This is a genomic window from uncultured Porticoccus sp., assembly GCF_963975625.1.
GTDB lineage: Bacteria > Pseudomonadota > Gammaproteobacteria > Pseudomonadales > Porticoccaceae > Porticoccus.
The window spans coordinates 1-56,300 of the sequence record NZ_CAXBHS010000008.1; the positions used below are offsets into that span (position 1 = coordinate 1).

Genomic DNA, 56,300 nt, shown 5'->3' on the forward strand with positions numbered 1-56,300 from the left:
AACACAGGTTGACTCAATCCCGGCCTTCAGACTCATTTAGGGATTGGAAAATACTCCCTGTAACTCCCTGAAATGTCGCTTGAAATAGCAGTGCCATACCCGTAGAATGCCCGCCCTTGGTCTGTATCGGGCCAATACTCCTTGCTGCACCGCACTGGGTGGGCAGCTATAACCCGTAGGGAGAGACAATGCGTCACTACGAAATCGTATTTATGGTTCACCCGGACCAGAGTGAACAGGTTCCCGGGATGATCGAGCGTTACAACAGCACCATTGCCACCGGCAACGGAACGGTACATCGACTCGAGGACTGGGGCCGCCGCCAACTGGCCTATCCAATCAACAAGATTCACAAAGCTCATTATGTCCTGATGAACATTGAATGTGGTCAGGATGTTCTGGATGAGCTGAGTTCTGCATTTCGTTACAACGATGCGGTAATCCGCAGCGCAATCTTCAGCTGCGATGAAGCTGTGACGGGTGACTCACCGATCATGAAAGCGGAGAAGTCAGATCACCGCAGCGATCGTCGCGATACCCGAACTGAAGAAACGGCATCTGACAGTCAGCGTACTGATGAGGGACAACGCGCCCCATCCGCTGATAATTCAGACAACGATGATGACACGTCTTATGCCGATGATGCAGCTGATGCGCCGTCAGAAGAAGTAGCGGAAGAGGAGAAGTAAAGATGGCCCGTTTCAATCGTCGTCGTAAATTCTGCCGTTTCAGTGCCGAAGGTGCTCCGGAAATCGATTATAAAGATCTGGAAACACTGAAGCAGTATGTCTCTGAAACTGGAAAAATTGTGCCAAGCCGTATTACCGGTACCAAGGCCAAGTATCAGCGTCAGCTATCCACTGCTATCAAGCGCGCGCGCTTACTGGCATTACTGCCTTATACGGACAGCCACCAGTAATTCGTAGCACCAGCTGATGCGGGCACTGGCTCAGTACATCATGCGCGGACGGATACAGGCGTCAGTGGTGGCCTTTTTTGGCAGCCTGCTGCCGCTGCTCAGTCCGGCTACGGTCAGCCTGGTGACTCTGAGTAAAGGGTTCGCTGAGGGTTGTCTGATTTTGTTGTGGGGCTGCTTGCCTCTTCTGATTGCATTTTACGTCAGTGGTGTCAGTCCCATGATAACCCTGGCCACCTCGGCAGGCATGGTGGCGGTTTTGGTGTCATCGGTGGTGTTGAGGCAGACACAGTCCTGGTCGCGAACGCTGTTGGTGTTGGTGTTTATCAGTGCAATTGGTAGTGTGGTGCTCAATCTGCTTTTTAGCGATTCGGCCCGGGAGTTGGAAGCACTTGTTGCCGGCATGTTCAGTCAACTACAGCAGCAAAGTGAAACCGGGGCTGCGCCATTTCAACCGGGACGTACTTTTTTGCTCGGTGTCATTGCTTATGTGGTAGCACTGACATCAGCCGCTTGTTTGGTACTGGCACGTTGGTGGCAGGCTGCGTTGTATAACCAGGGAGGTTTCCAGCGGGAGTTTCATCAATTGCGCTTTTCTCCCGCGGTGGCGCTGTCATTGGTTATGGGTGTGACAGCCTGTTACCTGGCTCCTCAGGAGTACGGCAGTTGGGCGGGATTGCTGGGATTGCCTTTATTTTTAGGGGGCATCGGTCTGGTTCACTTTACTGTGATGCATTACCAGGTCGGCGTGCACTGGCTGGCAGTTTTTTATGTGGGGCTGGTGATTATCGGCCCACTGAGTTTGGTACTGGTCGGGTTGGGTTTGCTGGACAGTATTTTGAACATACGCACCAGGCTGGTGAAGGATAAAAACTAGTTTTCCAACCGGCGGTGTCAACAGATTAATAGTGAGAGGATATTCGAGATGGAAGTGATTCTTCTGGAAAAAGTCGGCAAGCTTGGCAGCATTGGTGACAAAGTGAACGTTAAGGCCGGTTATGGCCGGAACTATCTTATTCCACAAAATAAAGCCGTGTTTGCCACTAATGCCAATATGGCAGAGTTCGAGGCCAAGCGTGCCGAGCTTGAAGCTGCCGCACTGGAGCAGCGCACGGCCGCTGAAGCCCGTGGCCAACAACTGGCTGCATTGCCAGCCATTGTCATTGCCGCCAATTCAGGCGATGAAGGCAAATTGTTTGGCTCCATCGGTACACGTGACATTGCGGACGCAGTGACCGCCGCCGGTGTCGAGGTGAGCAAAAGCGAAGTGAAGTTGCCTGAAGGGGCCCTGCGTGAAATTGGTGAATATGAAGTTGATATTCAACTGCATGCTGAGGTAACCCAGCCGATTAAATTGTCTGTCATCGCTGAGTAAGTCGGCAGTTTCAGGCGATATCACAATTGGTAACAACACGGCACTCCATTTCTCATGGCAGTGCCGTTTCCGTGTTGGCGGGTGATGGGTCAGATGGTTGAAGATAGAGAAGCACTGGAACAGCAATTGCCGCATTCAATTGAAGCGGAACAGGCAGTTCTTGGTGGCCTGATGCTCAGCAATAGTGGCTTTGATGCTGTTGCTTCGCTGATATCGGATAAAGATTTTTTTGCCAACGACCATCAACTGATTTTCCAGACCATGCGACAGCTCAATGCCGAGCAGAAGCCGCTGGATATCATTACTCTCTCCGAAACCCTGCAGAATAACCGACAGCTAGATCAGATAGGTGGTTCTTCCTATCTGGTTGAGCTCTCGAACAATACCCCCAGTTCTGCAAATATCAACGCTTACGCACAAATCGTGCTGGAGCGCTCCATTATCCGGCAGCTGATTACCGCTGCCAGTGATATCGTCAAAAAAGGCTACAATCCGTTGGGTTGGGACAGTAACAAGCTGCTGGCGGAGGCAGAAAAAAGACTGGTTGCGATTATCGAAAGCCGGCCCAACCAGGGTGGATTTTTATCGGTTAATGAGCTGCTTAAAGAAGTGGTTGAGCGAATTGACCAGCTTTTCAACAGCGATGCTGACATTACCGGGTTGAGTACCGGATTTGCCGATCTCGATGAGAAAACATCCGGCTGGCAGCCATCGGATCTGGTGATTGTTGCAGGCCGACCCTCAATGGGTAAGACTTCGTTTGCCATGAACATGGCAGAGCACGCGGTGTTGCATCAGGAAAAGCCGGTGCTGGTCTTTAGCATGGAGATGCCAGCTAGCCAGCTGATTATGCGGATGATGTCCTCCCTCGGCAAGATTGATCAAACAAAATTGCGGGCCGGGAACCTGTCAGAAGATGATTGGCCGCGACTGTCCAGTGCAGCCTCTCGCCTCAAGGACCGACCGCTGTTTATCGACGACACGCCGGGTATCACTCCCATGGAGCTGCGCAATCGGATCAGGCAGGTGACCCGTGAACACGGTCAGCCCGGCATGGTCTTGGTGGACTACCTGCAGTTAATGAGTGGCAGCGTCGCCACCGAAAATCGAACCAATGAGATCTCACAGATATCCCGGGAGCTGAAAAATATTGCCCGGGAGTTCAACTGCCCGGTAATTGCCCTGTCCCAGCTCAGCCGTAATCTTGAAAACCGCCCGAACAAGCGCCCGATCAATTCGGACTTGCGTGAATCCGGTGCCATTGAGCAGGATGCCGATGTGGTCGTCTTTATCTACCGCGACGAAGTCTACAATGAAGAAAGTCCCGACAAGGGCGTGGCCGAAATCATCATTGGCAAGCAGAGAAATGGCCCCATCGGCACCTGCAAGCTGACATTTCTTGGCAAATACACCCGCTTTGAAAACCTTGCCAGAGATTATTTTGCTCAGGATTGAGCGATTTTGTTCCTACAGACTTTTCCGGATAGCTTATGCAGATTTTTCATACGGTAAATGGCCTTCGCCAGTCACTGGTAGCGGCGAGGAGCACAGGAAAGCGAATCGGCTTTGTACCGACCATGGGGAATTTGCACGATGCACATATTGCATTGATCAAACAGGCACAGCAGACCAATGATGTTGTGGTCTGTTCCATTTTCGTCAATGGGCTGCAGTTTGGTCTCAACGAGGATTGGGATAAGTACCCCCGTACGCTTGAAGCTGACTCTGGTCGTTTGCGCGACGCCGGTTGTGATTTTCTATTTCATCCCAATGATCAGGAAATGTATCCCAATGGCCTCGATACACAAACCCGGGTGATTTGCCCGACTATGACAGATGTTCTCTGTGGTGCCAGTCGTCCGGGACACTTTGAGGGCGTCACCACCGTAGTGACCAAGCTGTTCAACATCGTACAACCGGACGAGGCAGTTTTCGGGATGAAGGATTTCCAACAGCTGGCCGTGATCCGTCGTATGACAGAAGATCTCTGTGTCCCCGTCGTGGTTACCGGGGCGCCGATCCACCGTGAGCCGGATGGTCTGGCAATGAGTTCCCGGAACAGTTTTTTGACACCCGAAGAACGGCCCAAAGCCAATCAGCTGTATCTCAGCCTCAACTGGATTGTGAGCCAGATAAACGCGGGTAATCGTGATTACAAGACCCTTGAAAAACAGGCCAGTGAGCAGATTGAGGGCGTTGGCTTCAGGGCCGACTACATCAGTGTCTGCAATAGCAAGACACTGCAAATGGCGGCAGATGACGATCAGGACATTACTGTTCTCGGCGCCATGTACACGTCCGGGGCCCGCTTAATTGATAATATTTCCCTGAACTAGAGGAATCGCTTTATGCTGAACACCATGCTTAAAGGCAAACTTCATATGGCCAGTGTTACCCACGCGGAGCTCTGGTACGATGGTTCTTGTGCTATTGATGCCAACCTGCTGGAGATGGCGGGGCTGAGAGAGTTTGAGCAGATCGACATCTACAATGTAAACAATGGTGAACGGTTCACTACCTACATTATTTGTGCAGAACACGGCTCCGGTATTATTTCTGTGAATGGCGCTGCAGCCCGCAAGTGTCAGGTGGGCGATCGTCTTATTATTGCCACTTATGCCCAATACACCGAAGAAGAGTTGATTCGGCACAAGCCTAAACTGGTTTATCTGGACGAATGCAACAAAATTGTTCGGGCGTCAAATACTATTCCGGTCCAGGTTGCCTGATCTGAGACCTTCCTCACTACTATCGCCATTTCTCTTCCCAAAAGATCCACAGGGTGGGGCGCTAATAGTGATTAGAATCATGTCACGCCAGCCAAGATATCTGGCTAGGTCGGCTTAATGGCATTTTCGGAGGGAAGTACTGCTTCTTCGTCACCCTCAATTAAGGGAAGACGATTTATGAGGCTGCTGAGTTCGTCGAGGTGCTCTTCTGAAATATCTACAAAGCGGACAACTATGCCCGCTCTTTTTTTACCCCGCCGGATCCTGAGAAAAGCAGCTTTGATGTCTCTGATGACAATCACGTCGTCCAAATCAGAAAATAGTCTGATTTCCTTAAACACAGTGTTCTTGCCATCGGGAAACATTTTCTCCAGAACTTTTTCCGTTGCCCCTTCATTCAGATAGAGGCAACCACCCCTGATGTTTAACACCATATGGCCAGACTTGGTGGCCTCATGAAAAGCGAATGGGTCCAGATTCTTGAGGGTTATCTCACATCTGGCAATGACCCGGTTTCCGCTAAATTTTCTTTTGTCCAGATTTTCCCCTTTCACAATATTTCTTTGCCTTTTAACTTTATGGGCGCAGTGGATAAATGTTTGCTCCCTATGGAATGGCGATTTGCAGACAATAAATCATGTTTAGCCAGTTTGATTTTATTGAGTGCTAAAGAGGTAATTAAAACAATATGACATGGTAACACATGCTGACAATGTGAGTTCTACATTGCTTTTTCAGAGAGGACGAGAAAAACGCTTACTGAATTTGATCAGCTACTGGCTTCGTTAATTTATAATTAACGAAGTAGAAATCAACAAATGCAATTCCGACCATTCTTTTTTGCATCGTAGAGTGCCTGATCAGATCGTCTTATGAGCTCTTCGTGATGCTCTCCATGACGATATGAGGCCAAACCGATACTGACTCTCGGCGTAATGCTGTGGTTGTTTATTTCAACAGCCGAGTTGCCTAAGGATGACATGATCTGTTTTGCGGCACTGTGGGCGCCAACAAGATCTGTGTTAGGTAATATCAGCACAAATTCATCTCCTCCAAAACGAAAGGGGAGATCCGAAATACGCAGTACTTGCCTGATGGCTTTTGATGCGTGTTTTAGTATCTGATCACCGCCGATATGACCGACCTGATCGTTGATTATTTTGAAATTATCAATATCAATCATCATGACTGACAGATGATAACCATGCCGCTCAGCTCGTTTGGTTTCTTTGGGTAGTAGTTCGTCCAGTGATTTTCTGTTCATGACACCGGTTAACGCATCATAGAAGGCCATTTTTTCCATTGCCCGGAAGTCCAGGGCATTTTTCAGGTAGTGAGCAAGGTAACCAATACTTTGTTCATGAACAAACAGATCCTGTTCAGAGAAGCGTTTTTGGCTGCTGATGGTCAATTCCCCCAGGTAACGTTTTTGTAGTCTCAAAGTGTAGTGGGCCTGATGAACCCGCAGTGACCCCGATATCAGAGAGATATCCTCATCAGGATAAACATATTCAACGCTACTCAAGGGTTGTTGCTCGCTTAACCAAACGAAAAAGTGATTGATCAGGGAGCCGAGATCAAGTGAACCCTGAAGCCTTTGGTGAAGCCTCAACTGGTTTTTGTCGGAGATCACTTGATGAGATGGTTGGTTTTTTGGCGAACGATCCGCCGAGGATTTCACTGCGTTTTGCGAAGTGTTTATCGGTATTACTTTTTCCATAAAACAGATATGTCCATGGTAAGCCGAATGAAGAGTGGCTCAAATTCTGATGGATAGTGCGCATGAGACAACGACAAACCATTATGATGCATCACATATTCTTTGACAAATAAATGGCGAGTTTATTTGTTTGTATTTTTCGGCTGTCTGGTAGACGGAAAATTGACGGTTTTCAGGCCGGCAGGCCAGTGCGGATATGATGCCGTTGCAATTTCATCAACCATTGGTTGAGTTGTTTGCGAGTTAAACTGGATAGTGAGCTGAACTCCATACCAATTCTGCTGGCTGGTACCTGCGGGGCGGCTTTATTGTGCCTGACCTGAGCGTCGAGTGATAAGGGCTCGAAGTCAGTAAAGTTGATTTCGCAATGGACGAGCTGTGTGTCACTGATCGCTTGCGGTACATGTAATCTGATGCAGAGACCGTTATCTGAAATGTTTTCGAGCTGCGCACGAAGCCTTTGTCCGTCGTGGGTCAATATGTTAACCGAGGGTGCCTGCTCCCTTCGTATCGGCACCCTGAAGCTGGTGCGTTGCTCTGAAAAATCAAGCTGTTGGGGGAAGGCGATCTTGTGACAGGGAAAGCCGTCTTTCTCAATGGTCGGGGACAGATGTCTGGATTTGAATTGGTAAAGGGTGCCGCCATGGCTCACCCGTATCGTCAGGTCGTCGCCGGGTTTGAGTTGTTTGTTGCCTTCCTTGGGGATCAGCTGGTCTATATGCAACCAGTTGTCTGTCATGCTGACCAGATAGGAGGTGTGAGTAACATTCTTTTTGCCGAATCCCACCTGTAGTGGCAGCCGGGCCTGCTGAAAATTTTTCAGCAGAGCGGTAATTGAATCCGCTGAAAAAACGGTGTCAGTCATTGTCCGGGTGTCCATTAGCTCAGGCTTTTCCGAATGAGCGTGTGCTGGTGGCCGAAACCTTATCCCCCTGGTTGGAGTAGGTGGGTGTGGTATTTTCCTGACGCAGAATGTTGAGTGCGCTGGTGGCATAACGCTGTTGTTTTAGAATGAGCTTGCCGTTGTGGCGGTTTATCTCCTGGCAGCGTGTTGCCAGGTCGTTTAGATCGTTAATGGTGGCCATTAACGGTTTTGGGTTGATACTATCCGAGGCCAATTTTTCCATACCCTCCCGGCCCTTGCTTCCAGTCATTTTCTGCATGAATTGTTCCCGGGCATGGGTTGCATGGCGCTGGGAGTCCAACAACCGGTTTTTCTCCTCGGTAAGAGCCTCGATCTCACTAATATCGGTTGAGAGGAGCGCTTCGGTTTCTCTTGTCAGAACATCAAGCAATAAAGACAATTGGTTTAGCTCTGAAACCAGCAAGTTGGCGAAATTCTTTTCCGGCTCGTGATCCATAAGCTATAACCCGTGATCCATAAGTTATAAAAGGTCCCGCTCGGTTTGCAGCAGCTTTTTGACAATTTTGTCAGTATCAATCTGATACTGGCCATCGGCTATCGCCGTTTTAATCGCATTGACCCGCTGGCTGTCAATGTCAGGGATTTGGGACAGGCTTGCTTCCAGCTTGAGCATTTCCGTTGCTGCAGTGGTCAGTGTGACGCTATCGTTTTGCCCTGTGGACGATGCGCCGTCCCGAGAATCGGTGCGTGATTTTTCGGATGTGCTGCCAGCTCGCTGCGAACCCTGGTTCAGGTCAGCTCTGGTGGGTTTGATGTTCATGTCACTCTCTATAGGTTTCATAGCTGGTAGGCCATCTCTCCTGAATCATAGCGGCAAAAAATAGAAAAACTTTAGTGCACATACTGGGTGCTATTATGGCACGCTTACAGTCCCGTCGGAATTGGCAACACCTTCCACCTGCTGGTTACTGCTCAGGTTTGTTACACGTACACGTTCACCCGCTGTGGCGTCTCCCAAGGCTTTGCCCTGCATTCGCACCTGCAAATTACCGGCCCCGGCGACCAGTGTGACCTGTTGGCCCCGTTTGATCACTTTCGGGGGTCTGAGTTGATTGACTCCTATTGTGGAGCCAGCGTCGAGTGATCTCGTTAGCTCCATCCCGATAATCTGCTCCACTTCGTAGACAACGCCACTGATGGCCATATCGATGGGCTGGTCAATAACAGTGAGATCGGCCTCACTGATTATAGTGTTGCGTGCCAACGGTCTTGCCAGCACCGGTACTGCCCGTTGGGCAGAGATATGTGCGCGCACATAAATTGTCCAGGGTTGGCTGGACGCACAGCGCACACCAACATTAACGGCACCGAGGGAAGGGGCTCCCGGTGGCATAAAGGTATCCAGAGGTTGTTCGCAGTCGGGCAACCTTAGTCGTTCATCCAGAGGGCGAACCTGGACCTTCACATTGTCATAGCCGAGAGCCTGGGCTCTTCTTTTACCGGCAAGAACAACGGTATCCGTGATGCTTTGCAAAGATTGATTACCCTGATTTGAAAAAACTCCCTGGCAGATAGCTGACAGTAGCAGGCAGGGTAACAACTGGAAGCGCCAAATTTTTGTCATTTGCTCTGGAAAATAATGAGTTCCCCCTTGTTTAAGCATTAACCGTGCCAGTTGTCATGGGCGGCAAACTTTGCCGCCGGGGTGAAGGGTTGCCGATGGATCGGCTGTCAGTGTTGCCGTTAATTTTATTTAAGTCATTGAAATAAAAGAATTAAATATGTTGGCACGCAATCTGTATAGGAAAAGGGTAGAGGTTTGAATAAATGAATGTAATTGACAAAGTTTTTGGTATCTCTCCGTCGGTCCTGGCGCTGCGTTCGCAGCGTACAGAAATGATCTCCGCGAATCTGGCCAATGCGGATACTCCTGGGTACAAGGCAAAAGACATTGATTTTCAGGCTGCGCTTGGTCGGGCCACAGGGGACTACGAATTGTTGCAAACCAATAAAGCCCACATGACCGTGAACGGTATCGATAAGGAAGAGGGGATGTACCGGGTTCCTGTTCAGCCGTCACTGGACGGGAATACGGTTGAAACAGATCGTGAGCATGGGGCATTTATGGAGAACGCGATTCGCTATCAGGCCAGTCTTGATTTCCTTGGTGCCCGAATCAAATCCACATTGCAGACACTGCGTGGAGAGTGACTATGAGTCTGTTTAATGTCTTTGATATTTCCGGTACGGCCCTCTCCGCACAGAGTGTCAGGTTAAACGCCATTTCGAGCAATATGGCAAATGCCGACGTGGTGAGTGGCAGTGCAGAGACTGCATACCGGGCAAGATACCCGGTTTTTACTTCTGCTTACGATGCGGTAAGTGGCAGTAGTGACGCAGTTGGTGTACGGGTTTCCGGAATGGTGGAATCCAAGCTTGCGGCCCGTCAGGAATACATGCCGTCGCATCCGATGGCGGACGAAAATGGTTTTATCTACATGCCTAATGTGAACATCGTAGAAGAGATGGCAAATATGATTTCTGCCTCCCGCTCCTATCAAAGCAGTGTCGAGGCAATGAATACAACCAAACAGCTCATCCTCAGGACCTTGAGTCTGGGTCGTTAAGCGATAAGCATCAGGAAGGAATGATTATGAGTAGCGTAGCCAGTCTGTCAGAGCTTTTCCCCAGCACAGTGCAAGGGGAAACCATTAAGAATAATCCCAATGAACTGGGACAGGAAGATTTTATGACGCTGCTGGTTACGCAGCTTGAGAATCAGGACCCAACCAAGCCCATGGATAATCTGGAATTTATCAGTCAGCTTGCCCAGTTTGGCACTGTGTCGGGTATTCAGGACCTGCAGGGCGGGTTTAGCGGCCTGTCGTCAGTGTTGTATGCCAATCAGGCCCTGCAGGCAGCGGGCCTGGTAGGACAGGAAGTATCCACCAGCTCAAATATGGGTTACTTGGCGGAAGAGGGGGGTGAGCTCAACGCAACGGTTGCGCTGCCTGGGGACGCCACCAGTTTGAAGCTCTATGTCCAGGATCAGAGTGGCCAGCTCATTTATAGCAGATCTTTCGGTGCGACTGAGCAGGGTAACCTGAACGTCAGCTGGGATGGAACCGATGCTGAGGGGAATACCGTTGCGCCCGGCCGCTATCGTTTGAGCGCGGAGGCATGGATAGATGGTCAGAACGAAGCCGTGTCGGTTTATCCCCGCCAGCGGGTCGAGTCAGTCAGTGTGGCCGGCGACGGTAGTGGCGTATTGCTAAACCTGGCGGATGGTAGCCAGGTCTCGATATCATCCGTAAAAAGCTTTCATTAAATAAATCTGGAAATTCAGTGACGCAAGGTCAGGAGATAAAACATGGCATTTGGTACAGCAGTATCGGGCATCAAGGCGGCAAGCGCGGATTTGGGGGTGGTCGGTAACAATATTGCAAACAGTTCCACTACCGGGTTCAAGTTATCACGGGCGGAATTTTCTGATGTGTATGCCACCAGCCTGTTGGGTGCTGGTGGTAATGCCATTGGTAAAGGCGTCAGTCTGGCCGGAGTAACCCAGGAATTTACCCAGGGGAATATCAGCTTCACCAATAATGCGCTTGATCTGGCCATTAACGGTAGCGGGTTCTTTTTGCTGAGCGATGAGGGCGCATCGACTTATACCCGTGCGGGCAACTTTCAGGTGAACCGTGAAGGTCTTATCGTGACGAGCGAAGGCCAGAGGCTCCAGGCTTTTCAAGCCGATAACCTGGGAAATATCAACGGGCAGTTGGGTGATTTGCAGTTGGACACCTCCCTGATTGAGCCCAACCCCACTGGTTCAGTAGACATTACGCTAAATCTTGACTCGCGAGAGACTGCACCGCTGGTTCCTTTTGGCGGGCCCTTCGATGCTTTTGCTGTGCCCCCCACCAGTCCTGACAGTAATTCTTTCAATGCCACCAGCTCTACAACGATTTACGACGAACTGGGCAACCCTCACGTGTTAAGTACGTTTTTTGTGAAAACATCAACGGCTAACCAGTGGGAAGTTCATACGCTGGTTGATGGTGTGACAACGTCTGGACCAGATACGCTGACGTTCCAGTCAAACGGTCAATTTGATCCTGCCACCTTGCCGGTAGAGGTCAATATTGCTGGTTGGACACCCCTTAACTCCGCAGGCGCACCCACAGGTGCCAGTGCTCAGAGCTTTACTGTTTCCTTATCCAAGGGTACTCAGTTTGGGTCTGATTTTGCAGTCAGTACGATTGTTCAGGATGGCTTTACTACGGGCCAGCTGCGTGGGCTGGAAATTGATAATACCGGGGTTGCCTTTGCGCGTTACACCAATGGCCAGGCTCGCGCACTGGGACAGGTGGCTATTGCAGGGTTTGCCAACCCAAATGGTCTCCAACCTCTCGGCGGTACCAGTTGGGCGGAGACTTTCTCATCTGGTGCGGCAACCCTGGGTGAACCTGGCAGCTCCGGGTTGGGGGTGATTCAGTCCGGGGCGCTGGAAGATTCCAATGTGGAAATTACCGAGCAGTTAGTGAATATGATTATTGCCCAGCGCAATTTTCAGGCAAATGCCCAGGTGATTCAGACAGAAGATGCGATTACACAAACCGTTATTAATATCCGCTAGCAGGTAGTGATTGAGCCATGGATCATTTCGTCTATATAGCCGCTTCCGGTGCCAGGGAAACCATGCTGGCTCAGGCAGCGAATAGCCATAACCTGTCCAACGCGTCGACCACCGGTTTTCGTGCTGATCTGGTTGCGGCACGCAGCGCTTATCTTTCGGGTGCCGGTCATGAGAGTCGCGCTTATGCAGGAATCAGGAGCCAGGGAGTCGATTTTCGTGAAGGCGTGATTACCGCTACCGGCCGTGATCTGGATGTGGCGATCAATGGAGAAGGCTGGATGGCGGTGCAGGCCCCGGATGGTTCAGAAGCGCTGACTCGACGTGGCGACCTGCGTATCGATTCGTTCGGCCAGTTAACCAACGGTGCCGGGCAATCCGTTCTCGGTAAGGCGGGCCCTATTGCTTTGCCACCTTATTCGCAACTGGGCATTGGTACCGATGGCACTATCTCTATCGTTCCCCTCGGAGAAGATCCCAATACTCTGGTGGAATTTGATCGCATCAGAGTAGTAAATCCCGACCCGTCTCTGCTCACGAAAGGTGAAGACGGTCTGGTTCGCCTTCAGGGGGAAGAGCCTGCAGTTGAAGACGCGAACATAAGGCTGATCCCGGGGTCGCTGGAGAGCAGCAATGTGAATACCGTGGAATCCATGGTGAGAATGATCGAGTTGGCACGTCAGTTCGAGAGTCACGTAAAAATGATCAAAACTGCCGAGGAGCTGGATAGCTCTTCTGCGGCATTGATGAGAATAAGCTAGGGAGTTGACCAATGAATCAAGCACTGTGGATTGCAAAAACCGGGCTGGATGCCCAGCAGACCAAGATGTCAAATATTGCCAACAACCTGGCCAACGCCGGCACAACCGGTTACAAGCGAAGCCGGGCTATTTTCGAAGATCTGTTGTATCAGAATGTTCGTCAGGTGGGCGCTCAGTCCTCCCAGGATACCCAGTTGCCCTCGGGCTTGATGATAGGTACGGGTGTCCGTGTAGTGGCTACAGAAAAACTGTTTACCCAGGGGAACCTGGCACAAACCGAAAATATGCTGGATATGGCCATTCAGGGACGCGGCTTTTTCCAGATTCTGCTTCCCGATGGTACTCAGGCCTATACCCGGGACGGTTCCTTCCAGGTTGACAATCAAGGGCAGATGGTGACGTCTGCCGGCTATATTCTCCAGCCTTCGGTGACGCTGCCGGAGAATGCACTTTCGGTGAATATTGGCTCCGACGGTACGGTATCGGTCAGGCAGCCGGATTCCTCCGCTGTCAGCCAGGTAGGGACAATCCAGTTGGCGGATTTTGTGAATCCCGCGGGGTTGCAGCCCATTGGAGAAAATCTCTTTCTCGAGTCCAATGCCAGCGGTTCACCGCAGACCGGTAACCCCGGTCTGAATGGCCTTGGAACAGTGTTTCAGGGGTATGTGGAGAGCTCGAATGTCAATGTGGTAGAAGAGCTGGTCAACATGATCGAGACGCAGCGAACCTATGAAATGAACTCCAAGGCAATATCTACCACGGATCAGATGCTCCAGTATGTGGCCAGTAACCTCTAGATATGGTGAAGCAAATGAGGTTCGCATCATTCAGTTTGCTGTTTATGCTGCTCGGCTCGTTGCTGGCAGGCTGCAGTGGCATGCCCAGGGAGAGTCATCCGGACTATGCCCCGGTGGAATTGCCTGAAATGGACAGCGCCGACAGGCAGTTGCCCACGGGTGCCATTTATCAGGCTGAGCAGAATGTCAGCCTGTTCGAGGACGCCAAAGCCCGGCAGGTAGGCGATGTGGTTACGGTGATTCTGGCAGAGGCCACCAATGCTGCAAAGAGTAGCGACACCACCCTCGACAAAAGCAGTAATACGTCGATTGCAGACCCTATTATCGGCAACCGTTCCAACTTTGACCTGGGGGTTGACCTTTCCTCCGCCAGTGGTTTTGAGGGAGAAAGTGCCAGTAATCAGCGCAATAGTCTGACGGGTAGCATCGCTGTCACCGTCGCCCGGGTGCTGCCCAATGGTTACCTTTATGTACAGGGTGAAAAGTGGATACAGATCAATCAGGGGCACGAGTACATCCGCCTGAAAGGAATCGTTCGCCCGGTGGATATCTCCTCCAGTAATACGGTTCTTTCGACCATGGTAGCCGATGCCCGTATTTCCTACGGCGGCACCGGGGCACCGGCGGAAGTGAATATGGTGGGGTGGTTGTCGCGTTTCTTTATGAGTCCACTGTGGCCATTTTAGGAGAATTTCATGGGTACTAGCGCCAGAGTCTGTACGGTTGCTCTATGCCTGCTTTCTATTTTTTCTACCCCCTGGGCATTTGCAGAGCGCATCAAGGACATCGCTTCCATCAATGGTGTGCGCAGTAACCAGTTGGTTGGTTATGGCCTGGTGGTTGGTCTGGATGGCAGCGGCGACCAGACCACCCAGACACCGTTTACCGTGCAAAGTGTCAAGAGCATGCTTGCCAAGCTGGGTGTATCGCTGCCGGCCAATGTCAATCTCCAGTTGAAGAATGTTGCGGCTGTGATGGTTCATGCGGAGCTGCCCCCTTTCGCGAAACCCGGCCAGACCATTGATGTCACGGTTTCCTCACTCGGCAATGCAAAAAGTCTGCGCGGGGGGTCACTGCTGATGATGCCGTTAAAGGGTGCTGATGGACAGACCTATGCGGTTGCCCAGGGCAACCTGTTAGTCAGCGGCTTTGGTGCAGATGGTGCCGATGGCTCCAGTGTGACAGTCAATGTGCCCAGTGCCGGCCGCATCCCCAACGGGGCAACGGTGGAACGGGGTGTGGTCAGCCCATTCAATCACGATGCTTCACTGGTGATGAATCTTCATGCTGCGGATTTCACCACAGCTTTTCGTGTGGCGACCAGTATTAATGAGTCTCTGGGAGAGGGGGTGGCCCGGCCTCTCGATGGTGGCTCTGTGGAAATCCGTGCACCACTGGACCCGGCAGAAAAAGTGGCTTTTGTTTCAATGCTGGAAAATCTGCAGGTAAAGCCAGCCAGTGCCCCGGCCCGGGTTATTGTGAACTCGCGGACTGGCACGGTGGTGATTGGCCGGGAAGTTCGGCTTGAACCCGCCGCCGTGGCTCATGGCAGCCTGATTGTGACGATCAACGAAAACATCAACGTCAGCCAGCCGGAGCCTTTCGCCCGAAGAGGCAATACGGTGGTGACGCCCGAATCCGAAGTGTCGGTGGAGCAAGAGGGTACCCGCATGTTCCTGCTGGATGCGGGCGTGACACTCAATGACCTGGTGGAAGCTGTCAACAAAGTCGGTGCCGCCCCCGGTGATCTGGTGGCGATTCTGGAGGCATTGGAGCGTGTGGGTGCGCTGCGTGCCCGCTTGATCGTGATCTAGCCATGGCAGAGGCAATGACGTCGACATTCATGGATATCCAGGGGTTGGCCTCGTTGCGCAGCCATGCTCGCGAGGCTCCAGGGACGGCTATTTCCGAAGTGGCCGGACAGTTTGAGTCTCTTTTTGTGCAGATGATGCTCAAGTCTATGCGAGATGCCACCGTAGATGGCGGCCTTTTCGACAGCAGTCAGCTGGATACCTATCAGCAGATGTTTGACCAGCAGATTTCGCTTGAGCTCTCACAGCAGGGTGGTATTGGTCTGGCAGAGATTCTTGTCACTCAATTGGGCGGTGGGGCGCAGACTGAACCGGTAATTGATGAGGTGGGGGGCGTGCAGCCGTTGGTCTCCCTTGAGCGACCTCCATTGAGGGTGCAGCGGGACGTGCCCGGGTTAATTCCCCCGGCGGCAGAGAGGCAGTCAGTTGTGCGAGCCGTCAGCGCCACAGGGCAGGATGGCCTGGCAACTTCGCCGGAAGAGTTTATACAGGCAGTCTGGGATGATGCGGTGGTCGCCGCCGGTGAACTCGGTCTGGACCCTGCCGTTCTGGTGGCTCAGTCAGCGCTGGAGACGGGTTGGGGCAAGAAAGTTATTCAGGCCGCAGACGGCAGCAGCAGCTTTAATCTGTTTGGTATCAAGGTAGGGAATGGATGGCGAGGCGATTCCTCTATTGTCAATACCATGGAGTTCAGGGATGGGCTGGCAGCCCTGGAAAAAGCAGCCTTCAGGGTATATGACTCACTGTCCACCGCGTTCAAGGACTATGTGAGTTTTCTGAAAAACAATCCGCGCTATCAGGGTGCGCTGGAGAAAGTATCCGACAGCAAAGCATTTCTGACAGAGTTGCAGCAGGCGGGCTATGCCACCGATCCAAAATATGCCGAAAAAATTCTGGGTATTCTGGAAAGGGGTAACTACAGCAATCTGGTTAACCAATTAAAGAATTCCGGAAAAGAGTCGCTAACTGGTACCTAGGGTTAGCCCATCAGTGCGTCCATTCACTGGACTGCCAGGCAGGATAAGGCATCGTGGCAAATATTTTTAACATCGGCACATCGGCACTGCTTTCCTTGCAGCAATCGATCAATACCACCGGGCAAAATATCGCGAATGTGAATACGGATGGATACAGTCGCCAGCGGGCTGACTTTGATACCTTGCCGCCCCAGCTGAGTGGAGGCAATTATATTGGCTCAGGGGTGACAGTGGACTCCATAGAGCGCATTTACGATCAGTTTCTGGTTTCGGAAGTCCGTACCCGTACATCTTCCCAAAGCGGTTTCGATACGCTTTATCAGTTGTCTTCCCGGCTGGATGGCATGCTCGGTAACGATAATGCCGGTCTGGCGCCTGTGCTCGGGGAGTTTTTCAGTGCCGTACAGGATGTTGCCAACAATCCCGGATCATTGCCTGAGCGCCAGGTACTGCTCGGACAGGCAGAAGCGCTGGCAGACCGTTTTCACTACCTGGACAGCAATCTGCGCAGCCTCAATAGCGAAGTCAATGCCAGGATAGAGGGTACCGTAGGTGAGATTAATTCACTGGCGGCCAGTATCGCCAGCCTGAACAAGCAGATTGTCAGCGCCACGGGTCAATCCGGTGGAACTGTGCCGAACGATTTGCTGGACAAGCGTGACCAACAGCTCAGCCAGCTGGCAAAGTATGTTGGAGTCACCACCGTGACCCAATCCGATGGTGCCATTAACGTGATGATTGGCAAAGGGCAGGCGTTGGTGGTTGGCGGTAATGCCGAGTCGTTTCAAACCGTTAGTAATCCATTCGATAGTACCCAGACCATGATTGGCATTTCCGGCGCAGGAGGCAATGTCTCGGATATCACCCGTTTTCTCAGTGGTGGATCGCTGGGTGCCGTCCTGGATTTCCGGGAGGGTGTACTGAATCCTGCGGCCAATCAACTCGGACTGATTGCCGTTGGACTGACATCCACTTTCAATGAGCAACATCAGCTCGGGATTGATCTGGACGGTAATTCCGGCGGAGATTTTTTTCAGCCGCTGACAGCAACGTCGACAGAGCATCCTGCCAACACCGGGTCGGCATCAGTGTCAGCCACCATTACTGACGCCACCGCGCTGACCGGTGATGACTACAATCTTCGTTTTGACGGTAGCCAGTGGGTCTTGACCAACCTTACCAATAACAGCAGTCAAAGCGGTACAGGTCCATTTTCAGTGGGCGGGTTGACGATTGGTGCTGCCGGCATTCCCGCCAGTGGTGACAGCTTTCTGATTCAGCCCACCCGTTTGGCCGTCGGGCAATTTGCTGTGGCGCTGAGTCGGCCGGAAGATTTTGCCGCCGCATCGCCCCTCCGCGCTCAGCAGGTTTTGTCAAATCAGGGTTCAGCCGATATTGCCGGCTTCAGTGTCAGTGATACATCAGGGTTGCCGCTGGCCGGTACAGTGACATTGACGTTTAACCCCGATGCACTCGGAGCGGGGGTGCCCGGTTTCGATATGTCCGGTATGGCCGGCGGTCCTTTGGCCTATAACCCTGCCACAGAGAGTGCTGGCAAATCGTTCAGTCTTGCCGGCTTCGAGTTCAGTATCGATGGCGTGCCGCAGGCTGGTGATGAGCTGGTCATAGAAAATAATACCAATGGTACCGGTGACAATGGCAATGTATTGAATCTGGCCTCGCTGCAAATATCCAGGGAGCTGATGAATGGTACGGTCAGTTATCAGGAGGCCTATGCAAGCACGGTCGCCGATGTTGCGGTTAAAACCCGCCAGGCAGAAAAAGCACTTGGCACCGAACAGGTGCTGCTGGATCAGTCGGTTGCAGCGCGAGAGAGTGTATCGGGTGTGAATCTGGACGAGGAGGCGGCAAACCTTATCCGCTACCAGCAGGCCTATCAGGCTGCTGCGCAGATAATTGCGGTGGCCGATGAGTTGTTCCAGACCTTGCTCAGCTCTGTCCGTCGATAGGTGGGTGCCAATATGCGTTTATCCAGTGTACAAATCTTTCAGCAGGGAATTTCGGGAATACTTGATCAGCAGAGCAAGTTGGCCAAAACGGAACAACAGCTGGCTACTGGCAAGCGTATCCAGGTTCCCTCAGATGATCCGGTAGCGGCTGTGCAGATTTTGAATCTCAATGAAGATATGGCGTTGCTGGATCAGTATCAGCGCAATGGTAATTTGGCCGAGGGGCAGCTGGCACTGGAAGATACGGTGCTTGCCAATGTAGGCAATGTGCTGCAACGGGTCAGGGAGTTGGTGGTTCAGGCCAACAATGCCTCCCAGTCCGTTGAAACCCGCCGCAGTGCGAGTGTGGAAATAGAAGGGTTGCTTGAACAGCTCCAGTCGCTGGCCAATACCCGAGACTCGGAAGGTGAATATATTTTTGCCGGGTTTCAGGCCGACGCAGTGCCGTTTACACGGCAAAACGGTCAGTACGCCTACCAGGGTGATGATGGTCAACGATTCCTGCAGTTGGGCAAGTCATCCCAGGTGGCGGTAAGGGATTCCGGGTTTAATGTCTTTATGGCTGTGCCCACCGGTAATGGCCGCTTTGATGTGAAGCCTGACGCCGCCAATGCCGGCACAGGAGTAATTGGCAGTGCCACGGTTGACGGCAATTTTATTCGGGATACTTATTCAATCACTTTCAGTCAGGCGCTTCCCGGTGATCCGGTGACATATGAAGTGCGGGATTCCTCCAATGCCCTGTTGACCAGCGGTAACTATCAGGAGGGTGACGAAATCAATTTTGCCGGAGCCAGCATTCAGGTTGGCGGCCTCCCTGTCGATGGTGATCGTTTTGAGGTCTTTCCCTCTGCCCGTGAAGGCATGTTTGCCAGCATTCAGGCTATTGCAGATTCCCTGGCCAGTGCGGTTGATTCCCCCGCCGGAGTGGCTTCGGTCAACAATGCCATGGGACGTGGATTGAATAATCTCGATCAGGCCATTGGACACATGCTTGCAGTTAGAGCTGACGTGGGAGTTCGCCAGAATCAGGTGGAAAATCAGCAGTCGCTGAATGAGGACTTTAATCTGCAATTGGAGCAGACACTTTCCAGTGTGCAGGACCTCGATTATGCGCAGGCCATCAGTGAACTTAACCTGCAGTTAACCGCATTGCAGGCCGCCCAGCAGGCTTATGTGAAAGTCCAGGGATTATCCCTGTTTAATTATCTGTAATAGCCCCATCCTGTTTGCTTTCCTTTCAGGCCAGGTAGTTGCTGTGTCGGCAATACTGGTTTGTCCGCCTTCTTTTGTGATAGGCATCGCATTTTGTTGTTTGAACTGTAGAGACCGTCACACTTTCTTCTTTAAATCAATGGATTGAAAAAAATTCTAAAAAAAAGCTAAAGAACTTTCCTCGTCGGTCGATATACAGGTTATCGATCGCAACGTATCCGTCGTCGATGAGAGATTCCAGCGTCGAAGAAACAGCCGTCTGAAAGGCCTTGATCTGCCAGACGGAAAGGAAAACAAAGAGGAAAATAGTTATGGCACAGGTAATCAATACCAATATTGCTTCGCTCACAGCGCAGCGCAACCTGAATTCATCCCAGGGTGATTTGAGCACAGCACTGCAACGCCTCTCTTCAGGCTTGCGTATTAACAGCGCAAAAGATGATGCTGCGGGTTTGGCAATTTCTGAGCGTTTTACTACCCAGATCCGGGGCCTGAACCAGGCTGCCCGCAATGCCAACGATGGGATATCTCTCTCACAGACGGCTGAGGGTGATTTGTCGCAGATCACCAATAACCTGCAACGTATTCGCGAATTGTCAGTGCAATCTGCCAACGCCACTAACAGCTCAAGCGACCGCGCTGCCCTTCAAGCCGAAGTTGCCGAGCTGGTCGCTGAAATTGACCGGGTGGCATCAACCAGTTCTTTTAATGGCGTCAAGCTGCTGAATGGATCTTTTGCTTCACAGGTTTTTCAGGTGGGTGCCAATGCCGGGGAGACTGTCAGTATTTCCAGCATCACCAGTGCACGAACCTCATCGCTTGGTCAATCGACTGGTGCCAATATGGCGGCACCTGGAACAGCGGTACAGGCAGGCTTTACTGATGGTGATCTGACTGTCAATGGCTTTGCGATCTCCGCTACGGCAGATGCAAAAGCGATTGCCGATGCGATAACCGCTGCAGATATTGGCCTGAGTGCCACAGCTACCAATGCCCAGACAGGTATCGCCTTTGCCGATGTGGTGGGCACGGCCGGTTCACTCGCTTCGCCGACTGAAAATACGGTTACCGGGATTGCCGGTACAGCCGATGCCAACGGTCAACAGTTTATTCTGACCATTGATGGTGTAGAGGCTGTCAATGTGACCCTGGCAGACACCGAGACTGTCGCCACTGGTGCAATTGCAACAGAGATCGATTCAGATTTTGCAGCCTTTATCGCAGCCAGTTCAGGTGCATACAGCATCACCTCCGGCACCTTGGCCGGTGGTGACCTGGTTCTTTCCAAAGCGGATGGTACTGCCATTACCTTTGATACCAGCACCAGCACATTAGGGGGTGTGGCTGCCAGTGTGACTGAGTCCGAGACTACCGGTGGCACCCCGGCGGTGACAGCGGTTGCTCCCGATTATACATTGTCGGTTGATGGTACTGCCCTGGATCTTTCTGCAGTGGGCGCAGACGGGACAATTACAGCCACTGAAATTGCGGGATTGATTAACTCTCTCGCTGGCTATACAGCGTCTGCTCCTACGGCCACCACCCTGGATATCACCAAGGATGATGGCAGCAATATTGTTCTGGCTGAAGGTGGCACAGAAGGTGCGGCTGAAGGTCTGGCCGCCACTGGCGATACCTATCGCGGTCTTGTCAGCAGCATTACTTCAGCTGACGGGGATCTGGTTATCGGCGGGGCTACACCTGCTAATGCCGGGTTGACTGCGGGCACCACTACTGCAGACACGCTGGTGGGAACGACTCTGGCGAATACGGATATCTCCAGTGTCGCTGGTGCAAATGCTGCCATCCAGTCGGTGGATAGTGCTCTGACAGCGATTAACAGCTCGCGAGCCTCTCTGGGTGCGATCCAGAACCGCTTTGAATCGGTCATTGCCAGTATACAAACGACCTCCGAAAACCTGAGTGCTTCCAGGTCGCGGATTCAGGATGCCGATTTTGCCTCAGAAACTGCAGCGTTGACCCGTGCTCAAATTCTGCAGCAGGCGGGTACGGCAATGCTGGCTCAGGCTAACGCACTGCCACAGAATGTTTTGGCCCTGTTGCAGTAATGATCTTTTCAATCTGAAAAGATCAAACAGGTAGAGGGGTGGCTATGCCACCCCTTTCTGCCCGGCCATAGCACCTTATATTGATGGAGTGCCGCCATGCCAGAATCTATAACTATTCCCGGACCTGCCCTGAAAGCTATTGCCAACAGCCAACCTGTCAAAGCGATGGAATTGACTGTAGACCGGCAAGAATTGCCCGTCGGCGGCAATGTTTCTCCGGAGAAAAGCGATGAACAAAACAGAGAGTCGTCCACTGTAGAGCTTGTGGCAGCGGTAAGTCATATATCTGATTATGTGCAACAGATTTCCCGTGATCTGCAATTCAAGGTAGATGAGACAACCGGTAGTACGGTTGTCACCGTAATCGATAGTGAATCCAAGGAAATTATCCGCCAGATCCCCCGGGAAGAAGCCGTTGCACTTGCCCATTATCTGGCGGAAATCGGTGCCGGAAACAGTAAGGGATTGTTTGTCAGGGGCGAGGGTTAATTTTTTCTTTTATTGAGTCTGGTTGGCACCCTGTTTGCTTGTTTATCTGCGGGTTTAACTTTTAAAGGCGTGCGTATGAACCGGACATTCAGTTTAACCGTGGTAGGAAGTGTCAGATGTTAACGGCGACGGGAATAGGGTCGGGACTGGACATTGAGTCGCTGGTTACCCAGTTGATTTCAGCCCAACGCTCACCGGTAGAAACCAGACTGGTGGCCCGTGAGTCCGCTCTAACCGCAGAACTGTCGGGTTTTGGCAGCCTCAAAAGTGCTCTCTCTACATTCCAGGACAGTATTTCCAGCCTGAATAAACTCTCCAGCTTTGGCCAGCGCACAACGACCTCCAGTAATACGGATGCGGTTGTGGCGTCTGCGAACAGTACTGCAGCTTCGGGCAGTTATAGCCTGTCTGTCAGTCAGCTGGCATCGTCACACTCACTGGCCAGTACCGGTTATGCCAGTACTTCAGACCTGGTCGGCACGGGAACACTGACCATTCGTTTTGGCAGCACCGACTATACCTCTCCGGACCCCGGTCCCGAGAGTTACGATGGCTTTACGGTCAACCCTGAAAAGGGCACGGCGACGATAACCATCGATTCCGAGAACAACACTTTGACTGGTGTCCGGGATGCAATTAACGGCGCAAAAATCGGCGTTACGGCAGTGATCGTCAACGATGAGTCTGGCTATCGTTTGTTGATTGGATCCGATGATGGCGGCGAGAAAAACAGTCTCGAAATAAGCGTTACTGATACTGGTGATAATAACGACCTGGATAGTGCTGGCCTGTCTGCATTGTCCTTTAATGGCAGTGCAACCAATCTTGCCCAGACAGTCGCTGCCCACGACGCCCTGTTCACGGTCAATGGGTTGTCCATACGCAGTAGTGAGAATAGAGCCAGCGGCGTTATTGAGGGGCTGGATATTACCCTCAAGGATGTCACTGGAACTTCCCCGGTGACCGTTACCGTTGCGCAAGACCGCGAGGCGGTCAAGTCCGCCATCCAGAGTTTTGTCAGCGGTTATAACAACTATATTTCTACCGTTAACAGTCTCACCGCCTATGATCCTGAGACCGGTGTTGCCGGGCCACTGCAGGGAGATTTTTCAGCCCGTTCGATTGCCAGTCAGGTGCGTCGGGCCATCACTGATTCCGCCGAGGGTTTTGGTGGTTCCTTCAGCAGCCTGAGTGAGCTGGGTATCACCACCGATGGCGATGGCAAGCTGGCCATTAATAGCAGTCGTTTTGATGCTGCGCTGGAAAATGCTTTTGATGATATCGTCGGAGTTTTTGCCGCAGTAGGCCGGCCATCGGACGGGACCATAAAATATATTACATCGACGGCGGCGACAGCAGTCGCCAGCCATGATATCGATATTACCCAGATGGCGACCCGTGGTCAGCTAACCGCTTCGCCAAGTTTTTTTCCGCTCAACATTGATAGTGAAAATAATAGCCTGGTGCTGAGTGTTAATGGTGTGACATCCAGCGAGATTTTGTTAACCCAGGGCAATTACGCATCGGGCGCTGAACTTGCCGACGAGTTACAGGCAAGGATTAACGGTGACACTGCGCTGGTCAATGCCGGCGCCCTGGTGTCCGTGCAATTCGTCAATGACCATTTTGAAATCACATCTAATAATTATGGGTCTTTCTCGACAATAGAAGTTCTCTCTGTCGATACCAATACTACTGCGCAACTGGGATTTTCAACCGGAGCAGGTGTTGCCGGTATTGATGTGGCGGGCACCATCGGCGGTGTGGCGGCCTCCGGCAGTGGGCAAACACTAAAAGGGGCTGTGGGCAGCAAAGCTGAAGGGCTGCAACTCCTGATTGCAGACGGTTCTACGGGACCACGCGGCGCAGTTGATTTTTCACGTGGCATTGCATACCAGCTGAATACCCTGATTACGTCTTTTCTGGCGACCGATGGCCTACTGGATTCGCGCACAGAGGGGATTCAGTCGCGCATAGAGGGTATTGGTGATCAAAAGGAAGTGCTTGATCGCAAGATGGAAGCTCTGGAAATTCGTTATAGAAACCAATTCAATGCACTGGATTCTCTGCTTGCCCAACTGCAGACGACCAGTGATTTTCTGACGCAGCAGTTGGCCTCCTTGCCGGGCTCCGGTCAGCTGCTCAACAAAAACAACTAGTATCAGTCAAGAGGTAGTCAATGAACTATGCATCAGCGTTAAACCAGTATAAAAGTGTCGGGTTGCAGACCGGAATCGTGGATGCAACGCCTCACCACTTAATCGCCAAGTTACTGGAAGGTGCACTGGACAGGTTGGCTTCGGCAAAGGGTGCAATCAACCGAAATGAGATTGCCCGCAAGGGTGAATTGCTCAGCAGTGTTATTGCCATTGTGGATGGGATGCGTGCCAGCCTGGATTATCAGCGGGGAGGTGAGATCGCCGCAAATCTAGGTTCGCTTTACGATTATATTGAAAGGCGACTTGTGGAAGCAGGTGTTTCGTCGGATACAGCGGTATTGGATGAAGTCAGTGCGCTGTTAAAAGAAGTCAAGGCCGGCTGGGAATCTGTTCCTGCTGAGGCGAGGAGCATGCAATCATGACTGCAGCAGTCGTCCACGAATCTCTTTCCCAGGCTCATCAGTGTCGCCTCCTGGCTGAGGTGTTGACTATTACCAAGCAGATGCTGAGCTGCGCGGAGAACAACGAGTGGTCAGAGGTGACGAAACTGGAACAGCGGCGGCGGGATGGACTCGCCGTCTGTTTCTCACAAACTTCCGGACTGCCGGACTCGGTTCTGGTCGCCGAAGCGGTCGCGGCTCTTTTGCACCTGAATGAAGAGTTGATGTCCCGGTTAAAAGTGGCAAGGGAGCAGGTTATGGTCCAGGGATTGGAATACACGCGGAACCGTAAAGCCATGGGCAGTTACCATGAGGTGGGCAATAATCGTTAATTACACAAAAAGCCTCTCGATCTGTTAGTTCCGTGCCGGAGCACGTCTTTTCCCATACGTTTCGTATTGTCGTCTGAGCTGCTTTTTCCCTCAGTGCCTTAAGATTGATCTATACTCAAAAGGGTTTAAACTCGTGTTTCCCGTTTGGTTCCATGCATTTCAGAGCCGAAATATATAAGAGGATGCCTTTATTTTGGACGTGGACAAATCCGAGGAGTCAGCAAGCGCCCTTTCCTTTACCGACAATATCTCCATTGCCTGGTCAAAAATCGATTATCAGCCCGATGAAGCACACCTTGCGTTGGTCAATGAATCCAACGAATCCTTTCTGCGGGCCGTATCTGCCATCAGCGAATTTTCCAAAGAGACATCAGACAGCAGCAACCCTGCGCTTTCCCAAGAGCTGGCCCGCCTGGATCTGAAGCTAAACCTGCTGTTGGATCTGGTTGGTCAGTTGATATACAGCCAGCTGGATATCCCCGATATTTCCCGGGTGACTGTCTCTTCTGCGCAGGTCGATTGGCAGGATGGGAGTGTTCCCGAGCCCGGTTCAATCGTATTTGTACAGGTTTATATTCAGCGCGGTACACCAAAGCCCCTGTGTTTTTATGGCGAAGTGGTCAGCAGCCCAGATGATTATCGTAGAGGGTGGGCAAGAGTGCGTTACCTGGGGCTCAGTGAGTCGGTCCAGGTGTGGCTGGATAAATTGATTTTCCGACACCACAGGCGCGAGGTTGCCTACAGAAAATCCTCTAGTCCCTAGATTGATTTGCAGCAGTTCATTCGTAAAAACCCTCGTCAAAATATTGACAATGCACGACCCTCCTTTAGAATCGCTTGCGCTTTCCAATAAGACTATTGAATTACTACTTTGGAGTGATGGCTCGATGATAGACCCCCATTCAGTTGGTGCGTTCGATGTAAGCCAGTTCTCGAATCGGACTTTAAATCCTGCAATAACAAAAGTTCACTACTGATGCCAGCCCTTAAAAAACAAGTGCTGGTATTTGACCAAGACCTTGCAGAAGGGAATAAAACAGCGGCACTGGTTCGATTTCTGGAGTATCCGGTTAAGGTCTTTGATGACAGGCAGCGTCTCAACAACTTTCTGACCGAATCCTCGGGCGATGACCTTTTAGCACTGCTGATTCGGGATAAAACCGGATTTCCCGTTCTGAAGAGTGTGGCTGATAGCCTGAACCAGAAAAACCTTTCCTGCCCCTGTTATCTTGTAAAATGGGAAGCGGAGTCGCTGTCGGTGCCAACCTCCATTTCCCGGCACATTGCGGGGACGATTCCTTTTCCTGCCAGTTACCAGTTGTTGCTTGGTGTCCTTCAGGAAGCTGAATTATTTTCAGCCTCTTCAAAAAATAGCAGGGTTGAGCAATTTGGCCAGCTGTATCGTAATCTGGTGGGAAGCAGTGAAGGGATCAATCAGATACGGGACATGATCAAGCAGGTGGCTGATAGCGAAGCGTCTGTGCTGGTCCTCGGTGAATCCGGTACTGGCAAGGAAGTGGTGGCCCGCAATATCCACTATTACTCGAATCGCCGGGAACAACCCTTTGTGCCGGTAAACTGCGGTGCGATTCCGGCTGATTTACTGGAGTCGGAATTGTTTGGTCATGAAAAAGGCTCTTTTACTGGTGCGATCAGTTCCCGTCAGGGACGTTTCGAAATAGCGGATGGTGGCACGCTGTTTCTGGATGAAATCGGCGATATGCCGATGAATATGCAGGTCAAACTGTTGCGGGTGCTTCAGGAACGAACGTTTGAACGTGTTGGCAGTAACAAGTCCCTCACTGCAGATGTCAGAATTATTGCTGCCACACATCAGAATCTTGATCACCTGGTGGCAGAGGGGCGATTCCGTATGGATCTGTACTATCGGCTCAATGTGTTTCCTATCGATATGCCGCCATTGCGGGACAGGAGTGAAGATATCCCGTTATTGATCCGTGAATTGATCAATCGTTTCGATCGGGAAAAACGGGGTTCAGTCCAGTTGAGTGACTGTGCCATTGCGGCCCTTGGTAATTACAGCTGGCCGGGCAATGTCCGCGAGCTCTCCAATCTTATCGAACGACTGATCATTCTGTATCCAAAGAAACTGGTCAAATGGTCAGATTTGCCGGACAAATTTCGCCCGAACCAGGACTGGATTGCAGAGCAGCAGGAAATCAGTGCCAGTCCACAGACGACTTCAATCAATGTGTCTGTCCCGGACATTGTCTATTTGCCCCCTCAGGGTATTGATTTGAAAGACTATCTGTTCGAACTGGAACGTATGTTGCTGAATCAGGCACTGGAGCAGTCCGGCTGGGTGGTGGCGCGCAGTGCAAAATTGCTGAAACTGCAGAGAACAACCCTGGTGGAAAAAATGCGCAAGTTTGGGCTCAGTCGCCAGGAAGATCCGACAAACTTTTGACTCTTTTCCTTGAGTGAATTCTAACCTACTAATAAACAATATATTTTTCTTTAGGCATGATTATTGCTGATCTACTTGAGTGGACACAGGTCCCTCCATTTTAGGCAAGTAGCGCAGGTAACGATCATGAACCAGACAGAAGCCCTGTCAGCCAGTCAGCTTGAACAGGCTTTCAAGGTGTTTAATCAGCTGTCCCATCAGTTGGATACCTCTTACCGCGATCTTGAAGGCAAGGTGACCGGTTTGACCGAAGAGCTTGCCAGAGCGCGTTCAGCCAGGCTGAGCGAATTGGCTGAAAAAGAACGCCTTGCCCATCGTCTCTCTTCCCTGTTGTCCGTTTTGCCGGGCGGTGTCCTCATTCTGGACAGTGGGTACATTATTCGCGATGCCAACCCCGAAGCCCTTGAACTGTTGGGTGAGCCCCTGATTGGCAAATACTGGGAAGCTGTGCTGGCCAGAGCTGCCCCCTCCCAACAGCTGAGCGGTCGTGAGCTGGAGTTGCACAGCGGTAAAAAAATCTCAGTGGTCAGCCGGCTTCTCGATGGCTCCAGCGACCATGTGGTGCTCATCACGGATGTGTCTGAAATCCACCAGTTACAGGAGCAACTGGGCAGGAAGAAGCGTCTCACCGCACTGGGGGAAATGGCTGCCCGCCTCGCCCATCAGATTCGGACCCCCCTCAGTGCCACCACACTTTACCTGGCGCAGCTGGCCAGAGCTGACCTGAAAGCAGAGCAGCGGCAGAGGATAGTGGACAAGGTTAACGAGCGTCTTGGCCATATGGGTAATCTGCTCCACAGCATGCTCAGTTTTGTGCGCGGCGAAACGCCTGTGACCGAAACCATTTTGCTCAATCAGGTGTTGCAGCAATTTGAAGAGACGGTTCGCCCCACCCTTGAACAACACCATGCTGTGATGTCGATACCCTATGTCGATAACAGTCTGGAATTGGTTGGTGATCTGGACGAACTGGTCGGGGTGCTGGGAAATCTGGCGATGAATGCCATTGAAGCTGCGAAAGGCCCTGTGGTTATTGATTTGTGGGTGGGGGCCCTCAATCCCGATTGGCTGCAGATCCGTTTTCGCGATGACGGCCCGGGTATTCCGGAAGAATTGCTGGAACGCATCTTTGATCCCTTTTTTACTACCAGAGCACAGGGTACCGGGTTGGGGCTGGCCGTAGTGGCAATGGCCGTCAGTAAGCATGGTGGTGAAATTTCTGCCACTAACCGCTCCACGGGTGGGCTCGAATTTGTCATCAATCTACCCATTAGCAAACCGGCTTCGGGTACAGAAGTTGTTGTTGATGGGCATAACCAGGGAGACGCCGTCTATGAGTAATTCAACGAGGGTGTTGGTGGTTGAAGACGATGCAGCACTCCGCGATGCCATGTGTGACACCATTCAATACGCTGGTTACCGGGTACTGTCGGCCAGTAATGGAGAAGAGGCCCTGTGGTGCCTGAAAAGGGAAAGGGTCGATCTGATTGTCAGCGATGTACAAATGGATGTGATGGATGGCAATACGCTCCTCAGGGAAGCGAAAGCGCTCAGACCGGAACTGCCTTTTGTGCTCGTTACAGCCTATGGAAGTATTGAAAATGCGGTAAAAGCCATGCAGGAAGGCGCTGCGGATTATCTGTTAAAGCCTTTTGAGGCCGAAGTCCTTCTGGAAATGGTGAGCAGGCTGGCCCGTCCGCCGGAAGTTGCTTCAGATGGGATGGTAGCCGAAGACCCCAAAACCCGACAGTTGTGTGAGCTCGCCAGACGGGTTGCCGCCACCCAGGCGACGGTGCTTATCAGTGGTGAGTCGGGTACCGGCAAAGAGGTGATTGCGCGTTATATTCACCGTCATTCCCCTCGTGCAGAGAAACCTTTTCTCGCGATTAACTGTGCCGCCATTCCAGAGACAATGCTGGAGTCCATGTTGTTCGGCTACGAAAAAGGTGCTTACACCGGTGCACATCAATCCCGTGCCGGCAAGTTCGAACAGGCCAATGGCGGGACGTTGTTGCTGGACGAAGTTTCCGAGATGGATTTGGGGCTGCAGGCCAAATTATTGCGGGTGCTGCAGGAAAAGGAAGTGGAGCGACTGGGTGGCAATACGCTCATATCACTGGATGTCAGGGTGCTGGCAACGACCAACCGCAATCTCCGCGAAGAGGTCGCTTCAGGACGCTTTCGGGAGGATCTCTTTTACCGTCTGAATGTTTTTCCCATCCATCTGCTGCCGTTGCGCCAGCGGCCGGGCGATATTTTGCGGCTGGCCAAAACGATGCTGCGGCGCTATAGCCCGGACCAGCCGATCAGTTTTACGGCCAGCGCCGAACAGCGGTTGCTGAAGCATTGCTGGAACGGCAATGTCCGTGAGCTGGAAAACTGTGTGCAACGGGCCGCCATCATGGCCAGTGGTTGCCAGATTGCCGAGGCAGATATCTGTTTTGAGGATGTTCTTCCAGAGGACCTGTGCCAGAAGGCAGCAGCCAGCAACGGTGCACAATTATTGGACGGCGATCTCAAGGCACGGGAGAAGCAGTTGATAGTTGATGCGCTTAACGCCGTCAATGGGTGCCGTAAGGATGCAGCAGAGCGGCTTGGGATCAGTCCCCGGACGTTGAGGTACAAGCTGGCCAGACTGAAAGAGCAGGGCGTGGCTATTCCGGCCACCGGTTAATACACCGTCGGAGAGACTGTTTATGAGTGAGATGGAGATAAACCAGGTATTGGCCCAAATGCGGTTAATGGCTGCTGCTGCGGGCAAAGGACCGAGCGAGGGCCCGGCTGAGGGTGGAGAAAAGGTTGATTTCGGCGCTTTGATGAAGGACTCGATCGATCAGGTCAATGCTGCCCAGAAGCAGGCGCGCCAGTTGTCGGATGCCTTTGAAGCGGGTAGCCCGGATGTGGCACTGCCTGAAGTAATGGTGGCTCTGCAAAAGGCAAGCCTGTCATTTCAGGCAGTTAATCAGGTCAGGAACAAACTTCTGAATGCTTATCAGGAAGTGATGAACATGCAGGTGTGAATTCCTTTTTTCATACTAACGCAACCAACGTGAATTAAAGATTATGGCATTGAATACTTCCACCTTGCTCAGTCGCTTCAATAGTCTCAGCAGTCAACCGGTCACGCGTCAGCTGGGTCTGCTGCTCGGCCTGGCGGCCAGTATTGCCCTGGGTATCGGCTTGGTACAGTGGTCCATGGCGCCGGATTATGTGGCGCTGTTTGGCGAAATGACGCCTTCCTCGACCAATGAAGTGGTTCGTTCTCTCGAGGAAAATGGTACCCCTTACAAGGTGGATCACCGGACTGGACTGGTCAGTGTGCCCGCTGAAAAACTTCATGAAATCAGGCTCAAGCTGGCCAGCGACGGATTGCCAAAAAGCGATGGCAGCGGTTTCGATATGCTCTACAAAGAACAGAAAATAGGCGTTAGCGGCTTTATTGAAAAAGCCCGCTATGATCGCGCTCTGGAGCAGGAGCTTGCCCGCTCTATCGCCTCATTGGACAGTGTCAGGTCAGCGCGGATACACCTGGCGCTTCCCAAACAGTCAGCTTTCGTGCGCAAGCGTGACAAGCCCGCAGCATCGGTGTTGTTGAGCCTTTACCCCGGACGTGAATTGACCGAACGACAGCTGGCCGGGGTGGTGCATCTGGTGGCTTCCAGTGTGCCGGGTCTGGAAGCCGAACAGGTGTCAGTGGTCGACAACCAGGGCAAGCTACTCTCCGCCCAGGGCCGGGAGGAGGGTTTTGCCCAGACGTCGGAGCAGTTCCGGTTTACACAGCAGCTGGAACAAAGCTATGTGGATCGAATTACAGAGATTCTGTCACCCATTCTAGGGGTCGGTGCAGTGAGAGCACAGGTGGTGGCAGACGTGGATTTCACCAGAGTGGAAAAGACCAGTGAAAGCTACGCCCCCGAAACCAGTATTCGCAGTGAACAGCTGATTGAGGAAAATTCCCGGGGTGAGTTTGCCGGTGGTGTCCCCGGCACTCTGGCCAACCAGCCCCCTGAGGAAACCAGAATTACAGCGGTACCTGAGGAGACTGAAGACCAGCTTTCCAGTGGCCGGTTCAGCAAGCGCCAGGTCAGGAATTATGAGATTGATAAAACTATCAGCCATATCCGAGAAGTGCCTGGAACACTGCAGAAGCTATCGGTGGCCGTTGTGGTGGATTATCAGGATACGGTCAATGGTGATGGCAATGTGGAGCGCGCGGCAATTGCTGAAGCCCGGCTGGCAGAGATCACCGCATTGGTGAAAGATGCCATCGGCTTCAGTGCAGAGCGGGGTGACAGTGTCAATGTGATGAATGCCATGTTCGTGGTTCCCCCGGAGCTTGAGCAGTTGTCGGAACCTTCATTGATGGAGCAGGAGTGGATTTGGCGGGCGGCCAAATTTCTATTGGCGGGTATCGCCATTTTCCTTATCATTTTTACTGTCCTGCGGCCATTGATGCAGGCATCAGCTGCGCCGCCACCCGGTACGGCTCTGGCAGCACCGGCGCAGGGCGGGGCGGGAACTGCCCACGCCACTCAGGGGGGGATGGCTCTGAGCGAAGATCATGTCACCCTGGGTGGGCAGCCCCAGCTTGGCTTGCCGGGAGCCTCCTCGTATCAGAATCAATTACAGATGGCCCGCTCCATGGCTGAGGGTGAACCACAGCGGGTAGCCCACGTGGTAAAAAACTGGGTGTCTGCCGATGGCTAATACTGAAATGACCGGTGCCCAGCGAGCCGCTGTGTTTTTGTTGGGTCTGGGAGAGGAGGGTGCCGCGGCCATCATGCGGCAAATGTCACCAAAAGAAGTTCAGGCAGTGGGCGAGGCCATGGCGTCTCTTTCCGATGTCTCTGACCAGCAAGTGGCTCAGGTCGTGAATGAATTCACCGAACGGGTTTCTTCAGTGAGCCCGCTGGGAATTGGCAGTGGTGATTTTGCCCGCCGGGTGATGGTGCAGGCGCTCGGTGAAACCCGGGCCCGCAGTATGATCAGCCGGATACACAGCAATACGGATAGCAAGGGCATGGAATCCCTGAAATGGATGGATGCGCAATCTGTGGCGGCGCTGATCCGTCAGGAGCACCCGCAGATCATCGCCATCGTTCTCAGTTCCCTGGAAGGTGAGCACGCGGCTCAGGTGTTGTCCCTGTTGCCGAGCGAGATTCACACCGATGCCATGATACGTGTTGCACGGTTGAACACCATTGACCCTGCGGCTCTCCAGGAGCTGGATCAGGTGCTTGAGAACCAGTTGGGCGGCAACTCCAAAGCACCACCGACCTCGGTAAATGGTATGAGTGCGGCGGCTGCCATTCTGAATCATTTGAACACGGATCTCGAAACACAACTGATGGATTCCATTCGGGAAATCGATGGTGATCTGAGTGAAAAAATTCATGATCTCCTGTTTGTTTTCGACAATTTACTGGAGGTGGATGACCGGGGAATGCAGCGTCTGATTCGTGAGATTTCAGTGGACAGTCTCGTCATAGCTCTCAAAGGGGTCGATGACAGAGTCAAGGATAAATTCTTCAAAAACATGTCCTCCCGTGCTGCTGAAATGTTGAAAGAAGACCTGGATGCCAAGGGTCCCGTTAAATTGGCTGATGTGGAAGCTGCCCAGAAAGAAATTCTGACGATTGTTTCCAGGCTGGCCGATGAAGGCGAGATTTTCCTCGGCAAAGGAGGCGGTGACTTTGTCTGATACAGAGCCAGGTGTGAAGCGATGGCAGGTTCCTTTCTTCGAACAATCCGCCCCCGTCAAAAAAGTTGTTGATCCGGTTGAAGTCGAGGCTCTTGCCCAGTCCCGTGGTTTTCAGATTGGTAAATGGGAAGGCCTGGAAATGGGCAAAGCCGAAGCAGAGCAACTGGTCAAACACCTGTCCGGTTTGCTGGATGAAATGGCCCATCCCTTTCAGAGTCTGGATCAGGTGGTGATCCGTGAACTGGCCAATATGGCTATGTTGATTGCACGTCAGATTGTTCGCCGGGAGCTGACCGTTAATTCAGATGTCGTAACGGATATTGCGGCAGAGGCGCTGTCAACGCTTTCTTCATTGCAGGGCGAAATTGAAGTATTTCTCAATCCGGGTGACCGAAAACTGGTACAGGAGATGGCCCCGGCATTGTTTGAGGGGAAACCCTACAAGTTGGTTGATGATCCCGACATCCTGCCCGGAGGCTGCCGCATGAAAACCCCTGTTTCCTATGTTGATGCGTCCGTCGAACGACAGATGGAAATGGTTTTTGGCACTCTGATTGAGTCCTGTGAAGAGCGCGTGCAGTATTGAGTGATACCTTGAACCGGATGAATAGCCTCGAAAAATTGAAAGCGGAACGCTGTCAGAGGATAGGCCAGACCCTGTCTTCGGTAACTGCTGCTGTTGAACCGGTTCCCCTCGAAGAGGAGGGCACACTGGTTCGCATGATTGGCATTAAACTGGAGGCGGTGGGTTGTCGGGCACCCATTGGGGGACGTTGCCGCATCATTACTGATGAGGGCAATACCATCGAGGCGGAGGTGGTGGGGTTTTCTGATGGCAGCCTGTTGTTGATGCCCGAAGGGCCACTGAGTGGTATCAAGTTGGGTTCCCGGGTACTGCCGGTGAAGACAGGGGGGTCGGTCGCCGTCGACGAGCAGCTATTGGGTCGGGTGATTGATGGTGCTGGCAATCCGATTGATGGAGGCCGTCCGCTCAAATGTATGCATCACGTGCCCCTGCGAGGATTATCCATCAATCCGCTTGATAGAACCCCCATACGTGAGCCGCTGGATGTGGGTGTGAGAGCAGTCAACGCACTTATGACAATGGGAAAAGGGCAACGCCTGGGGCTGTTTGCCGGCAGTGGTGTGGGTAAGAGTACTCTGCTGGGCATGATGACGAGACACACGGAAGCGGATGTGATTGTGGTCGCCCTGGTGGGCGAGCGCGGTCGGGAAGTGCGTGAATTTGTCGAGGATATACTGGGAAAAGACGGGCTTGCCAGGGCTATTGTCGTGGCAACCCCGGCCGATGACGCCCCATTGACCCGTATTCATGGTGCATGGCGGGCCACGGCCATCGCAGAGTATTTTCGCAGTCGTGGTAAAAATGTACTGCTGTTGATGGACTCCCTGACGCGTTTTGCCCAGGCCCAGCGGGAAATAGGTCTCGCGATTGGCGAGCCGCCGGTGACCAAGGGTTACCCACCCTCGGTTTTTTCCCTGTTGCCAATGTTGGTTGAGCGTGCCGGCAACAACGCTCAGGGTTCTATCACTGCGGTTTACACGGTACTGGTCGAGGGCGACGATCATAACGATCCGGTGGCCGACGCTGCTCGTGCCATTCTTGATGGGCATATTGTGCTGTCGCGGGAAGTGGCGGATTCCGGTCTGTTTCCGGCCATTGATATCGATCGTTCTATCAGTCGGGCTATGGCGAATATTGTGAATGAAGAACAGTTGCTGGCCGCCAGGGAAATCAAGAGTCTCTATGCGACTTACCAGAGCAACCGCGATCTGATAAATATTGGTGCCTATCAGCAGGGCAGTGATGAGTCCATTGATCGGGCAGTGTTTGCGGCTCCACATATTCGCCGTTTTATCCAGCAGAGAGAATCGCAGAAGCTGTCGATGGAGCAAAGCCAGTCAGACCTGTCGGCAATTTTGGGTATGTGTCAACCAGTTGGAAAAGAAGGCGATCATGGCAACCGATAAAATAAACAAGGTGGCGACCCTGGCCGAATCCCGGGAACGCAACTCGGCAGGCGTTTTCAAACAGAGCCGACAGAGTCATGAACAACAGCGACAGCAATTCGACCAGCTTATCCAGTTCAAGCAGGAGTACGAAACCAGGCTGGGGCAGGTGGGTGAGCAGGGCATTCCCGCCAGGCAACTGCAGGATTATCGATTGTTTCTGAATAAGCTCAATCAGGCCATTGAGCAACAGCGTGCGGCGGTCAGTGATTCAGCTCAACAGCTGGAAGGGGATCGCGAGCAATGGATGACGGAGGCTCGCCACAAGACAGCGATAAACAAGTTGGTGGATCAGCGGCACAGCAAAGCCCTGCGCAATCAGGAGCGGGCTGAGCAGCGTGATGCCGATGAGAAAAGCCTCGCCAGGAAATCTCTGGAGTATCCCCCAAGGTAGACTGGCACTTATCTTGCTTTATATGAGGTCAACGCGCTAAAAGGATCATCCAAAGTGACACTGGCCATTCAAACACAGCAGGGTTCAGGTAATAAGGTTACGTCGGAATCGCCTCTCTCCGTCAGTTCCGAATCAGACTCAAAAGGCAGTGATTCCGCCTCTTTCGGGCAGATCATGGGGGAGCAAAATGCTGTCACTGCCGGTGAGGAGGAGGAGGCCCCAGAGCAATCCCTGTTGGCTCAGAATCCGGCGGGGATGGCGGCTGAGGCTGGCAATATCGGGTTCCCGGGTGGCAAGGACTTGCCGCTCGAAGAGGGGGTGGCGACTGCCGCCATGCTCGTTGCGGCTGAACAATGGCCCCAGACCGGGGCGAGTAAAGTGATGGGTGAACTGCCTGTTAATAACAGTCTGGTCCGATATACCACCCCCGTCACGACCAATACAGATTCCGCCTGGTCCGATGCGGTTGCTCGCGTTGGCGCCAGTCTTGAGGACAGTCCTGAGAACTCCATGCCGATAAAACAAACACCTGATAGCAGCGCAATGTTCTCAGCGGCCATTCAGCTGGGTAAGACAGTAGCCTCGCAAACAATTGAAAATAGTGCTGCTGCATTGCAGGTGTCCCCTGGTGGGCTACAGGCGACTGCCACTGACGGAAATGGCACCGCTCTTCTCAAGGTTCCGGTATCTATAGCCGCTCCGGTGGGTACCTCATCCTGGAGTCAGGATATGGCTGGCCGTTTGTCCACGATGATAAACGGTAATGTACAGAATGCCACGCTTCAGCTGAATCCACCCGAGTTGGGAAAATTGAATATCAAAATCTCTGTAGACGGTGATAATGCCAGCGTATTTTTTTCTGTTGATAACAGTGCAGCCAAAGATGCGATTGAATCTGCGATGCCCCGCCTTCGGCATTTGATGGAGCAGGGCGGTATGTTATTGACCCAGACTCAGGTGTCCCAGCATGCCGGGAGTCAATCACAATCCAACGCCCAGTCCCAGACGCAACAACAGGGCGCAGGCGATAACAACGGCAATGGTTCGGGGGGTGTGAATCTTGATGGTGACGCGGTCGACGAGTCACTGTCCTCCCGGATGATTCTGGACGCCTCTGTGCTGGAAGGCCGGGTGGATTACTACATCTGACAGTCGTCTTTGCTTCTGTTTCCTTCTGTTGTTCCCTCGATTTTTTGCTGGGTGTATAACCCCTCTGTCCTCAGACACCCACCATGCCGTGTGTGTGAATTCGTCAAAAAAATGACATTGCGCATCTTGTAATTTTTAACTCATTGATAAAAAAATAAAAAACATGTTGGCCTGTTTTTTGCTTTGACTCTATTCGCGTGGATGTCAGTTATGTAAAAGCCCCTGTCCCGCGGCTGGGGCTGGTTGATTTGGAACGTGATTATGGCAACAAAAAATGATGGGTTGAATCTGGGTAAGGACAAACAGCCGGGGTCACCGGCTGGAAAAAAGGGAAAAGGTGGCATGAAGAAAATAGTCATTATTGTATTGGTCGTTGTGTTGTTCCTGGCGGTCGGCGGCGGTGCAGCATTTTTTATGATGGGTGATAGCGATAACCCCGGCTCTGGCGAGCAAGTCGACGAAGTTGTGGAGCAACAGGCGGTTGAAGAACGCGAGCCGATTTATTTGCCTTTGGATCCCGCCTTTGTGGTCAATTTCGAGCACAAGGGCACGATTCGTTACCTCCAGTTAAGTCTGCAGGTGATGGCTTATGATCAAAAGGTGGTGGACAAGATCCAGGCCAACATGCCGGCAGTGCGCAATAGTCTGATCCTGCTGTTCAGTGGGCAGGACTATGATTTGCTCAACACTCTTGAAGGTAAGGAACAGTTACGCACAACAGTGCGCCAGTCCATCCAGGATGTGATTCGTCTAAAGGGCGAACAAAAAGTGGATGATGTGTTTTTTACCGGATTTGTCATGCAGTAATCTCAATAGTGAATTCTGATGGTCGATAAAGAGGTTTTATCCGAAGGGGAGCTTGAAGCGCTGATGGGCAGTGTTTCTGACGAAGCCGCGGCCGGGAAAAATGCGGCTGCTACCCGACATTGTGCCTCATTTGATTTCAGCACAAGGGAACAAACCCTGCTGGTGCAGATGCCGGTGTTGAAAACTCTCACCGAGAAACAGGCCATGTCTTTCGCCCAGGGACTGCAAAGTCTTTTCAAGGCGCCGGTTGAGGTTCAGGTGGCGGATATTCGCCCGATGAAACAGGAAGAAGCGCTATTGAGCATGCCGGAGCTGGCAGGGATCACTCAACTAAAAACAGCGCCGCTGAATGGGACATCTATGGTGGTTGTGTCCGGTGATGCGCTGTCATTTTTTGTCAATCAGTATTTTGGCGGATGGACAGGTGGTGGCGGGCACAAATCGAACCGTGCCAATCTGACGCCCACCGAGCGCCGGATCAACGATCTGGTCGTTGGCCGCTTTCTCAGCGCCCTGACCGAGGGCTGGCAGGAAAAAATTTCCCTGTCTGGTGAGGTTTGTGGGTTTGAGACCAACCCGGACTTTATTCAACCTCTCGCAGCGGGCGAGTTGTTGTTGAAATTTCCCTTTGTGATAAAGCTGTTTGACTGGGAGGGGATCATCGACTGGTTCATTCCCTACGCCGCGATCGAGCCACTTAAAAACCGTCTCGGTAATCCTGCGGCAGGGCAGACCTCGAAAACAGATGTCCCCGGCTGGGAGGACTTTTTCCGTCGGGAGTTGTTGTCGGTGGAGCTGGAGGTCAGCGGGGTCTTTACCAGTAAAAATATGAGCCTGTCTGACGTTATGCGCCTTCGCAAGGGTGCAGTGATTCCACTGGCGGCGCCCACTGCAGTAACCCTGTGTATTGAAGGAGCACCATTCTGTGTTGGTGAACATGGTGCATTGAGCGGCAGGAAGTCGATCAAAATTAAACAGGTTCTCAAACATGACAGTTAATGACGAGCAATTTTTAGATAGAGGTGGCCGATGAACGACCAGGTGGACGAAACCAAACCACAGTCTCCACAGCCGAGTTCAGGGACAGAAGAATCTGTGCCACTGAAAGAGTTGGAGGCAGAGGATTCCCGGGCCGTTCCCGATGGTGGTGGAGAAATCAACCTCGATGCCCTTCTCGATGTACAGGTCACGCTATCAGTGGAAATCGGCAGGAGCAGATTGCCCATCAAGGACCTGATTGCGCTCAATCAGGGTTCTGTGGTTGAACTGGACCGCGAGATGGATGAACCGTTGGACCTGATGGTCAACGGTACCCTGATTGCAAGGGGTGAGGTGGTTGTGGTCGATGGGCAATTTGGCCTGCGACTGGTTGACATCGTCAGTCCATCCGAACGGTTGAAAAAACTCAAGTGAGGATTGCCATTATGCCGCTGCGGTCTCTGCTGCTTTCCGTGGTTACCGTGGTTGTTCCTGTCCACTCCCTGGCAGCAGACTCATCGACGAATTCGAGCGGGCTTTTCAGTGGTGGCTACCTGTTGCAAGTGATCGGTTCACTGCTGCTGGTCTTCGGGTGTATTTTCGGACTGCTTTTCCTTTTGAAAAAACTGAACGGTGTGTCCATGGGCCACCATACGCCAGTCAGGGTGATCGGTTCCACGCGGGTGGGTACCAGAGAAAAAGTGCTGCTGTTGCAGGCAGGTGAACAGCAGTTATTGATCGGTGTGGCACCGGGTGGTGTGAGTACGCTGCATGTGTTTGAGGAACCGGTGGTTTCAGCGGACCAGTCAAAAAACCGGGATTTTGGTGCACTTCTCGGTCGAGTGTTGCCCACGGAGAACCATCGATGAAACCCTGTCTGAGATGGCTGTTACTGGGACTGCTATGTGTCCCTGGTCTGGCCCTGGCGGATGCGACCATTCCTTTGCTGTCCGTAGAACCAGCTGCGGGTGGCGGCAGCAATTACTCGGTCAGCCTGCAAATCCTGTTGTTGATGACGCTGCTGAGTCTATTGCCGGCAGCGTTGATTACCATGACGTCTTTTACCCGTGTGCTCGTGGTGCTGGCCATCCTGCGCCAGGCACTCGGCACTGCCCAGACCCCTTCCAATCAGATTTTGCTGGGGCTCGCACTGTTTCTCAGCCTGTTCATCATGTCACCCGTACTTGAGCGGGCATACGACACCGGGCTAAAGCCCTACATGGAGGAGAGTATTGGCTTTGAGGAAGCGCTCGAAAATGCCAAACAACCTTTTCGTGAGTTTATGCTCAACCAGACCCGCGAAGCGGATCTGGTGATGTTTGCCGAGCTGGGTGGCTATGGGGGCTTTATTGATGAGGATGATATCCCGATGAAAGTCCTGCTGCCGTCGTTTCTTACCAGCGAGCTGAAGACCGCTTTTCAAATAGGCTTTCTGATTTTTATACCCTTTCTTGTGATCGATCTGGTGGTGGCCAGTGTACTGATGTCGTTGGGGATGATGATGTTGTCCCCCATGCTGATTTCACTGCCCTTCAAAATAATGCTGTTTGTCTTGATTGACGGCTGGTCTCTTATCGTCGGGACCCTGGCTGCCAGTTTTGTGACCTGATGGAGAAATGTTCACATGACACCTGAAGCTGTGCTGGATGTCGGCCAGAGCGCCCTGATCGTGACCATGCTGCTGGCCGCACCGTTATTGTTGTCGGCTCTGGCTGTGGGCCTGCTGATCGGGGTGTTTCAGGCGGCCACCCAAATTCAGGAAATAACACTGAGCTTTATTCCGAAGCTGATTGTGGTGGCAGTAGCACTGTTTGTTGGCGGACCCTGGATGCTGCGTATATTGACGGAGTTTTCCCTGCGTCTGTTTCAAGAAATACCCGGCATGGTGGGTTAGTCGCCTTGCTGTTTTCTGCAGACCAACTGATAGCGTGGACGCAGTCCTATTGCTGGCCATTTTTGCGAATCACTGCGTTGCTGCTGGCAGCGCCAATTTTCGGGGCTTCTACATTTCCTGTCAGAGCCAGAATTCTGTTGGCTGTGCTGGTGACAGCGCTGTTGGCGCCGTCGTTGCCGGCGCTGCCGACAATCGATCCTTTGAGTCCTGCCGGTTTGATTGTGGCATCGCAACAACTGGTGATTGGTCTCGCCATGGGCTTTCTGATTCAGATGCTTTTTGCCGCGGTGGTGATCGCCGGTCAGACGCTGGCGGTCACCATGGGACTGGGTTTCGCCATGGCTGTCGATCCGCAGAATGGTGTCCAGGTACCGGTGTTGAGCCAGCTCTACCTGATTTTTGCAACGCTGATTTTTCTTGCGATCGACGGTCACCTGATTTTGCTGGCCGTTCTGGCAGACAGTTTCGTCCTTTTGCCGGTGGGCTGGTCCGGGTGGGATTCTGAAATTGCCCTGAATCTGGTTCTTTGGGCCAGCCAGATGTTTTTGAGTTCACTGCTGTTGGCGTTGCCAACCCTGATAGCCTTGCTGCTGATTAATCTGGCCTTTGGTGTGATTACTCGCGCTGCCCCACAATTAAATATTTTTGCAGTCGGTTTCCCCGTCACCATTATGGCGGGGTTCGTGTTTATTCTGCTGTCGATGCCGGCAATATTTTCATTGTTGATCGACATGTTTGATAGCGGACTTGCTCATGCTTTCGAATTGTTTCGCTAGGTAGGTATGGCAGAAGATCAACAGGCATCACAGGAGCGCACCGAACAGCCGACGGAACGGCGCAAACAGGAGTCCCGAAAAAAAGGCCAGGTTCCCCGATCCCGTGAGCTGAATACCATGCTGTCGCTGTTGGTGGGTGCCTTCGCCATGTTGATAATGGGATCTACGTTGACGGGCGAGTTTGCATTATTAGTCGAGCAGTCGCTCAGTTTTGATCGCGCAACTGCCTTTAACACGTCGATGATCACAGTGCGTTTCGGCGATCTGATGATGTCTTCACTAATGGTTTTGGTGCCTTTTTTCGGCGTGACGGTGATTGGCGCTTTTGCCGGTCCTTTATTGATGGGTGGCTGGTCGTTCAGTGTTTCGGCAATGGCTTTCAAGTTTGAAAAACTGGATCCTGTCAAAGGTATTGGACGGCTGTTTTCCGCGAAAGGTTTGATGGAGCTGGTGAAGACGCTGTTTAAGTTTTTCCTGGTGATTGGTGCGACTGTTTTTCTCTTTTATCAGTACAGTGAAGAAATTCTGTTATTAGCCAGCCGTCCTCCAGCTCTGGCGATGAGTGAAAGTATATCGTTGCTGTTATGGAGTCTGATTTTACTTAGCTTCAGTCTGATTTTTATAGTGATTCTCGACGTGCCATTTTCCCTGTGGGACCACAACAGGCAACTGAAAATGACGCGCCAGGAAGTGCGTGATGAGATGAAGGAAACCGAGGGCAAGCCCGAGGTGAAAAGTCGTATCCGTTCCCTGCAGCGTGAAATTTCCCAGGGGCGAATGATGCAGGATGTGCCCAAAGCCGACGTGGTGATTACCAACCCGACCCATTTCTCTGTGGCCCTGAAATACGATAGTCGACCGGGAGCGGCGCCAATGGTGGTGGCAAAAGGCCGGGACCTGGTCGCTTTCAGAATCCGCACTCTGGCAGAGGAGGTTGATGTGCCTATCTTCTCTGCGCCCCCATTGGCACGCGCCCTTTATGCCAGCACTGATATCGGTCAGGAAATTCCGCAGAACCTGTATCTCGCTGTGGCCAGGGTGCTGGCCTATGTCTATCAACTGAAACGGGCACCCAGTACCGAGTATGTGGCCCCGCCGGAAGACTTGTGGGTCCCGGATGAATACCGGGATCAAACTAGCGAGGATCAGATAGGCGATCATGAATAAAATGACCAATACCACTGCATCCGAGAGCGGCTTCAGCTTCTCTTCCCTGGCCGGTCTGGGTACACCCGTGCTGCTGTTCATGATGCTGGTAATGATGGTATTACCGCTGCCAGCGTTTGTGCTGGACCTGCTGTTCACCTTCAACATCGCGCTGGCCATCATTGTCCTGCTGGCCTCGGTTTATTCCCGACGGCCTCTCGATTTTGCCGTCTTTCCCACGGTTCTTTTGATTGCCACATTATTGCGACTGGCGTTGAACGTCGCTTCAACCCGGGTTGTTCTGCTGGAGGGGCACGAGGGTACCGGTGCTGCCGGCAAAGTGATTCAGGCATTTGGGGAGTTTGTGGTTGGTGGCAGCTACGCCGTCGGTCTGGTTGTCTTTGCCATTCTGGTCATTATCAATTTTGTGGTGGTCACCAAAGGTGCTGGTCGAATCTCGGAGGTGACCGCCAGGTTTACCCTGGATGCCATGCCGGGCAAGCAGATGGCCATTGATGCAGATCTGAATGCCGGGCTGATCTCCCAGGACGAGGCATTGCTCCGCCGTCAGGAGGTCTCTCAGGAGTCGGACTTTTATGGTGCCATGGACGGTGCCAGCAAGTTTGTGCGTGGGGATGCCGTGGCGGGCATTCTGATTCTGTTTATCAATATTATTGGCGGCTTTTCCGTAGGGGTGTTGCAACACGATCTCAGCGCTGGCGAGGCCGCCCACAATTATGTTCTGCTCACCATTGGTGATGGCTTGGTAGCACAGATCCCGTCACTGCTGCTGTCCACTGCTGCGGCCATTATTGTCACCCGTGTGTCGAGCTCACAGGATATGGGCGAGGAAGTATTAACCCAGTTATTCAGTAACACCAGAGTGCTGTTTGTGACGGCTGCACTGATCGGCACCATGGGGCTGGTGCCGGGAATGCCCAACCTGGTCTTTCTGGGTCTGGCCGGTTTGCTTGGCGCACTGGCTTATATGCAATTACAGCGGCAAAAAGTTGAGTTGCTTCCTGACGAACCAGCTCCTGCTGAAAAGCCTGCCGAGTCACGGGACCTCAGTTGGGACGATGTGGAAATGGTGGATGAAATAGGCCTCGAGGTGGGTTACCGACTGATTTCACTGGTGGACAAAAAACAGGGTGGTGAATTGCTGACCCGTATCAAGGGTGTCCGTAAAAAGCTGTCCCAGGAGCTCGGTTTTCTGGTGCACTCAGTGCATATTCGCGACAACCTGGATCTTTCTCCCAACGAATACCGCCTTGGTTTTCACGACGTGATAGTCGGGCAGGGCGAGGTGTTTCCCGGTAAGGAGCTGGCGATTAACCCCGGCCAGGTTTACGGGGAATTGGAGGGGACGGCGACCAAAGACCCCACTTTTGGACTCGATGCCGTCTGGATCGACAGTTCCCAACGGGATGATGCCCAGGCGATGGGTTTTACCGTGGTGGATTGCAGCACAGTGATCGCCACGCACCTGAGTCAACTGATCAAGAACAATGCCCAGGAGTTGTTGGGGCAGGATGGTGTTCAACAGTTGCTGGACAAATTGTCCCGGACTTCGCCAAAACTGGTGGAAAACCTGGTGCCCAAGCCATTGGGGCTGGGTGTGGTGACCAAGGTGATGCAGAACCTGCTGGAGGAAGGCCTCCCGATCAGGGATGTGAAGACAATCGCCGAAGCTTTGGCAGAACACGGTGCAAAGAGTCAGGATCCTGACGCTTTAACCAGTCAGGTTCGCATTGCACTGGGCAAGACAATCTTCCAGACCGCTAATGGTGTAGGGGATGAGATGGCTGTAATGGTGTTTGATTCACAGCTGGAACAGATATTGCAAGGTGCAGTACAGGGGAATGCCGGCGGGCTTGAACCTGCACTGGTTGAAAATGTTATCGGGCAAATTGTTGCCGCTTCCGGAAAAATTGAAGCCCAGGGTAAAAACCCGGTATTGCTGGTGGCCAGTCAGGTGAGATTATTCCTGTCGCGTTTGCTGCGGGGTCGAATAGGTAATTTTTATATCCTCGCCTATGAAGAAATCCCCGCCAGTAAAAATATTAAAGTGGTGGCCACGATTGGCAATAACCAGCTCAATGGTTGATTAACCGGATCGGCTTTTGGCCCTGATGCCGTTTCAGAAGATTAGTGATTAGTGAGGAAGTAGCAGCATGAAGATCAAGCGTTTTGTCGATAAGGATAGCCGCAGTGCCATGGCCAGAATTCGCGCCGAGATGGGTGCGGATGCGGTCATTCTGTCCAGCAAAAACGTTGGCGATCAAATCGAACTGGTGGCAGCAGTGGACTTTGACGAGCGCGATCTCAATCCTCAGGAGTCCCCAAAGCCCCGGTTTACTGAACCGGAAACAGGCTCCGTACCCGACACCCCAACACTGGGAGATTTGCAGCGGGAACTGGGAAACCTCCGTGGCCTGCTTGAAGGCGAGCTGGCTCAATTGGCTTGGCGAGAAATGGCTGAAAAGCCCTCGGTAAAGGCGGCACTGTTTAGCCGTTTGACGAAGCTCGGCCTGTCCCGCTGGCTCAGCGGTGCCGTCGTCGATCGGCTGCCGGCCAAAGGTGATCTTGAAGACATCTGGAAAAAATCTCTGACCATGCTTTCCAGGAAAATTCGGGTGACCGGTGACAGCCTGCTCAACGATGGTGGTGTGGTCGCGTTAGTTGGTTCAACCGGTGTGGGTAAAACCACCACCATTGCTAAACTGGCTGCCAGATTTGTGATGCGTCACGGTGCCAAACAGGTCGGACTGATTACTACTGACTGTTACCGGATTGGCGGGCAGGAACAGCTCGAAACGTTTGCCGGTTATTTGGGTATTCCGATGATTGTGGCAACAGACGGCTTCCAGCTGAAGGCGGCACTCGACCAACTCTCCTCCCGAAAACTGGTGCTGATCGACACTGCGGGCATGAGTCAACGGGATATCCGTCTTTATGAGCAATTCAATACGCTGAAATCTGTAGGTTATGACATCGATGCGTATTTGGTACTTTCTGCCACGGCGCAATCCGGTTCTTTGAAAGAGTTGATCCAGGTATTTGGTCGTCAGGCACTGGCTGGCGCCATGGTGACCAAAGTGGATGAATCCTCCAGTCTCGGTGGACTGCTTGATCTGGTTATCAAGAACAATCTGCCGTTGGCCTACGTCAGTGCAGGCCAGAAAGTCCCTGAAGATATCGCTCCTGCCCGGGTGGAATACCTGATGGGCAAGGCAGTGGATCTAATGGAAGCAGAAGAGCGATCGATTGATCGGAAACTGGATAAAACCCCCATGACCAACTCGGTCGCAGTTTAGGTATCCCATGTTTAATCAAGCTGAAGGTCTGCAAAAGATGGCTTCGCCATCCCCTGTTAACGTCATTGCCGTCACCAGTGGCAAAGGCGGGGTGGGAAAAACCAATATCGCGATCAATCTTGCGGTGAGCCTGGCGGCTCTGGATCGTTCGGTTCTGTTGTTTGATGCCGATCTGGGTTTGGCAAATGTCGATATTGCGTTGGGGCTTAAACCAAAGTACGACATTCAGCACGTTTTTTCCGGTGAGCGCACGCTGGAGGAGATTCTGGTGGACGGCCCCAGGGGAGTTCGCGTTGTGCCGGCTTCATCCGGGGTGGCCGAGATGGCTTCCCTGTTGCCCCAGCAGCAGGCGGGTTTGATCCGTGCTTTCAGTGAGTTGACGATCCCCGTGGATACGTTAATTGTCGATACTGCGGCTGGAATCGACAGCGGTGTACTGAACTTTACCCGCGCCTGCCAGGAAATTTTAGTGGTGATCTGTGATGAGCTCACATCGATCACAGATGCCTATGCCCTGATTAAAGTATTGAATCGTGAATGCGGTGTTAAACGTTTTCAGGTAGTCGCCAGCATGGTTGACCGTGCTGTACAGGGTCGCCAGCTCTACGAAAAAATATTGCGAGCCACCGACCGCTTTCTGGATGTGCATCTGGGTTACCTGGGTGCTGTGCCTCGAGACGATTACCTGCGAAAGGCCGTCCAACAGCAGGCAGCTGTTGTACAGGCATATCCCCGCAGTCAGTCTGCGGTTGCGCTGAACAGGCTGGCAGTCACAGTTGATGACCGCTTTAAAACGGGCTCGGACACAGGGGGCCTGGGATTTTTTGTCGAGCGCCTGATCAGTTGCGGCAACCTGGCGCTGGATGCTTGATCATGCCTGATGCGACGGTTTATGCCCAGGAACAGCGGTCGAGTATGGAGGCTGTTCTTCAGTCACATTTGCCGCTGGTCAGGAAAATCGGTTTGCATCTGATTGCCCGGCTGCCGAACACAGTCGAGCTGGACGACCTGCTCCAGGTTGGTCTGATCGCGCTATTACAGGCAAGGGAAAGCTACGATGCCTCATTGGGCGCCAGTTTTTCTACCTACGCAGCCATTCGTATTAAGGGTGCCATGGTGGACGAGGTGCGACGTAACGACTGGGTGCCGCGCTCGGTTCAGCAAAAAATGAAGCGGGTTTCCTCCGCTATTCGGTCTGCAGAGGCGCGTCTGACTGGTCCGGCTTCGGATGTGGAAATTGCGCGGGAACTACAGATGGAGTTGTCCGATTATCAGGAAATGGCAGGAGAACTCGCCACATGCCGGATGATGTCCCTGGAGGATATCGAGCAGGAGGGGGCGGCATCCGGGGACAGTGATCCTTTTGCCAGAATGGCTGATGCGGGATTTCGGGCCGCACTGGCCCAGACGATTACTGAGTTGCCAGAAAAAGAACAAATGGTGATGTCTCTCTACTATGGAGATGAGTTGAACCTGAAAGAGATCGGGGCAGTTCTTGGCATTTCTGAGTCGCGGGTCTGCCAGGTTCACGGACAGGCACTGGCCCGGATCAGAGGTCAGTTGTGCGAGTGGACAGGGTAGGGGCGCGCTGAATGGCTGCTGGGCGTCGATCCGTAGATTTCCTTACCATGGCTGGTGTCATACTGTCTCTGGCTGCAGTGATCGGCGGCAATATGCTGGAAGGCGGGCATACTGACTCGCTGATTCAGTTAACGGCTTTTATTATTGTTTTCGGCGGTACCCTCGGTGCCACTCTGGTCCAGACTCCCCTGCATATCTTCCTGCATGCTTTAAAGCGCTTTCGATGGATTTTTTTCCCTCCACCCATGGCGCGCTCTGACATCATGAAGAAGATGGTGGACTGGAGCAAAATTTCTCGTAAAGAAGGGCTGCTGGGATTACAGGCGGTGGCAGACAGGGAAAAAGACAAGTTCACCAGGAAGGGACTTCAGCTGTTGGTCGATGGTAATGAGCCCGATGACATTCGAAAAATCCTTGAAGTCGAGATCGATAGTTTTGCCGCACATGAGATGAACAGTGCCAAAGTTTATGAAGCGATGGGCGGATATTCTCCCACCATTGGCATTATCGGGGCCGTGATGGGGTTGATACACGTGATGAACAACCTGTCTGATCCGTCACTGCTTGGCCCTGGTATCGCGGTTGCATTTGTGGCCACAATTTACGGGGTGGGGTTGGCGAATTTCTTTTTTTTACCCATGTCGAACAAGCTCAAAATGTTGGTGAATGACCAGGTCCAATATCGGGATATGCTGGTGGATGGCATGGTAGCCATAGCCGAGGGAGAGAATCCCCGGTCCATCGAGAGCAAACTCGAAGGGTATCTGACCTAGGCCATGGCCAGAAAAAAACTGCATCAAGAGAATGAAAATCACGAGCGGTGGTTGGTTTCCTATGCTGACTTTATCACTCTGTTATTCGCTTTTTTTGTGGTCATGTATTCCATCTCGTCTGTTAATGAAGGTAAATACCGGGTTCTTTCCAGCTCGATGGTGTCGGCTTTCCGCCAACCGAAGTCATCTCTTGAACCGGTTCAAATTGGGCAATTGGTGCGATCTCCACTGATGATGCCCGATCAGGTCATGGATGTTTCAGCCAATCCCGCGCCAATTATTACACCCATGTTGCCCCAGGATCAGGACTCGCCAGCCGACGATAGTGACCCGTTGGCGATGGAGTTCTCCCCTGAAGATATCATCATGCAAAAAGCTTTTAATGCCGCGGAAAAAGAAGTGGATGAGATGGCTGGTCATGTGGAGGAGCAACTCGATTCTCTGATAGATGAGGAAATTGTCAACATCAAGCGCAATAAATTCTGGCTGGAGGTAGAGATAAAGTCGAGTCTATTGTTTCCCAGTGGCGGCAGTGATCTGGTTCCCGCTTCAATACCTGTGCTTCAAAAACTGTCAAAAATTTTCAGAGAGTTACCCAATCGGATTCATGTGGAGGGTTTTACAGATAATCAGCCTATCAATACGGTGATTTTTCCTTCGAACTGGGAGCTTTCCACCGCCCGTGCGGCAGCAGTTGTCAGGCTTTTTGAAAGCAATGGCATTGCCGCCTCCAGAATGGCTGCTATCGGTTATGGTGAATTTCGCCCAATTGCTGAGAACACCACTGAAACAGGACGAGCCAAGAATCGTCGTGTGGTTATAGTAGTGGTGGCTTCAATGGCAAACCGCCAGGATCAAAGAATTTACGAGTTTGAGATGTTAAAGGATCAAGCGGGAACCTGAGGTATCTTGACAGGTACCTGTATTATCCTTAACTATCGGGAAAGTATCAGACGTTGCTGGACAAAAAAAGGAAAATCATAGCGATAAATAATGCGATAAGCCCTGTGGGAGAATCGATATGGTCGATTCAGTGAGATTGAATAAAATAAGCTCTGTATCAAAAAGCCGGCCTGTAGTGGGAAAGGAAGAGAGCGAGCAAAAGCCAAAAGATGACCAGATTTTTTCCGAAAAACAGGCCGTAAAAAAAAAGAAGCAGTCCAGACTGGGAAGTAACGTGGACGAGCGCTGTTAGTGGCTGTGGATGTATTGTGAAGGCCACGTACTGACAGGTTTCAGGGTTCTCTCGGTGTTGACCATTGGCGCTGTACAATATGCTGGATCAACTCTTCCTGGGCTGTACCATTTTCCAGAAACTGTACTCTAATCCGGTGGGTGTCCTCGCCAGTCTGATTGATCGGAGTACAATCCACCACGGTCGCCAGCATTTCAAGGCGACTGTTGGCAGGTTTCAGAACAATTGTCAGTGCAAGTCGTGTGGATGGTTCAATCGCTGACGGGCTATCAAACGCCATGCCACAACCGCTGATATTAACCATGATATTTTCATAGGAATCGATGCTTGTCGAATTTTCGCTCAGGTTGAGTGCAGCGACCATCGACAATTTTTTATTCAGCAATCCCAGCGCCTGGGCAACGAGCGGATTTTCCTGCCACAGAAGATTGGTTGTCTGGTTGAACTCCCTGTCAATTTCGGCGAGCAAAGCTGTCAGTGGCATCTCTTTGTGACTGGGGTTGACGCTTGAATGGCTGTCAGCTGTATTGAGCTGTCTGTAACTCAGGCCTATTGTGTCGTCAATGCGATAATAATTTCTGCGCTCGGTTCCCTGTTTCATGAGTGGTTTTCTCGGGTTTTTCCTATTGCAGGCTTTGCACAGCTGCATCGCCAAGATTTAGTGTATTTAGAAGGTCAGGGTTGGCTTTTTGAATATCGTTGATACTGGTAGCAGTCGCTTTATCCAGTCCCTGACGGATGACTATTTCAACCCGCCGGTTCTGGGCGCGACTCTGTGGCGAGGTGTTGCCCTGAAATGGTTGGGTGTCTGCACGGCCAATGACCATAAACCGGTCGTCATCAAGCTCATCACCTTCGATCAGTTCATGGGTGACAGACAAAGCGCGGGATGAAGAGAGATCCCAGTTGGAACGGAATCGGCTGCCGGTGATAGGTACATCATCAGTATGTCCTTCGACAGCAATTTTCCCGGTAATATCTTTCAGTGCCTTGCGGAGAGTAACCATGACCGGAATAAAATCCGGATGCAACGTTGCAGACCCAGAGGGAAAAGAGCCCTTTTCGCGAATTCGGATGGTAATAGCCCGACCATCGTTATCAATATCGATTTTTCCTTCGTCAATTTCCTTTTTTAGAACTTCTCTCAGTTTGTCGGCATCGGCTTTGGTGTCGGCAATCAGGTTTTTGAGTTTCTCTTCGAGCAGGGCTTTGGTTTGTTCCTCGCTCAGCTTTTTGGTATCCAGCTCAGGGGCTTCAGGATTGCCCACTCTGAGTGACTGTTTGGTGGTGTCGGCGGTTATCTGGTTGATGGTTTCTGCGGGGGTTGGTCGGGTTTCGCCTGGGCTGAACTCCTGTGCGATGATGCTGGTTCCCTTGGGAATATCCATCACTTTCACTTGGTTCTGCACACCAAATGCATTCTTCATGGAGCCTGCAATCTGTTTGTACTTTTGAACATCCAGTTCAGAGAAAGACAGCAGTAATACAAAAAAGCACATTAACAGGGACATCAGATCGGCAAAAGTGGCCATCCATGCGGGTGCTCCCGGCGGACCCTCGTCATCATCTTCGTATTCGATCATTTATGCTGCCTCGGCAGCAGCACTTTCAGGAGGCTCTTCCTTGCGTTTCTTCGGCTCCAGGTAGGCTTTGAGCATGGCCTCAATAATACGGGGGTTCTGACCTTCCTGGATGGCCAGCACGCCGTCTATGCATATGGCTTTTATCAGGCCTTCTTCCGATTTTCGCAAGTTGAGTTTGTCTGCGATTGGCAGTGCCACCATGTTGGCGAACATGGCGCCATAAAGCGTAGTCAGCAGGGCAATGGCCATTGCGGGACCAATGGCTTTTGGGTCATCCATTGCCGAGAGCATTTGTACAAGCCCAATCAGTGTCCCTATCATGCCCATGGCGGGTGCCACATCACCGCTGGCACTAAATACTTTTGCACCCCATTTATGCCGGTCAATGGTCTGAATCATATCTTGCTTCATGACAGTACTAATCACTGCCCGGTCATTGCCGTCGATCAGCATCTGAATTCCCTGATTCAGAAACTCATTTTCAATTTCCTGATTTTCAAGTGCCAGTGTGCCTTCTTTGCGAGCTATATTTGCAAGCTCAACGACCTGTGCAATGATATCTTCGGGTTTATCCGTTTTGGCAAAAAAAGCCCTGGTGGCAACTTTGAAAGCACCGAAAAATTGCTTCAGGGAGAACTTGACCATCACCACCATAAAGGTGCCGCCAAGTACGATCAGTATGGCTGGCAGATTGAAAAAGACCAGTGCGGAGCCACCCGACAGAATTGCCACTGTGACAATCGCCATAGCACCCACCAGCCCTAGCAGTGTTGCCAAATCCATAGTCATACCTCTTGAAATAACGTTATCTTGGCCAATCTAAAAACTGGCATCATTCTCGTGTTCGCATTGGTAACTGTAAAGAGTAAAACTCATATCTTTGATCAGGTGGAGAGTTTTCCCGAATTAATTTCAATTTTTGCAGGTCTGTTCGGAATAAATCGGCAGAGGTTACTTCCCCTCCCATGCCCACAATCCGTTTAAATTGGTTTTATCCATGATTTCTCGGGCCGCATTTTCTGCGGTTTCCCGGTCCTTGTAGCCGGGCAATTGTACCCGGTAAACAATTTTTTCATCCAGTGACACATGGTTGATTTCGGCTTGATAGCCGATAGCGTCAATCTGTTTTTTCAGTTGTGTAGCAGCCTCATTGGTGGAGAAGGTGCCTACATTGACATGCCAGTGAGCGCTGGCTGTTGTCTCAGTGCTCTCTTTTTTGAGATTACCGCCTTTTTGCTCGATGTTTTCGCTGAGGTCGAGTAGTGCCGAGGTTTGCTGGCGCTGCTGGTCCAGCAGTGAGACCTGAAGTTGTTCAAGTTGTTGGTTCAACTGACCAATGGACTGCTCAAACTGTCGGTCCATTTGGTCCATTTGGTCCATTTGGTCCATTTGGTCCATTTTGCTTTCCAGTAACAACCTGTTGCTATCCTCTGCCGGTGCGAGTTTGTCGGCTGAATTGTTTGCGTCCGGTTGTTGGGTGAGCAGAAAAATAATGGTGATAACCAGCAACAGATTGCTGGCCAGAACTGCGATCAACAACCACTCCGTTTGTCGGGGTCGTTCTGTTTTTTGTTGGTTGAGACCGTGGTGATCTGCTGTCAAGTCTGTTTCTGGTGGTGTCTGAGCCGTGTCTGCAGGTGTGTCCCGCTGATCGGTTTCTCTCCGAGGCTTTAACAGGCTTTGATCCAGCGAAAGATTAAGGTCTTTATCGGTCATCTTTTGAGCTCAACAGTGCTATGCTTAGGCAAACATTCTATGCATGAAGCGTGCCGGTAATGGTCGCCAATGGATGAACTACAGTTAGCTCTTACCGCTGCCAGGATAGATCAGAAAAATTTTGGTCTCTGGTTGAAGTCGTGGCAGGTGGGTCAGGTACTTCAGGCCCTGGTCACGGACAAGACTCCCTCGGGTGATCTGATCCTCCGAATTGCTGGCCATCAAGTGACTGCAACAGCTGATATTCCTGTCCAGAAAGGGGCGCAGTTGTCGCTGGAGATCAATCGTCTTGATCCCGTACCAACCCTTAAAATTATCAATACGACCGTTCCTCTCTCAACCCATCCGAATTCCGCAATGGCTGGCCAGCTTCAACTTCTCGTGCCTCGCCAGGGCGAAGTGGTAGAACCTTTCCGGCTGCTGTTCAATACCGCACAGGGCGTCAATATTCTGTCGCTGCTGGGGTTTCGTCCCACTGAGCAGACTCAAATCCAGCGCCTTGCCGTCGATGCCCGACAGCTCGCTGATCCAAAGTTGCTAAAACAAGCGCTTAATCAGTCCGGGTTATTTCTGGAGGCTCATTTAAAGCAGTTGCTGTTGATGGGAGGCGTATTGCCCCAAGGTGATCTCAAAGCCGAATTATTGCGCATTCTTGCCAGGGTAAAGCTTCAGCAGGAAACTACGGGATCCAGTTCGAGAAGTATGGATTCAGACGGCCTGTTTGAACTTCATCAAAAATTAGAAGGCGCACTGGCGAGGATGACACTTGCCCAGATGCAAGCCGGTGAAGCTCGAGAAACCGGAGGTTATCGCTGGGCTTTCGAATTGCCAGTGAAAATAAACGATGGTTATCAGACATTGTTTATTTCAATAGGCAGTGACGAAAGTCGGTCGTCAGAAGATGAACAGTCTCAGGGCTGGAAAGTGCGCCTGGGAATGGAATTTCCAAAACTAGGCCATGTGGAGGCCGAACTCTTTTTTTCTGGTAAGAAACTGTCGGTGGTGACTTACGCAGCTTCCCCTGATACGTTCAAGTTGATGAATGATCAGATCGATTTATTGCGTTCATCCCTTGAAAGTCGTGGCCTCGAAACAGGCACCATATTGTGTCGGCGGGGTTCAACCGAAGAGACTTCAGACAGTGCGATACACAGTAGCTGTGTGGATGAAAAGATATGACCATTTCAAAAAAAACTGATCGAAGTATTTCGAAGGCTGCAGCTTTAACCTATAGCGGTACTGGAGCACCGACGGTGGTTGCCAAGGGAGAGGGGTTTATCGCAAAGCAAATTATTGATGTTGCTGACCAGTATGAGGTGCCCCTCATATCGGATGAACAACTGGTCAGTGTGTTGATCAATGTGCCCTTGGGGGATGAAATTCCGGAAAACCTTTACCTGGCAATAGCAGAAGTTCTTGCTCACGTCTATCGCCTCAACGGATTAATAGATACCTACGATTAATTTTTTATAATACTATAGGGCGCCCTTCACAGTTAAATTGATGTCACCGTCAGGTTTTTTGCGTGCAATACTGATTTTAAATAATTACTAGCACAGGATTGTTCAATGGATCGTGAGTCCTCCCTAAGCAGACTGAGTATCAGATTAACCCACCTGGCTGATTCCCAGGATCCCGATTTGGCGAGACTGTTAAAAAAACTTCGCCATGCGATCAAAGATGGTGATGAGGGGGCTGAACTCGATCGCCTATCGGACCAGTTGGCCCGGCATATGATCACTCTTGAACAGAACCCACCAGCCGATTTGCACGTACCCTTGACCAGCCATTACGCGACGGATTTTGCTGAAAGCATAAAGTCTCTCAATGTCGATCAGTCCTACCGAAACAAACTCGACTATCTCGCCAGTCAGATGGCCAAAGCTCCCCAGGTTGATCAGCAGCTCCAGTATCTGCGGGATGTGTTTCGTTTGCTTCGTACCGCTACTTCTCACAAGGTTCAGGAAAAGAGTTCCTCTGGCAAAGTTCTCAGCTGGTTCGATAAGAAAAGTAGTAAAAAAGATGACAAATCAAATGAGCAACTGGACGGCTTTTTATTGAGGGCAACTGATCTGTTGAATCAGATCATCTCCCACATGGATGTCTTGAATGGTAGTCCTTCAGAAACCAAGTGGCTGAAAGAACAGTTGTCTGAGTCTGAATCTGTCGAATCGCTGGGATCGGTGCTTGATGAGGTGATCGATCTGTTATCTGAACTCACTGGCAAGGTTAATGAGGAGCGCCTTACAACACAGAGTTTCCTTGGAAATTTACACACTAAATTGCAAAGTGTTGAAGAAGTCATTTTTTCGGTGATTACTGATGGTGAGGAATCGTTTGAGAGAGCGGCTACGTTGGAAAAAGCAGTCAATGATGACGTGCAGGTGATCGGTAAAGCCGTTGATGAAAATGACCTTGATGTGTTGAAAAAAACGGTGGAAAGTGGATTGGTCAATCTCTCTGCAAAAGTGGCCAGCTACCTTGAAACAGAGCGCAAACAACACCAGGAAAGCAAGCAGAAGATCAAGGGGCTTACCAGGCAGGTCAGGAGCATGGAGTCGGAAACCACCAAGCTCCGTAGCGAAGTGAGGAATAGCCTGGATCTGGTGATGAAAGATCCGCTGACCGGCGTGTACAACCGGGGTGGTTATGAGGCACGGGTGGTTGAGGAGTTTTCTCGAAAGCAGCGAATAAATGCACCTTTATCGTTGGTATTTGTGGACTGTAACAAGTTCAAACAGATTAATGACACCTTTGGTCATAACGCCGGCGATACGGTGTTGGTCAAGGTAGCGGAAACACTGAAAGTCCGGGCCAGAACCTCAGACGTTGTTGCCCGTTATGGAGGTGATGAGTTTGTGGTGCTGCTGACGGATACGGATATAACAGGGGCAGAGGTGTTTGCCAAAGATGCATGCGACAAAATTCGCAAGGCAGGTTTTAATAATAACGGCAAGCCACTGGATGTCTCCATTTCCTGTGGGGTTACAGAGGTGCGGGATGACGATACCCCAGTGACCGCATTGCACCGCGCGGATCAGGCGATGTATAAGGCAAAAAATGACACCGAGGATAAAGTCTTTGTTGTTTGATACAAATTCAAGATGCTGTTCAACATAAACGATAAAAATAAATAGTCGGCCAGTTGTTTTTGACTGCGACAAAATAACGAATAAACGCTTCGGGCTTAATTTTCTCTGCCATCAGACGTGTAGCAATGGCTGCCTGTTTCGCTTCTGAACCTGATTGACTCTCCGCTCATTGATCATCTAAAACGAGAAACACGACGACATCATCGTTGTGGCGAAGCGCCCCCGACACTGTGCAGGACGACAGCCGTTATTATAGGTGAAGCCTTTCGCACGTTGATTTCTTTGATCGCGATGTTGCGTCCTCTATTGTTGAAATGTGATTGTTGATCCTTTTCGGTCACTTGCAACCTTTGGGGAAATCATTGAATCTTTCTTATACCTGTGTGGGAGAGTTTCAAAAGACAGCATGTTTCTGCTGCCTGGATGATCGCCAACAATGACCGAACCGGACATCATGATTTCGCAACCCACTTTGCTATTG

General features: G+C 51.8%; 62 protein-coding genes (1 of these 62 running past the window's edge). 52 read left to right on the top strand and 10 right to left on the bottom strand.

Annotated elements, in window-relative coordinates:
* Positions 1-188 precede the first annotated feature (188 nt).
* The 7 genes from rpsF to panD all read left to right on the top strand — a co-directional run bounded on the left by rpsF (position 189) and on the right by panD (position 5,020).
* Positions 189-689, top strand: a complete 501-nt coding sequence (rpsF, locus tag AACZ64_RS08445) for a 30S ribosomal protein S6 (RefSeq protein ID WP_293614970.1) — start codon at positions 189-191, stop codon at positions 687-689.
* A 2-nt stretch (positions 690-691) separates the two neighbouring features.
* Entirely contained in the window at positions 692-919 is a 228-nt protein-coding gene (gene rpsR / locus AACZ64_RS08450; protein WP_036859891.1) for a 30S ribosomal protein S18, read from the top strand.
* 16 nt (positions 920-935) lie between these two features.
* On the top strand, positions 936-1,793 hold the full coding sequence (locus AACZ64_RS08455; protein ID WP_293614969.1) for a hypothetical protein: 858 nt from the start codon (positions 936-938) through the stop codon (positions 1,791-1,793).
* A gap of 48 nt (positions 1,794-1,841) precedes the next feature.
* Complete coding sequence (gene rplI, locus AACZ64_RS08460; RefSeq protein ID WP_293614968.1) at positions 1,842-2,291, top strand: 50S ribosomal protein L9; 450 nt, start codon at positions 1,842-1,844, stop codon at positions 2,289-2,291.
* Positions 2,292-2,384: 93 nt separating this feature from the next.
* Positions 2,385-3,746, top strand: coding sequence for a replicative DNA helicase (dnaB, locus tag AACZ64_RS08465; RefSeq protein WP_293614967.1), 1,362 nt, complete (start codon positions 2,385-2,387; stop codon positions 3,744-3,746).
* 35 nt (positions 3,747-3,781) lie between these two features.
* Positions 3,782-4,627: a pantoate--beta-alanine ligase gene (panC, locus tag AACZ64_RS08470; RefSeq protein ID WP_293614966.1), complete on the top strand. Its 846-nt coding sequence runs from the start codon at positions 3,782-3,784 to the stop codon at positions 4,625-4,627.
* 12 nt (positions 4,628-4,639) lie between these two features.
* Complete coding sequence (gene panD, locus AACZ64_RS08475) at positions 4,640-5,020, top strand: aspartate 1-decarboxylase (RefSeq protein WP_036859896.1); 381 nt, start codon at positions 4,640-4,642, stop codon at positions 5,018-5,020.
* A 104-nt stretch (positions 5,021-5,124) separates the two neighbouring features.
* Here the strand turns inward: panD and AACZ64_RS08480 are convergent, their stop codons facing one another.
* From AACZ64_RS08480 to flgA, 6 genes are all read right to left on the bottom strand, one after another.
* Positions 5,125-5,574, bottom strand: coding sequence for a hypothetical protein (locus tag AACZ64_RS08480; RefSeq protein WP_293614963.1), 450 nt, complete (start codon positions 5,572-5,574; stop codon positions 5,125-5,127).
* Positions 5,575-5,831: 257 nt separating this feature from the next.
* Complete coding sequence (locus tag AACZ64_RS08485; protein ID WP_293614961.1) at positions 5,832-6,740, bottom strand: GGDEF domain-containing protein; 909 nt, start codon at positions 6,738-6,740, stop codon at positions 5,832-5,834.
* 172 nt (positions 6,741-6,912) lie between these two features.
* Complete coding sequence (locus AACZ64_RS08490) at positions 6,913-7,605, bottom strand: flagellar brake protein (RefSeq protein ID WP_293614959.1); 693 nt, start codon at positions 7,603-7,605, stop codon at positions 6,913-6,915.
* Between the two features lie 19 nt (positions 7,606-7,624).
* Complete coding sequence (locus AACZ64_RS08495) at positions 7,625-8,101, bottom strand: flagellar protein FlgN (RefSeq protein WP_293614958.1); 477 nt, start codon at positions 8,099-8,101, stop codon at positions 7,625-7,627.
* A gap of 24 nt (positions 8,102-8,125) precedes the next feature.
* Positions 8,126-8,425: a flagellar biosynthesis anti-sigma factor FlgM gene (flgM, locus tag AACZ64_RS08500; RefSeq protein ID WP_293614957.1), complete on the bottom strand. Its 300-nt coding sequence runs from the start codon at positions 8,423-8,425 to the stop codon at positions 8,126-8,128.
* A gap of 93 nt (positions 8,426-8,518) precedes the next feature.
* Complete coding sequence (flgA, locus tag AACZ64_RS08505) at positions 8,519-9,139, bottom strand: flagellar basal body P-ring formation chaperone FlgA (RefSeq protein WP_293614956.1); 621 nt, start codon at positions 9,137-9,139, stop codon at positions 8,519-8,521.
* A 293-nt stretch (positions 9,140-9,432) separates the two neighbouring features.
* On the opposite strand from flgA, the gene flgB reads away from it, so the two are divergent.
* The 41 genes from flgB (at position 9,433) to motD (ending at position 49,136) form a co-directional block, all read left to right on the top strand.
* On the top strand, positions 9,433-9,816 hold the full coding sequence (gene flgB, locus AACZ64_RS08510; protein WP_036859902.1) for a flagellar basal body rod protein FlgB: 384 nt from the start codon (positions 9,433-9,435) through the stop codon (positions 9,814-9,816).
* Between the two features lie 2 nt (positions 9,817-9,818).
* Positions 9,819-10,232 carry a flagellar basal body rod protein FlgC gene (gene flgC, locus AACZ64_RS08515; protein ID WP_036859904.1) on the top strand — a complete coding sequence of 138 codons (414 nt, stop codon included), beginning with the start codon at positions 9,819-9,821 and terminating at the stop codon, positions 10,230-10,232.
* A 26-nt stretch (positions 10,233-10,258) separates the two neighbouring features.
* Positions 10,259-10,933, top strand: a complete 675-nt coding sequence (locus tag AACZ64_RS08520) for a flagellar hook assembly protein FlgD (RefSeq protein WP_272992376.1) — start codon at positions 10,259-10,261, stop codon at positions 10,931-10,933.
* Between the two features lie 42 nt (positions 10,934-10,975).
* Positions 10,976-12,241 (top strand): flagellar hook protein FlgE, encoded by a 1,266-nt coding sequence (flgE, locus tag AACZ64_RS08525; RefSeq protein ID WP_293614952.1) that lies wholly within the window; start codon positions 10,976-10,978, stop codon positions 12,239-12,241.
* Between the two features lie 17 nt (positions 12,242-12,258).
* On the top strand, positions 12,259-12,999 hold the full coding sequence (flgF, locus tag AACZ64_RS08530; protein ID WP_036859908.1) for a flagellar basal-body rod protein FlgF: 741 nt from the start codon (positions 12,259-12,261) through the stop codon (positions 12,997-12,999).
* 11 nt (positions 13,000-13,010) lie between these two features.
* Positions 13,011-13,796: a flagellar basal-body rod protein FlgG gene (gene flgG / locus AACZ64_RS08535; protein ID WP_293614951.1), complete on the top strand. Its 786-nt coding sequence runs from the start codon at positions 13,011-13,013 to the stop codon at positions 13,794-13,796.
* A gap of 14 nt (positions 13,797-13,810) precedes the next feature.
* A complete protein-coding gene (locus AACZ64_RS08540) occupies positions 13,811-14,482 on the top strand; it encodes a flagellar basal body L-ring protein FlgH (protein WP_036861548.1) in 672 nt (223 codons plus the stop codon).
* Between the two features lie 9 nt (positions 14,483-14,491).
* Positions 14,492-15,610 (top strand): flagellar basal body P-ring protein FlgI, encoded by a 1,119-nt coding sequence (locus tag AACZ64_RS08545; protein ID WP_272992380.1) that lies wholly within the window; start codon positions 14,492-14,494, stop codon positions 15,608-15,610.
* Between the two features lie 14 nt (positions 15,611-15,624).
* On the top strand, positions 15,625-16,584 hold the full coding sequence (flgJ, locus tag AACZ64_RS08550; RefSeq protein WP_036861553.1) for a flagellar assembly peptidoglycan hydrolase FlgJ: 960 nt from the start codon (positions 15,625-15,627) through the stop codon (positions 16,582-16,584).
* A 53-nt stretch (positions 16,585-16,637) separates the two neighbouring features.
* On the top strand, positions 16,638-18,554 hold the full coding sequence (flgK, locus tag AACZ64_RS08555) for a flagellar hook-associated protein FlgK (protein ID WP_272992383.1): 1,917 nt from the start codon (positions 16,638-16,640) through the stop codon (positions 18,552-18,554).
* A 12-nt stretch (positions 18,555-18,566) separates the two neighbouring features.
* Positions 18,567-19,769, top strand: coding sequence for a flagellar hook-associated protein FlgL (flgL, locus tag AACZ64_RS08560; protein ID WP_036859913.1), 1,203 nt, complete (start codon positions 18,567-18,569; stop codon positions 19,767-19,769).
* A 311-nt stretch (positions 19,770-20,080) separates the two neighbouring features.
* On the top strand, positions 20,081-21,838 hold the full coding sequence (locus AACZ64_RS08565) for a flagellin (protein ID WP_272981210.1): 1,758 nt from the start codon (positions 20,081-20,083) through the stop codon (positions 21,836-21,838).
* Between the two features lie 96 nt (positions 21,839-21,934).
* Positions 21,935-22,327 carry a flagellar protein FlaG gene (locus AACZ64_RS08570; RefSeq protein ID WP_272992385.1) on the top strand — a complete coding sequence of 131 codons (393 nt, stop codon included), beginning with the start codon at positions 21,935-21,937 and terminating at the stop codon, positions 22,325-22,327.
* Positions 22,328-22,443: 116 nt separating this feature from the next.
* The gene (gene fliD, locus AACZ64_RS08575; RefSeq protein WP_339639887.1) at positions 22,444-24,486 is read left to right on the top strand and encodes a flagellar filament capping protein FliD; all 2,043 of its coding nucleotides are present in this window, start codon (positions 22,444-22,446) and stop codon (positions 24,484-24,486) included.
* Between the two features lie 20 nt (positions 24,487-24,506).
* Positions 24,507-24,908: a flagellar export chaperone FliS gene (fliS, locus tag AACZ64_RS08580; protein WP_036859921.1), complete on the top strand. Its 402-nt coding sequence runs from the start codon at positions 24,507-24,509 to the stop codon at positions 24,906-24,908.
* Complete coding sequence (locus tag AACZ64_RS08585) at positions 24,905-25,258, top strand: flagellar protein FliT (RefSeq protein WP_036859923.1); 354 nt, start codon at positions 24,905-24,907, stop codon at positions 25,256-25,258. Before fliS ends, AACZ64_RS08585 begins: the two co-directional genes overlap by 4 nt.
* 199 nt (positions 25,259-25,457) lie before the next feature.
* Positions 25,458-26,021, top strand: coding sequence for a PilZ domain-containing protein (locus AACZ64_RS08590; protein WP_036861558.1), 564 nt, complete (start codon positions 25,458-25,460; stop codon positions 26,019-26,021).
* A 213-nt stretch (positions 26,022-26,234) separates the two neighbouring features.
* Positions 26,235-27,686, top strand: coding sequence for a sigma-54 dependent transcriptional regulator (locus AACZ64_RS08595; protein WP_293614949.1), 1,452 nt, complete (start codon positions 26,235-26,237; stop codon positions 27,684-27,686).
* 126 nt (positions 27,687-27,812) lie between these two features.
* A complete protein-coding gene (locus AACZ64_RS08600; RefSeq protein ID WP_272981212.1) occupies positions 27,813-29,027 on the top strand; it encodes an ATP-binding protein in 1,215 nt (404 codons plus the stop codon).
* Positions 29,020-30,360, top strand: a complete 1,341-nt coding sequence (locus AACZ64_RS08605) for a sigma-54 dependent transcriptional regulator (protein ID WP_272981213.1) — start codon at positions 29,020-29,022, stop codon at positions 30,358-30,360. Before AACZ64_RS08600 ends, AACZ64_RS08605 begins: the two co-directional genes overlap by 8 nt.
* A 22-nt stretch (positions 30,361-30,382) precedes the next feature.
* Complete coding sequence (fliE, locus tag AACZ64_RS08610) at positions 30,383-30,706, top strand: flagellar hook-basal body complex protein FliE (RefSeq protein ID WP_036859929.1); 324 nt, start codon at positions 30,383-30,385, stop codon at positions 30,704-30,706.
* Positions 30,707-30,749: 43 nt separating this feature from the next.
* Positions 30,750-32,393: a flagellar basal-body MS-ring/collar protein FliF gene (fliF, locus tag AACZ64_RS08615; RefSeq protein ID WP_293614948.1), complete on the top strand. Its 1,644-nt coding sequence runs from the start codon at positions 30,750-30,752 to the stop codon at positions 32,391-32,393.
* Positions 32,386-33,387: a flagellar motor switch protein FliG gene (gene fliG / locus AACZ64_RS08620; RefSeq protein WP_293614947.1), complete on the top strand. Its 1,002-nt coding sequence runs from the start codon at positions 32,386-32,388 to the stop codon at positions 33,385-33,387. The genes fliF and fliG overlap by 8 nt, the downstream gene beginning before the upstream one ends.
* Complete coding sequence (locus AACZ64_RS08625) at positions 33,380-33,973, top strand: FliH/SctL family protein (protein WP_036859933.1); 594 nt, start codon at positions 33,380-33,382, stop codon at positions 33,971-33,973. Before fliG ends, AACZ64_RS08625 begins: the two co-directional genes overlap by 8 nt.
* Positions 33,970-35,379, top strand: a complete 1,410-nt coding sequence (fliI, locus tag AACZ64_RS08630; RefSeq protein ID WP_272981336.1) for a flagellar protein export ATPase FliI — start codon at positions 33,970-33,972, stop codon at positions 35,377-35,379. The genes AACZ64_RS08625 and fliI overlap by 4 nt, the downstream gene beginning before the upstream one ends.
* Positions 35,366-35,812 (top strand): flagellar export protein FliJ, encoded by a 447-nt coding sequence (fliJ, locus tag AACZ64_RS08635; RefSeq protein WP_036859934.1) that lies wholly within the window; start codon positions 35,366-35,368, stop codon positions 35,810-35,812. The genes fliI and fliJ overlap by 14 nt, the downstream gene beginning before the upstream one ends.
* Before the next feature lie 54 nt (positions 35,813-35,866).
* Positions 35,867-36,961, top strand: a complete 1,095-nt coding sequence (locus AACZ64_RS08640) for a flagellar hook-length control protein FliK (protein WP_293614946.1) — start codon at positions 35,867-35,869, stop codon at positions 36,959-36,961.
* Positions 36,962-37,222: 261 nt separating this feature from the next.
* Positions 37,223-37,768: a flagellar basal body-associated FliL family protein gene (locus AACZ64_RS08645; protein WP_293614945.1), complete on the top strand. Its 546-nt coding sequence runs from the start codon at positions 37,223-37,225 to the stop codon at positions 37,766-37,768.
* Positions 37,769-37,786: 18 nt separating this feature from the next.
* A complete protein-coding gene (locus tag AACZ64_RS08650) occupies positions 37,787-38,767 on the top strand; it encodes a FliM/FliN family flagellar motor switch protein (RefSeq protein ID WP_293614944.1) in 981 nt (326 codons plus the stop codon).
* Between the two features lie 30 nt (positions 38,768-38,797).
* The gene (gene fliN / locus AACZ64_RS08655; RefSeq protein ID WP_036859938.1) at positions 38,798-39,181 is read left to right on the top strand and encodes a flagellar motor switch protein FliN; all 384 of its coding nucleotides are present in this window, start codon (positions 38,798-38,800) and stop codon (positions 39,179-39,181) included.
* An 11-nt stretch (positions 39,182-39,192) separates the two neighbouring features.
* Positions 39,193-39,615: a flagellar biosynthetic protein FliO gene (gene fliO / locus AACZ64_RS08660; RefSeq protein WP_293614943.1), complete on the top strand. Its 423-nt coding sequence runs from the start codon at positions 39,193-39,195 to the stop codon at positions 39,613-39,615.
* Positions 39,612-40,355, top strand: coding sequence for a flagellar type III secretion system pore protein FliP (gene fliP / locus AACZ64_RS08665; protein ID WP_036859939.1), 744 nt, complete (start codon positions 39,612-39,614; stop codon positions 40,353-40,355). Before fliO ends, fliP begins: the two co-directional genes overlap by 4 nt.
* A 15-nt stretch (positions 40,356-40,370) precedes the next feature.
* On the top strand, positions 40,371-40,640 hold the full coding sequence (gene fliQ, locus AACZ64_RS08670; RefSeq protein ID WP_293614942.1) for a flagellar biosynthesis protein FliQ: 270 nt from the start codon (positions 40,371-40,373) through the stop codon (positions 40,638-40,640).
* A gap of 5 nt (positions 40,641-40,645) precedes the next feature.
* A complete protein-coding gene (fliR, locus tag AACZ64_RS08675; protein ID WP_293614941.1) occupies positions 40,646-41,416 on the top strand; it encodes a flagellar biosynthetic protein FliR in 771 nt (256 codons plus the stop codon).
* A gap of 6 nt (positions 41,417-41,422) precedes the next feature.
* Positions 41,423-42,583, top strand: a complete 1,161-nt coding sequence (gene flhB, locus AACZ64_RS08680; RefSeq protein WP_293614940.1) for a flagellar biosynthesis protein FlhB — start codon at positions 41,423-41,425, stop codon at positions 42,581-42,583.
* A 1-nt stretch (position 42,584) separates the two neighbouring features.
* Positions 42,585-44,669, top strand: a complete 2,085-nt coding sequence (gene flhA, locus AACZ64_RS08685) for a flagellar biosynthesis protein FlhA (RefSeq protein ID WP_339639904.1) — start codon at positions 42,585-42,587, stop codon at positions 44,667-44,669.
* Between the two features lie 67 nt (positions 44,670-44,736).
* A complete protein-coding gene (flhF, locus tag AACZ64_RS08690) occupies positions 44,737-45,879 on the top strand; it encodes a flagellar biosynthesis protein FlhF (protein WP_339639888.1) in 1,143 nt (380 codons plus the stop codon).
* A gap of 7 nt (positions 45,880-45,886) precedes the next feature.
* Complete coding sequence (locus tag AACZ64_RS08695; protein ID WP_293614937.1) at positions 45,887-46,750, top strand: MinD/ParA family protein; 864 nt, start codon at positions 45,887-45,889, stop codon at positions 46,748-46,750.
* 2 nt (positions 46,751-46,752) lie between these two features.
* Positions 46,753-47,460 carry an RNA polymerase sigma factor FliA gene (locus tag AACZ64_RS08700; RefSeq protein WP_293614936.1) on the top strand — a complete coding sequence of 236 codons (708 nt, stop codon included), beginning with the start codon at positions 46,753-46,755 and terminating at the stop codon, positions 47,458-47,460.
* An 11-nt stretch (positions 47,461-47,471) separates the two neighbouring features.
* Positions 47,472-48,233, top strand: coding sequence for a flagellar motor protein (locus tag AACZ64_RS08705; RefSeq protein WP_293614935.1), 762 nt, complete (start codon positions 47,472-47,474; stop codon positions 48,231-48,233).
* Between the two features lie 3 nt (positions 48,234-48,236).
* Positions 48,237-49,136 carry a flagellar motor protein MotD gene (gene motD / locus AACZ64_RS08710; protein WP_293614934.1) on the top strand — a complete coding sequence of 300 codons (900 nt, stop codon included), beginning with the start codon at positions 48,237-48,239 and terminating at the stop codon, positions 49,134-49,136.
* 332 nt (positions 49,137-49,468) lie between these two features.
* On the opposite strand, the gene AACZ64_RS08715 is transcribed toward motD, so the two are convergent.
* From AACZ64_RS08715 to AACZ64_RS08730, 4 genes are all read right to left on the bottom strand, one after another.
* Positions 49,469-50,029, bottom strand: coding sequence for a PilZ domain-containing protein (locus AACZ64_RS08715; RefSeq protein ID WP_293614933.1), 561 nt, complete (start codon positions 50,027-50,029; stop codon positions 49,469-49,471).
* Positions 50,030-50,051: 22 nt separating this feature from the next.
* Entirely contained in the window at positions 50,052-51,011 is a 960-nt protein-coding gene (locus tag AACZ64_RS08720) for a flagellar motor protein MotB (RefSeq protein WP_293614932.1), read from the bottom strand.
* Positions 51,012-51,794 (bottom strand): flagellar motor protein PomA, encoded by a 783-nt coding sequence (pomA, locus tag AACZ64_RS08725; RefSeq protein ID WP_293614931.1) that lies wholly within the window; start codon positions 51,792-51,794, stop codon positions 51,012-51,014.
* A 168-nt stretch (positions 51,795-51,962) separates the two neighbouring features.
* Positions 51,963-52,727: an SPOR domain-containing protein gene (locus AACZ64_RS08730; RefSeq protein ID WP_293614930.1), complete on the bottom strand. Its 765-nt coding sequence runs from the start codon at positions 52,725-52,727 to the stop codon at positions 51,963-51,965.
* A 69-nt stretch (positions 52,728-52,796) separates the two neighbouring features.
* On the opposite strand from AACZ64_RS08730, the gene AACZ64_RS08735 reads away from it, so the two are divergent.
* From AACZ64_RS08735 to AACZ64_RS08750, 4 genes are all read left to right on the top strand, one after another.
* Positions 52,797-53,906, top strand: a complete 1,110-nt coding sequence (locus AACZ64_RS08735; protein WP_293614929.1) for a flagellar hook-length control protein FliK — start codon at positions 52,797-52,799, stop codon at positions 53,904-53,906.
* Positions 53,903-54,190 carry an EscU/YscU/HrcU family type III secretion system export apparatus switch protein gene (locus AACZ64_RS08740; RefSeq protein ID WP_293614928.1) on the top strand — a complete coding sequence of 96 codons (288 nt, stop codon included), beginning with the start codon at positions 53,903-53,905 and terminating at the stop codon, positions 54,188-54,190. Before AACZ64_RS08735 ends, AACZ64_RS08740 begins: the two co-directional genes overlap by 4 nt.
* A gap of 105 nt (positions 54,191-54,295) precedes the next feature.
* Entirely contained in the window at positions 54,296-55,819 is a 1,524-nt protein-coding gene (locus AACZ64_RS08745) for a diguanylate cyclase (protein WP_339639889.1), read from the top strand.
* A gap of 436 nt (positions 55,820-56,255) precedes the next feature.
* Positions 56,256-56,300: the 5' portion of a hypothetical protein gene (locus AACZ64_RS08750; RefSeq protein WP_339639890.1), read on the top strand. Its footprint extends 1,821 nt past the window's final position; only the first 45 of its 1,866 coding nucleotides appear in the window; it begins with the start codon at positions 56,256-56,258; its stop codon lies off the right edge, out of view.

Excerpts from the sequence above, each read along its gene's own strand:
- rpsF (WP_293614970.1), top strand. The coding sequence starts at position 189 with ATGCGTCACTACGAAATCGTATTTATGGTTCACCCGGACCAGAGTGAA.
- rpsR (WP_036859891.1), top strand. The coding sequence starts at position 692 with ATGGCCCGTTTCAATCGTCGTCGTAAATTCTGCCGTTTCAGTGCCGAA.
- AACZ64_RS08455 (WP_293614969.1), top strand. The coding sequence starts at position 936 with ATGCGGGCACTGGCTCAGTACATCATGCGCGGACGGATACAGGCGTCA.
- rplI (WP_293614968.1), top strand. The coding sequence starts at position 1,842 with ATGGAAGTGATTCTTCTGGAAAAAGTCGGCAAGCTTGGCAGCATTGGT.
- dnaB (WP_293614967.1), top strand. The coding sequence starts at position 2,385 with ATGGTTGAAGATAGAGAAGCACTGGAACAGCAATTGCCGCATTCAATT.
- panC (WP_293614966.1), top strand. The coding sequence starts at position 3,782 with ATGCAGATTTTTCATACGGTAAATGGCCTTCGCCAGTCACTGGTAGCG.
- panD (WP_036859896.1), top strand. The coding sequence starts at position 4,640 with ATGCTGAACACCATGCTTAAAGGCAAACTTCATATGGCCAGTGTTACC.
- AACZ64_RS08485 (WP_293614961.1), bottom strand. The coding sequence starts at position 6,740 with ATGGAAAAAGTAATACCGATAAACACTTCGCAAAACGCAGTGAAATCC.
- AACZ64_RS08490 (WP_293614959.1), bottom strand. The coding sequence starts at position 7,605 with ATGACTGACACCGTTTTTTCAGCGGATTCAATTACCGCTCTGCTGAAA.
- AACZ64_RS08495 (WP_293614958.1), bottom strand. The coding sequence starts at position 8,101 with ATGGATCACGAGCCGGAAAAGAATTTCGCCAACTTGCTGGTTTCAGAG.
- flgM (WP_293614957.1), bottom strand. The coding sequence starts at position 8,425 with ATGAACATCAAACCCACCAGAGCTGACCTGAACCAGGGTTCGCAGCGA.
- flgB (WP_036859902.1), top strand. The coding sequence starts at position 9,433 with ATGAATGTAATTGACAAAGTTTTTGGTATCTCTCCGTCGGTCCTGGCG.
- flgC (WP_036859904.1), top strand. The coding sequence starts at position 9,819 with ATGAGTCTGTTTAATGTCTTTGATATTTCCGGTACGGCCCTCTCCGCA.
- AACZ64_RS08520 (WP_272992376.1), top strand. The coding sequence starts at position 10,259 with ATGAGTAGCGTAGCCAGTCTGTCAGAGCTTTTCCCCAGCACAGTGCAA.
- flgE (WP_293614952.1), top strand. The coding sequence starts at position 10,976 with ATGGCATTTGGTACAGCAGTATCGGGCATCAAGGCGGCAAGCGCGGAT.
- flgF (WP_036859908.1), top strand. The coding sequence starts at position 12,259 with ATGGATCATTTCGTCTATATAGCCGCTTCCGGTGCCAGGGAAACCATG.
- flgG (WP_293614951.1), top strand. The coding sequence starts at position 13,011 with ATGAATCAAGCACTGTGGATTGCAAAAACCGGGCTGGATGCCCAGCAG.
- AACZ64_RS08540 (WP_036861548.1), top strand. The coding sequence starts at position 13,811 with ATGAGGTTCGCATCATTCAGTTTGCTGTTTATGCTGCTCGGCTCGTTG.
- AACZ64_RS08545 (WP_272992380.1), top strand. The coding sequence starts at position 14,492 with ATGGGTACTAGCGCCAGAGTCTGTACGGTTGCTCTATGCCTGCTTTCT.
- flgJ (WP_036861553.1), top strand. The coding sequence starts at position 15,625 with ATGACGTCGACATTCATGGATATCCAGGGGTTGGCCTCGTTGCGCAGC.
- flgL (WP_036859913.1), top strand. The coding sequence starts at position 18,567 with ATGCGTTTATCCAGTGTACAAATCTTTCAGCAGGGAATTTCGGGAATA.
- AACZ64_RS08565 (WP_272981210.1), top strand. The coding sequence starts at position 20,081 with ATGGCACAGGTAATCAATACCAATATTGCTTCGCTCACAGCGCAGCGC.
- AACZ64_RS08570 (WP_272992385.1), top strand. The coding sequence starts at position 21,935 with ATGCCAGAATCTATAACTATTCCCGGACCTGCCCTGAAAGCTATTGCC.
- fliD (WP_339639887.1), top strand. The coding sequence starts at position 22,444 with ATGTTAACGGCGACGGGAATAGGGTCGGGACTGGACATTGAGTCGCTG.
- fliS (WP_036859921.1), top strand. The coding sequence starts at position 24,507 with ATGAACTATGCATCAGCGTTAAACCAGTATAAAAGTGTCGGGTTGCAG.
- AACZ64_RS08585 (WP_036859923.1), top strand. The coding sequence starts at position 24,905 with ATGACTGCAGCAGTCGTCCACGAATCTCTTTCCCAGGCTCATCAGTGT.
- AACZ64_RS08595 (WP_293614949.1), top strand. The coding sequence starts at position 26,235 with ATGCCAGCCCTTAAAAAACAAGTGCTGGTATTTGACCAAGACCTTGCA.
- AACZ64_RS08600 (WP_272981212.1), top strand. The coding sequence starts at position 27,813 with ATGAACCAGACAGAAGCCCTGTCAGCCAGTCAGCTTGAACAGGCTTTC.
- AACZ64_RS08605 (WP_272981213.1), top strand. The coding sequence starts at position 29,020 with ATGAGTAATTCAACGAGGGTGTTGGTGGTTGAAGACGATGCAGCACTC.
- fliE (WP_036859929.1), top strand. The coding sequence starts at position 30,383 with ATGAGTGAGATGGAGATAAACCAGGTATTGGCCCAAATGCGGTTAATG.
- fliF (WP_293614948.1), top strand. The coding sequence starts at position 30,750 with ATGGCATTGAATACTTCCACCTTGCTCAGTCGCTTCAATAGTCTCAGC.
- fliG (WP_293614947.1), top strand. The coding sequence starts at position 32,386 with ATGGCTAATACTGAAATGACCGGTGCCCAGCGAGCCGCTGTGTTTTTG.
- fliJ (WP_036859934.1), top strand. The coding sequence starts at position 35,366 with ATGGCAACCGATAAAATAAACAAGGTGGCGACCCTGGCCGAATCCCGG.
- AACZ64_RS08645 (WP_293614945.1), top strand. The coding sequence starts at position 37,223 with ATGGCAACAAAAAATGATGGGTTGAATCTGGGTAAGGACAAACAGCCG.
- AACZ64_RS08650 (WP_293614944.1), top strand. The coding sequence starts at position 37,787 with ATGGTCGATAAAGAGGTTTTATCCGAAGGGGAGCTTGAAGCGCTGATG.
- fliN (WP_036859938.1), top strand. The coding sequence starts at position 38,798 with ATGAACGACCAGGTGGACGAAACCAAACCACAGTCTCCACAGCCGAGT.
- fliO (WP_293614943.1), top strand. The coding sequence starts at position 39,193 with ATGCCGCTGCGGTCTCTGCTGCTTTCCGTGGTTACCGTGGTTGTTCCT.
- fliP (WP_036859939.1), top strand. The coding sequence starts at position 39,612 with ATGAAACCCTGTCTGAGATGGCTGTTACTGGGACTGCTATGTGTCCCT.
- fliQ (WP_293614942.1), top strand. The coding sequence starts at position 40,371 with ATGACACCTGAAGCTGTGCTGGATGTCGGCCAGAGCGCCCTGATCGTG.
- flhB (WP_293614940.1), top strand. The coding sequence starts at position 41,423 with ATGGCAGAAGATCAACAGGCATCACAGGAGCGCACCGAACAGCCGACG.
- flhA (WP_339639904.1), top strand. The coding sequence starts at position 42,585 with ATGACCAATACCACTGCATCCGAGAGCGGCTTCAGCTTCTCTTCCCTG.
- flhF (WP_339639888.1), top strand. The coding sequence starts at position 44,737 with ATGAAGATCAAGCGTTTTGTCGATAAGGATAGCCGCAGTGCCATGGCC.
- AACZ64_RS08695 (WP_293614937.1), top strand. The coding sequence starts at position 45,887 with ATGTTTAATCAAGCTGAAGGTCTGCAAAAGATGGCTTCGCCATCCCCT.
- AACZ64_RS08700 (WP_293614936.1), top strand. The coding sequence starts at position 46,753 with ATGCCTGATGCGACGGTTTATGCCCAGGAACAGCGGTCGAGTATGGAG.
- AACZ64_RS08705 (WP_293614935.1), top strand. The coding sequence starts at position 47,472 with ATGGCTGCTGGGCGTCGATCCGTAGATTTCCTTACCATGGCTGGTGTC.
- motD (WP_293614934.1), top strand. The coding sequence starts at position 48,237 with ATGGCCAGAAAAAAACTGCATCAAGAGAATGAAAATCACGAGCGGTGG.
- AACZ64_RS08715 (WP_293614933.1), bottom strand. The coding sequence starts at position 50,029 with ATGAAACAGGGAACCGAGCGCAGAAATTATTATCGCATTGACGACACA.
- AACZ64_RS08720 (WP_293614932.1), bottom strand. The coding sequence starts at position 51,011 with ATGATCGAATACGAAGATGATGACGAGGGTCCGCCGGGAGCACCCGCA.
- pomA (WP_293614931.1), bottom strand. The coding sequence starts at position 51,794 with ATGGATTTGGCAACACTGCTAGGGCTGGTGGGTGCTATGGCGATTGTC.
- AACZ64_RS08730 (WP_293614930.1), bottom strand. The coding sequence starts at position 52,727 with ATGACCGATAAAGACCTTAATCTTTCGCTGGATCAAAGCCTGTTAAAG.
- AACZ64_RS08735 (WP_293614929.1), top strand. The coding sequence starts at position 52,797 with ATGGATGAACTACAGTTAGCTCTTACCGCTGCCAGGATAGATCAGAAA.
- AACZ64_RS08740 (WP_293614928.1), top strand. The coding sequence starts at position 53,903 with ATGACCATTTCAAAAAAAACTGATCGAAGTATTTCGAAGGCTGCAGCT.
- AACZ64_RS08745 (WP_339639889.1), top strand. The coding sequence starts at position 54,296 with ATGGATCGTGAGTCCTCCCTAAGCAGACTGAGTATCAGATTAACCCAC.